The organism is Massilia mucilaginosa, from assembly GCF_011682145.1.
Lineage (GTDB): Bacteria > Pseudomonadota > Gammaproteobacteria > Burkholderiales > Burkholderiaceae_D > Telluria_A > Telluria_A mucilaginosa.
This window is the reverse complement of the sequence record NZ_WHJH01000049.1, coordinates 1-52,792: the sequence shown is the minus strand read 5'-3', so window position 1 is coordinate 52,792 and position 52,792 is coordinate 1. Positions and strand designations below refer to the sequence as shown.

Annotated in this window: 47 protein-coding genes and 2 pseudogenes; 25 read left to right on the top strand and 24 right to left on the bottom strand. The window is 65.6% G+C overall.

Features of this window, described 5'->3' with window-relative positions:
- Positions 1–407: 407 nt before the first annotated feature.
- From F2P45_RS27060 to F2P45_RS27050, 4 genes and pseudogenes are all read left to right on the top strand, one after another.
- A pseudogene (locus tag F2P45_RS27060) lies at positions 408–845 on the top strand (aminotransferase class I/II-fold pyridoxal phosphate-dependent enzyme); the annotation flags it as partial.
- Between the two features lie 184 nt (positions 846–1,029).
- The gene (locus tag F2P45_RS27055) at positions 1,030–1,404 is read left to right on the top strand and encodes a hypothetical protein (RefSeq protein WP_166881318.1); all 375 of its coding nucleotides are present in this window, start codon (positions 1,030–1,032) and stop codon (positions 1,402–1,404) included.
- Positions 1,405–1,568: 164 nt separating this feature from the next.
- Positions 1,569–1,813: pseudogene (locus tag F2P45_RS36450) on the top strand (methionine aminotransferase); the annotation flags it as partial.
- A gap of 53 nt (positions 1,814–1,866) precedes the next feature.
- Entirely contained in the window at positions 1,867–2,964 is a 1,098-nt protein-coding gene (locus tag F2P45_RS27050) for an HD-GYP domain-containing protein (protein ID WP_166881317.1), read from the top strand.
- A 21-nt stretch (positions 2,965–2,985) separates the two neighbouring features.
- Here the strand turns inward: F2P45_RS27050 and F2P45_RS27045 are convergent, their stop codons facing one another.
- On the bottom strand, positions 2,986–3,903 hold the full coding sequence (locus tag F2P45_RS27045) for a LysR substrate-binding domain-containing protein (RefSeq protein WP_166881316.1): 918 nt from the start codon (positions 3,901–3,903) through the stop codon (positions 2,986–2,988).
- Between the two features lie 141 nt (positions 3,904–4,044).
- Here F2P45_RS27045 and F2P45_RS27040 point away from each other — a divergent pair, with 141 nt between their 5' ends.
- Both F2P45_RS27040 and F2P45_RS27035 read left to right on the top strand, forming a co-directional pair.
- Positions 4,045–4,458: a RidA family protein gene (locus tag F2P45_RS27040; protein ID WP_166881315.1), complete on the top strand. Its 414-nt coding sequence runs from the start codon at positions 4,045–4,047 to the stop codon at positions 4,456–4,458.
- A gap of 39 nt (positions 4,459–4,497) precedes the next feature.
- Positions 4,498–5,136 (top strand): DUF2625 family protein, encoded by a 639-nt coding sequence (locus F2P45_RS27035; RefSeq protein WP_166881314.1) that lies wholly within the window; start codon positions 4,498–4,500, stop codon positions 5,134–5,136.
- Between the two features lie 27 nt (positions 5,137–5,163).
- Here F2P45_RS27035 and F2P45_RS27030 read toward each other — a convergent pair whose 3' ends face one another.
- The 16 genes from F2P45_RS27030 to F2P45_RS26955 form a co-directional block, all read right to left on the bottom strand.
- A complete protein-coding gene (locus tag F2P45_RS27030; RefSeq protein WP_166881313.1) occupies positions 5,164–6,234 on the bottom strand; it encodes a tetratricopeptide repeat protein in 1,071 nt (356 codons plus the stop codon).
- Positions 6,231–7,121, bottom strand: coding sequence for an ExeA family protein (locus F2P45_RS27025; protein WP_166881312.1), 891 nt, complete (start codon positions 7,119–7,121; stop codon positions 6,231–6,233). Before F2P45_RS27025 ends, F2P45_RS27030 begins: the two co-directional genes overlap by 4 nt.
- 1 nt (position 7,122) lies before the next feature.
- Positions 7,123–8,931 (bottom strand): pilus (MSHA type) biogenesis protein MshL, encoded by a 1,809-nt coding sequence (gene mshL / locus F2P45_RS27020; protein WP_166881311.1) that lies wholly within the window; start codon positions 8,929–8,931, stop codon positions 7,123–7,125.
- 8 nt (positions 8,932–8,939) lie between these two features.
- The gene (locus tag F2P45_RS27015; RefSeq protein WP_229505324.1) at positions 8,940–9,305 is read right to left on the bottom strand and encodes a hypothetical protein; all 366 of its coding nucleotides are present in this window, start codon (positions 9,303–9,305) and stop codon (positions 8,940–8,942) included.
- Complete coding sequence (locus tag F2P45_RS27010; protein ID WP_166881310.1) at positions 9,290–9,976, bottom strand: type II secretion system protein M; 687 nt, start codon at positions 9,974–9,976, stop codon at positions 9,290–9,292. The genes F2P45_RS27015 and F2P45_RS27010 overlap by 16 nt, the downstream gene beginning before the upstream one ends.
- On the bottom strand, positions 9,973–10,695 hold the full coding sequence (locus F2P45_RS27005) for a PilN domain-containing protein (RefSeq protein WP_187367233.1): 723 nt from the start codon (positions 10,693–10,695) through the stop codon (positions 9,973–9,975). Before F2P45_RS27005 ends, F2P45_RS27010 begins: the two co-directional genes overlap by 4 nt.
- Positions 10,692–11,633, bottom strand: a complete 942-nt coding sequence (locus tag F2P45_RS27000) for a type IV pilus biogenesis protein PilM (protein WP_166881309.1) — start codon at positions 11,631–11,633, stop codon at positions 10,692–10,694. The genes F2P45_RS27005 and F2P45_RS27000 overlap by 4 nt, the downstream gene beginning before the upstream one ends.
- 174 nt (positions 11,634–11,807) lie before the next feature.
- On the bottom strand, positions 11,808–14,945 hold the full coding sequence (locus tag F2P45_RS26995) for a DUF11 domain-containing protein (RefSeq protein WP_166881308.1): 3,138 nt from the start codon (positions 14,943–14,945) through the stop codon (positions 11,808–11,810).
- Positions 14,942–15,418, bottom strand: a complete 477-nt coding sequence (locus F2P45_RS26990; RefSeq protein WP_166881307.1) for a pilus assembly PilX N-terminal domain-containing protein — start codon at positions 15,416–15,418, stop codon at positions 14,942–14,944. Before F2P45_RS26990 ends, F2P45_RS26995 begins: the two co-directional genes overlap by 4 nt.
- Positions 15,415–16,263, bottom strand: a complete 849-nt coding sequence (locus F2P45_RS26985; RefSeq protein WP_166881306.1) for a type II secretion system protein — start codon at positions 16,261–16,263, stop codon at positions 15,415–15,417. The genes F2P45_RS26990 and F2P45_RS26985 overlap by 4 nt, the downstream gene beginning before the upstream one ends.
- Positions 16,260–16,874: a type IV pilus modification PilV family protein gene (locus F2P45_RS26980; protein ID WP_166881305.1), complete on the bottom strand. Its 615-nt coding sequence runs from the start codon at positions 16,872–16,874 to the stop codon at positions 16,260–16,262. Before F2P45_RS26980 ends, F2P45_RS26985 begins: the two co-directional genes overlap by 4 nt.
- A complete protein-coding gene (locus F2P45_RS26975) occupies positions 16,864–17,490 on the bottom strand; it encodes a pilus assembly FimT family protein (RefSeq protein WP_370663318.1) in 627 nt (208 codons plus the stop codon). The genes F2P45_RS26980 and F2P45_RS26975 overlap by 11 nt, the downstream gene beginning before the upstream one ends.
- A gap of 13 nt (positions 17,491–17,503) precedes the next feature.
- Positions 17,504–18,031, bottom strand: a complete 528-nt coding sequence (locus F2P45_RS37060) for a type II secretion system protein (protein ID WP_166881304.1) — start codon at positions 18,029–18,031, stop codon at positions 17,504–17,506.
- An 80-nt stretch (positions 18,032–18,111) separates the two neighbouring features.
- A complete protein-coding gene (locus F2P45_RS26965; RefSeq protein ID WP_166881303.1) occupies positions 18,112–18,633 on the bottom strand; it encodes a type II secretion system protein in 522 nt (173 codons plus the stop codon).
- The gene (locus F2P45_RS26960) at positions 18,630–19,862 is read right to left on the bottom strand and encodes a type II secretion system F family protein (RefSeq protein ID WP_166881302.1); all 1,233 of its coding nucleotides are present in this window, start codon (positions 19,860–19,862) and stop codon (positions 18,630–18,632) included. Before F2P45_RS26960 ends, F2P45_RS26965 begins: the two co-directional genes overlap by 4 nt.
- Positions 19,863–19,865: 3 nt before the next feature.
- Complete coding sequence (locus F2P45_RS26955) at positions 19,866–21,569, bottom strand: GspE/PulE family protein (RefSeq protein WP_166881301.1); 1,704 nt, start codon at positions 21,567–21,569, stop codon at positions 19,866–19,868.
- 295 nt (positions 21,570–21,864) lie between these two features.
- On the opposite strand from F2P45_RS26955, the gene F2P45_RS26950 reads away from it, so the two are divergent.
- From F2P45_RS26950 to F2P45_RS26865, 18 genes are all read left to right on the top strand, one after another.
- A complete protein-coding gene (locus F2P45_RS26950) occupies positions 21,865–22,581 on the top strand; it encodes an ABC transporter ATP-binding protein (RefSeq protein ID WP_166881300.1) in 717 nt (238 codons plus the stop codon).
- Positions 22,569–23,495 (top strand): ExeA family protein, encoded by a 927-nt coding sequence (locus F2P45_RS26945; RefSeq protein ID WP_229505323.1) that lies wholly within the window; start codon positions 22,569–22,571, stop codon positions 23,493–23,495. The genes F2P45_RS26950 and F2P45_RS26945 overlap by 13 nt, the downstream gene beginning before the upstream one ends.
- A 67-nt stretch (positions 23,496–23,562) precedes the next feature.
- Positions 23,563–25,425: a pilus (MSHA type) biogenesis protein MshL gene (gene mshL / locus F2P45_RS26940; RefSeq protein WP_166881299.1), complete on the top strand. Its 1,863-nt coding sequence runs from the start codon at positions 23,563–23,565 to the stop codon at positions 25,423–25,425.
- A gap of 1 nt (position 25,426) precedes the next feature.
- The gene (locus tag F2P45_RS26935; protein WP_166881298.1) at positions 25,427–26,785 is read left to right on the top strand and encodes a tetratricopeptide repeat protein; all 1,359 of its coding nucleotides are present in this window, start codon (positions 25,427–25,429) and stop codon (positions 26,783–26,785) included.
- A 4-nt stretch (positions 26,786–26,789) separates the two neighbouring features.
- Positions 26,790–28,493, top strand: a complete 1,704-nt coding sequence (locus tag F2P45_RS26930; RefSeq protein WP_166881297.1) for a GspE/PulE family protein — start codon at positions 26,790–26,792, stop codon at positions 28,491–28,493.
- Positions 28,493–29,698, top strand: coding sequence for a type II secretion system F family protein (locus F2P45_RS26925; RefSeq protein ID WP_166881296.1), 1,206 nt, complete (start codon positions 28,493–28,495; stop codon positions 29,696–29,698). Before F2P45_RS26930 ends, F2P45_RS26925 begins: the two co-directional genes overlap by 1 nt.
- A 32-nt stretch (positions 29,699–29,730) precedes the next feature.
- Entirely contained in the window at positions 29,731–31,269 is a 1,539-nt protein-coding gene (locus F2P45_RS26920) for a hypothetical protein (protein WP_166881295.1), read from the top strand.
- Complete coding sequence (locus tag F2P45_RS26915; protein ID WP_223164838.1) at positions 31,266–31,910, top strand: hypothetical protein; 645 nt, start codon at positions 31,266–31,268, stop codon at positions 31,908–31,910. The genes F2P45_RS26920 and F2P45_RS26915 overlap by 4 nt, the downstream gene beginning before the upstream one ends.
- Positions 31,907–32,302, top strand: a complete 396-nt coding sequence (locus tag F2P45_RS26910) for a hypothetical protein (protein ID WP_166881293.1) — start codon at positions 31,907–31,909, stop codon at positions 32,300–32,302. Before F2P45_RS26915 ends, F2P45_RS26910 begins: the two co-directional genes overlap by 4 nt.
- Positions 32,299–33,006 (top strand): prepilin-type N-terminal cleavage/methylation domain-containing protein, encoded by a 708-nt coding sequence (locus F2P45_RS26905; RefSeq protein ID WP_166881292.1) that lies wholly within the window; start codon positions 32,299–32,301, stop codon positions 33,004–33,006. The genes F2P45_RS26910 and F2P45_RS26905 overlap by 4 nt, the downstream gene beginning before the upstream one ends.
- 3 nt (positions 33,007–33,009) lie before the next feature.
- On the top strand, positions 33,010–33,747 hold the full coding sequence (locus tag F2P45_RS26900) for an ABC transporter permease (protein ID WP_166881291.1): 738 nt from the start codon (positions 33,010–33,012) through the stop codon (positions 33,745–33,747).
- On the top strand, positions 33,747–34,442 hold the full coding sequence (locus F2P45_RS26895) for a hypothetical protein (RefSeq protein WP_166881290.1): 696 nt from the start codon (positions 33,747–33,749) through the stop codon (positions 34,440–34,442). The genes F2P45_RS26900 and F2P45_RS26895 overlap by 1 nt, the downstream gene beginning before the upstream one ends.
- 57 nt (positions 34,443–34,499) lie before the next feature.
- On the top strand, positions 34,500–35,051 hold the full coding sequence (locus tag F2P45_RS26890) for a prepilin-type N-terminal cleavage/methylation domain-containing protein (RefSeq protein WP_166881289.1): 552 nt from the start codon (positions 34,500–34,502) through the stop codon (positions 35,049–35,051).
- A 17-nt stretch (positions 35,052–35,068) separates the two neighbouring features.
- A complete protein-coding gene (locus tag F2P45_RS26885) occupies positions 35,069–35,770 on the top strand; it encodes a histidine phosphatase family protein (protein ID WP_229505322.1) in 702 nt (233 codons plus the stop codon).
- A gap of 429 nt (positions 35,771–36,199) precedes the next feature.
- Positions 36,200–37,282, top strand: a complete 1,083-nt coding sequence (locus F2P45_RS26880) for a phosphotransferase (protein ID WP_166881288.1) — start codon at positions 36,200–36,202, stop codon at positions 37,280–37,282.
- The gene (locus F2P45_RS26875; protein ID WP_166881287.1) at positions 37,282–38,541 is read left to right on the top strand and encodes an acyl-CoA dehydrogenase family protein; all 1,260 of its coding nucleotides are present in this window, start codon (positions 37,282–37,284) and stop codon (positions 38,539–38,541) included. Before F2P45_RS26880 ends, F2P45_RS26875 begins: the two co-directional genes overlap by 1 nt.
- A gap of 179 nt (positions 38,542–38,720) precedes the next feature.
- Positions 38,721–43,277, top strand: a complete 4,557-nt coding sequence (locus tag F2P45_RS26870; RefSeq protein ID WP_166881286.1) for a response regulator — start codon at positions 38,721–38,723, stop codon at positions 43,275–43,277.
- Complete coding sequence (locus tag F2P45_RS26865; protein ID WP_166881285.1) at positions 43,274–44,194, top strand: diguanylate cyclase; 921 nt, start codon at positions 43,274–43,276, stop codon at positions 44,192–44,194. The genes F2P45_RS26870 and F2P45_RS26865 overlap by 4 nt, the downstream gene beginning before the upstream one ends.
- 28 nt (positions 44,195–44,222) lie before the next feature.
- On the opposite strand, the gene F2P45_RS26860 is transcribed toward F2P45_RS26865, so the two are convergent.
- The 6 genes from F2P45_RS26860 to F2P45_RS26835 form a co-directional block, all read right to left on the bottom strand.
- Positions 44,223–45,818, bottom strand: a complete 1,596-nt coding sequence (locus tag F2P45_RS26860; RefSeq protein WP_166881284.1) for a methyl-accepting chemotaxis protein — start codon at positions 45,816–45,818, stop codon at positions 44,223–44,225.
- Between the two features lie 116 nt (positions 45,819–45,934).
- Positions 45,935–47,620: a methyl-accepting chemotaxis protein gene (locus tag F2P45_RS26855; protein ID WP_166881283.1), complete on the bottom strand. Its 1,686-nt coding sequence runs from the start codon at positions 47,618–47,620 to the stop codon at positions 45,935–45,937.
- 166 nt (positions 47,621–47,786) lie between these two features.
- Positions 47,787–48,242, bottom strand: a complete 456-nt coding sequence (locus F2P45_RS26850; RefSeq protein ID WP_166881282.1) for a MaoC family dehydratase — start codon at positions 48,240–48,242, stop codon at positions 47,787–47,789.
- The gene (locus F2P45_RS26845) at positions 48,235–48,705 is read right to left on the bottom strand and encodes a MaoC family dehydratase (protein ID WP_166881281.1); all 471 of its coding nucleotides are present in this window, start codon (positions 48,703–48,705) and stop codon (positions 48,235–48,237) included. The genes F2P45_RS26850 and F2P45_RS26845 overlap by 8 nt, the downstream gene beginning before the upstream one ends.
- Positions 48,702–49,847 carry an acyl-CoA dehydrogenase family protein gene (locus F2P45_RS26840; protein WP_166881280.1) on the bottom strand — a complete coding sequence of 382 codons (1,146 nt, stop codon included), beginning with the start codon at positions 49,845–49,847 and terminating at the stop codon, positions 48,702–48,704. Before F2P45_RS26840 ends, F2P45_RS26845 begins: the two co-directional genes overlap by 4 nt.
- A 10-nt stretch (positions 49,848–49,857) precedes the next feature.
- Entirely contained in the window at positions 49,858–51,048 is a 1,191-nt protein-coding gene (locus F2P45_RS26835; RefSeq protein WP_166881279.1) for an acyl-CoA dehydrogenase family protein, read from the bottom strand.
- Between the two features lie 168 nt (positions 51,049–51,216).
- Here F2P45_RS26835 and F2P45_RS26830 point away from each other — a divergent pair, with 168 nt between their 5' ends.
- Positions 51,217–51,678: an Rrf2 family transcriptional regulator gene (locus tag F2P45_RS26830; protein ID WP_166881278.1), complete on the top strand. Its 462-nt coding sequence runs from the start codon at positions 51,217–51,219 to the stop codon at positions 51,676–51,678.
- 355 nt (positions 51,679–52,033) lie between these two features.
- On the opposite strand, the gene F2P45_RS26825 is transcribed toward F2P45_RS26830, so the two are convergent.
- Complete coding sequence (locus F2P45_RS26825; protein WP_166881277.1) at positions 52,034–52,537, bottom strand: hypothetical protein; 504 nt, start codon at positions 52,535–52,537, stop codon at positions 52,034–52,036.
- Positions 52,538–52,792: the final 255 nt, after the last annotated feature.

Here is a 52,792-nt window from a genome sequence, read left to right as displayed (position 1 = left end):
TCATGCCGCTTTACCCTGCCCCGTTCAATTGGGTAGGGCGCCTATTGCCCACAATAGGATAATTCGAACCGAGCGGCGTCGAGAGCGACAATTCGGAATTGCGGATGACGTTTATGAAACATCCAGGTTAGAAGGCGTCGGTGTCCAAAGAACTACCCCATGGCGAGGAAATGGTTTCTGCGTGCGGCAAATCAGGGCACTGTGAGAATACTGCTTGCGTCATCATCCCGAGGCACGCTGAACCTACACGAGTTACTTAAGAAAACCGGCCCCAAAGCATGGACATTTTGCCCAGTAAGCACCGCAAAGACGGACCAATCCATGGACATTTGAAAAATCACGTAGTTCCCGCGTGCATAAGGCATCCGTCCGATGTCCATACCCCAACCACTCACCGTTGTGCAAACACGGGCTGGAAAATCGGCTACGTCGCCGCCCCGGCCAGCCTGATGGCGGAGTTCCGCAAGGTACACCAGTACAATGTTTTCAGCGTCAACACGCCGATGCAGCACGGCCTGGCGAACTACATGGCCGATCCGGCGCCGTATCTGGACTTGCCGGCGTTTTACCAGCGCAAGCGCGACCTGTTCCGCGATGGCTTGCAGGGTTCCCGCTTCACCTTGCTGCCAGCCGACGGCACCTATTTTCAATGTGTCAGGTACGACGCGATGCCGCCGATGCCGGAGTCCGATTTTGCACAATGGCTCACCACCGACATCGAGGTCGCCGCCATTCCCGTGTCCGCGTTTTACAGCCAGGGCCAGGAGTCGGGCATCGTGCGCTTTTGCTTCGCCAAGCACGACGACACCTTGCGCCTGGCGCTGGAGCGCCTTGCCAGGCTGTGATGGAGCGCGGACCCCTGGTCCCCGCTCCCGACCAACATTGTACAAAAATACATTCAGCGCTAAAATGCAACAAGCGCGTCGATAGTTCACGACGCAAATCTGGCGCGCGGCTTGGAAAGCTTTCACACAGTTCACGCCTTCCGTCGGAAGGAACGCTTTCACTCAATTAACGGGAGATCAAAAAGTGCCATTCCATAACACGCGACATTTCATACAACGAGTTTATGGCGACCGCATCGTCTGGACTGCCAACCATCGGGAGGTTTCCGCTGATGACGTCAAAAAGGTGGTTGACCAATACCGCCATGAAGGCAGCTTGACGATCTACAGCGGGACCCATGGCGACCCGGAGGGCAACTTCAGCGGTATCGACTATGCAGTTCGTGATTTTGCCATTGAGGACAGGGAGACTTCCAATTCGAATCCGAGGATACGTGTTATTAATGTCGGCAGAGTCACAATCAACATCCCCGACACGATTGCGAATGCCACGACCGATATCATGTTCGCGTGGTGCTTCAGCCACGCTTCAATTACGCACAAATCCCCTTACGTCTGAACCGCCCGTGCAAGCGGTGGGCGTGGCACGTCCTGCGCTGCGCCGTCGCGGCCAGGATCGCCAATGTCCGCGGCGCGCGCGGTCACGCCGCGCACGCGCCTGATCGTCATCATGCCCCGCACAACCCGACCGCCCCGGTACTGCGCGCGGCCGACATGCAGGACTTTTACCGGCGCAAGCGTGACCTGTTGCGCGAGGGCCTGAAAGGCTCGCGCTGCACGTTGTTGCCATCCGACGCGACCTATTTTCAAGGTGTGTGTACGAGGCAATTTCGCCTATACTGGAGTCGGAATTCGCACAATGGCCGACCACCGGCATCAAGGTCGCCGCCCTTCCCGTGTCCGCGTTGTACAGCAATGGCCGGGAATCGGGGATTGTGCGTTTTTGCTTCGCCAAGAAAGACGACACCTGGCGCTGGAGCGTCTGGCCAGATTGTGATCTACCGGAGCTGGAACCAACATCATGGCAATCAGGCGCATCACCGTGGCAGACCTGGCGTTCGGCGAACCCTTGCGCTGGGATATTTTCAGCACGCCCTCGGCCGCCCGTCCGCTGCTGAAAAAGGGCCAGGTGCTCGCGCCCGGCCAGCTTGACGACTGGCTTGCCGCCGGCCTGTACGCCGAAGCGTCGGCGCCGGTGTCGGTCCTGCAATCGCTCAACCAGATCAACCGCCGCCTCGAACGCACCTTGATGGACCTGCGCGACCAGGGCGGCGCCGACCGCGAACTGCGCGCCGCCGCCGACGACCTGATCGACACCGTCGAACGCGGCGGCGACGTGGCGCTGGCCGCCATCTTCCTGAACCAGATTGCCGGTGCCTACGCGGTGCGCCACTGCACCGAGGCGGCCGTCGTCGCCTGCCTGATCGCGCGCGCCATGGGCAAGTCGCCGGCCGAAGTGCTGGTGATCACGGCGGCGGCGCTGAGCATGAACGTGGGCATGGTGCGCCAGGCGGAACTGTTCCAGAACAAGGATGGCGCGCTGTCGCACGAAGAACGGGCGCTGGTGCGGCGCCATCCGTCGGCCAGCGTCGAGATGCTGCGCTGGGCCGGCGTGAACGACGAGGCGTGGCTCGACCTGGTGCTGCTGCATCACGAAAATGACGACGGCAGCGGCTATCCGGCCGGGAAGCTGGGCGATGAGATTTCGCAGAACGCCAAGCTGATCGGACTGGCCGACCGCTACTGCGCATTCGTGTCGGCGCGTAATTACCGGCGCTCCTTGCTGCCGCCGGTGGCGCTGCAGCGTTTGGGCGCGGGCAACGAGATGCCGTACGACCAGATCGTGCTGGGCCACTTCGCCACGCAGATCGGGGCCTATCCGCCGGGCACGCTGGTACGGCTGGAAAATGCCGAACTGGGCGTGGTGTCGCGCCGCGCGCAGGACGGCGCGGGCATGGGCGTGCACGTGCTGCGCGCGGCCGATGGCAAGAGCCTGGGCGAGGCGCGGGAGCGCGTCACCAGCGAACCGGGCTGCGCGATTGCGGAAGCCTTGCATGAGGATCACGCAAAGTTAAGGTTTCCGATGAAGCAGATTTGGGGCGAGCTGGCGAGTTTGTAGCTAGCTCGCCGTTCCCCTGCCTCACCCGGCTCGTCCGGGCCGCGCCAAAGGCGTCGCCGGTCCAGCGGCCCGGCTGCGCAACCATTCCCATGCAGCCTCCGCATGCGGACCGTGCCGATGTCCCGCACTGCGCACCAGATGATACGCGTGCCCCGCCATGCTCGGGCCGAACGGCTGCGCCAGGCGCCCGGCTGCGAGGTCGGCGGCCACCAGTTCCAGGCTCAAAAGCGCAATTCCCTGGCCGGCCAGGGCCGCCTGGATTGCATGGTCTTCATCCGAAAAAAGTAGCTGGCCGTGATGCGGCTTCCATGGCAAGCCCGCTTGTGCGAACCAGTTCTTCCAGGTCGGGTTGAGCGGGTGCGCGTGACTCCACTTGAAATCGATCAACGGGACCCGGTCCAGGTCGGCCAGCGTCAACGGTCCGAGCTGGGGGCCGGACACCGGCGCGAAGCGGTCGGCGAACAGCGGCTCCGCGACCATGCCCGGATACGGCCCGCGCCCGTAGCGAATCGCAATATCGGCGAGATCGGACCCGAGGTCGACTGCCTGATCGGATGCATGCAGCTCCAGGTCGATGTCAGGGTACAGCGTTCGAAAATCCGCCACCCGGGGCGCCAGCCAGCGCGCCATGAACGCATTGGTCGCCGAGATGACGACCCGGCGCCGTGCCTGCGCCGTCTCAAGGCGCTGCAAGACCGTTTCGAATGCATTGAAACCGTCGCGCAGCACCGGATACAGTTCCAGCCCGGCGTCGGTCAGGACGACTTTGCGCACCTGCCGCTCGAACAGGGTCAACCCGGTCAATTCCTCCAGAGCGCGAATCTGATGGCTGATCGCGGTCGGCGTGACGGCGAGTTCATGGGCGGCTTGCTTGAAGCTGCCATGCCGGGCTGCCGCTTCGAACGCGCGTAGTGCCGAAAATGGAGGAAGTCGCCGCATTGCGCATATAGATGAAATGAAATCATCTTATGCCTGACAAATGAGCGTTTGTCAACGTCACGGCGCACGCCTATCTTCTCCCTGCGGCACCGGCAACGCCGCACACACATACATCCCCTGCCGTGACAAAAGGAGTCAAGCATGCTCGAACGAATCATCACCCAGCCGGACAATTACGAACCCTTCCTGCTTTCTCAAGCGATCAAATTCGGCGAGCTCTTGTTCGTCTCCGGGCAGGCGGGCGCCGGCGACGATGGCAAGATTGTCGACGGCGGCTTCCGCGCCCAGGGCGAGCAGGCCTTCGCCAATCTCGAGCGCGTGCTCGACGCCGGCGGCTCGGGCCTCGACGCCGTCATCAAGGTCACGATCTTCGTGACCGATATGGGCAACTTCAACGAGGTGGTGGAACTGCGCCGCCGCTTCTTCACGGCGCCCTACCCGGCCGACACCATCGCCGAAATCAAGGCCTTGTATAATCCCGCGGCCATGATCGAAATCGAGGCCATCGCCGCGGTGCGTCCCAACGCCGGCGTCGGAAGCCAAACAAGAACTTGATGCGACCGTCAAGAACGGTCGCAGAGGAAGCGGAAAACCATGCGACAACTCAGCGAGCTGTTGGACACCGAAGAACCGGCATTCCCTCTGGTCCAGCAATGGGCCAGTGAGACAGACGTGCCCGTGGAACTGCTACCGCCCTCGCTAGACCGGGCCGATGTCCTGCTGACGCTTCAGGTGACCACGCGCTCCACCCTGGGCGCGATCGCTTACGACACCGGGGGCATCCTGGTCGATGGCGGCTGGCTTCGGATATTGGGTTCTGGCCATCCTCGATTGGAGCGCAACATCACGGCGTGGAACGAAGGAAAATCGGACGGTTTCCTGTTGGTCGGCGATGACGTGCTTGGCGGCTTTTTCGCGGTCAACGTCGGTGGACTCGGGGATGACCAGGGGATGGTCCATTACCTCGCCCCCGACACCCTGGAATGGGAATCGCTGGAGGTCGGCTTCACGACCTTTGTCGAATGGGCCTTGACGGCAAGGATCCGCGAGTTTTACGGCCAGGACCTCATGGAGAAATACGCGCCTGACGTAAAAACCTTGTCCGGCGACCAGTGCTTCGGCTTCTTCCCGTTTTTGTGGACCAGGGAAGGCTCCCACGAGACCAGCTCGCGGCGCACCGTTGCAGTCGAGGAGCAGTGGAAAGTGAACCTGGACTTCAGAGCGCAGTTGTGAACGTCTGCGGACGCCGACGGCGACAGCTCAGCCTCCCAGCGCCCCCACCTTGCGCTCGACAAAGCCTTGCAGTTCCGCCGACAGATTGCCCGCCGCCCGGGCGCGCCGGAACGCCGCCAGCGCCTCCGGCAAGCGTTTCTCGGCCTCCAGCGACATCCCCAGCCCCATCCACCAGACGCCGTTCTCCGGCGCGCTGCGCAGCGCCGCCTGGTACTGCTCCACCGCCTCCTGATGGCGCCGCTCGCGCTGCAAGGCGCCGGCCAGGAAGGCGCGATACTCGCCGTTGCCGCCGGCCGCCGGCAAACTCGCCATCAAGGTCTCGACGCCGGACCCGCCGCCGTCGATCTGCATGCGCGCCAGCAGCATGGCCATGGCCGGCTGCCTGGCGTCGAGCGCCAGGCCCGCTTGCAGCAAGCGCATGGCCTCAGCCGTGCGCCCCTGTTCGATATGAATCCCGACCAGGGTCTGGCGCGCCGCCTCATGGCGCGGATCGGCCGCCAGCGCCTGCTCCAGCTGCAGCACCGCGTCGCTGACGCGGCCGTCCTGCAGGCTGGCCAGGCTGCGCCGGTAGACACTCTCGGCACCCTGCCCGCCCGCCGCCTGGCGGCCGGCGAGCGGCGCCACGCCGTCGCTGCCCGCCGCCGTCCTGGTGCGCTGCGCCGGCAACACCGGCTTGTCGGTCCGCGCTGGGGCGCTGCGCTCGCGTTGCGGCGCGGCTGGCCTTGGCTGCGCCGCCAGCGCCGGCTTGGCTGCCGCCACCGGCTCGCTGGCCACGGGCGCCGCCACCGGGGTAGCCGGCTGCGGCGCCTGCGCCACCTCCGGCACCGGCAGCTGGTGCGGCGGCTCGATCACGGCCTGCTGGATCGGGGTGGCCGGCAGCACCAGCGCCACTGGCGCCACCGCCGGCTGGCGCAGCACGCGCCAGCCGTACACGCCGCCCACCGACAGGATCAGCACCCCGGCCAGCGCGCCCATCACCACCGGCACCGGCACGGCGCGCTCGCCGCGCCCAACCGGGCGGATGTCGGACTGCGCCGTGCCGGCGCCCTGCGAGCCGCGCGCGTCGAGGTCTTGCAGCATCTTGTTGATCAGACTCATGTGTTCAAGGCCCAGGTAAGTCCGCCGCCCGCCGCCATCGTCAGCGCCAGCGCGGCAAGCCAGGGCCATCGGGGGCGCCTGGCGGAAATGGTATCGCGCACCGCTTCGCTCACGTGGCGCCGGCTCACTTGCTGCCGGCCTTGCCCGTAGCACAGCATCAGCGCCTTGTGCGCGAGAATGTTGACCAGCCGCGGAATGCCGCCGCTGGCCGCATACAGGGCGCCCACCGCCGCCCGGCTGAACAGCCGGGCCCCGGTAAAACCGGCCACGCGCAGCCGGTGCGCCAGGTAAAACTCGACATCGTCGCGCGTCAGCGGCCCCAGATGGTAGTGAAAGGTGATGCGCTGGGCCAGCTGGCGAATCGATTGCAGCGCCAGGTTGCGGTTCAGCTCGGGCTGGCCGAACAGCACGATCTGCAGCAGCTTGCGCTTTTCGGTTTCCAGATTGGTCAGCAGGCGCAGCGCTTCCAGGCTTTCGATCGGAATCGCCTGCGCTTCGTCCAGGCACAGCAGCACGCGCTTGCCGTCGTTGGCCAGCGCCATGAGCTGGTGGGTGATGGCCTTGAGCAGCTGGTGCTGGTCGACGTCCTTGTCGAGCACCAGCGCCAGTTCGTCGGCCAGGGCCAGCATCAGCGTACGCGGTTCGAGGTACGGGTTGGGGATGTAGGCGGTGACGAAGTCGTCGCCCAGGGTTGCCATGAACTTGCGGCACAACAAAGTCTTGCCGGTGCCGACTTCGCCCGTGATCTTGATGAAACCTTCGCCACTCCTGGCGGCCACCAGCAGGGTGTTGAGCGCTTCCTGCGAATCCGGGCTGGTGAAAAAGAAACTCGTGTCCGGCGTAATGCCGAACGGGACTTCGCGCAGGCCGAAGTGCGAGGTATACATTTTAGCGTTGTCCCGCCGCGCGCGGGTCGAGATCGTCGAAACGGCGGCTGGTGTCGATCAGGTCCTGGTTCCAGCTGTTGGCGCCGTCGACGATGGTCGGCTTGATCAGCACCACCAGTTCGCGCTTCTGGTTGACGTTGCTCTTGTTGCGGAACAGCTTGCCGATCACCGGCAGATTGCCCGCGCCCGGAATCTGGTTGCCGTCGGCGGTCGAGGATTGGCGCATCAGGCCGCCAATGGCGACCACCCGCCCATCCTGCCCGCGCACCATGCTGTCGATTTCCGAAGTGGACGAGGCCGCCAGCGGCAGGCTCAGGTTGCCGGCGCTGCCGAGGTTGACCGATTTGCTGACCGTGGTGACCTGGCTGACCGAGGGGTGCACGTGCAGCAGGATATTGCCCTTCTCGTCGATCTGCGGGGTCACGTCGAGCACCACGCCGGAAAAGAAGGGTTGCAGGGTCACGCTCGGGCTGACGGTATTGTTGTTGTCGCCGGTGCTGGTGGTGGTCGAGACGCCGGTCACGTAAAACTCGTCGGTGCCGATCTTGAGCACGGCTTTCTGGTTGTTGATCGTGGCAATGCGCGGGCTCGACAGCACGTGCACGGTGCCTTGCGATTCCAGGAAGGAAATCAAGGCGGCGAAATTGCTGGTCTGGAAGGCCAGTCCGAACATCGATCCGGCCGAGGCCGCCGCATTCGAGAGCAGGAAGCCGGTACTGGCGGTCAAGGATTTCGGGTCGCCGATCACGGCCGGCTGGCCGCCGGTGTACGGCAGCGGCGCCAGCGAGGCGCCCGGCTGCACGAAACCGGTCGAGACGCGGTTGCCGTGCCCGCCGCGGAACGAGGCGAACGACGCCCAGTTGATGCCGCTCTGGAAGCTGTCGTTCAGTTCCACTTCGAGGATCTTGGCTTCCAGGATCACCTGGCGCCCGACCGAAAGCTGGGTCGCTTTCAGGAACATGTCGACATTGCGCAGTTCTTCCGGCATGGCGCGGATCACCACCACGCCCGACTGCGGATTGACCACCACGCTGCGGCCCAGGTCCTTGGAGCCGACGATCGCGGCGAGCGAGGCCTTCAGTTCGAGCCAGAAGTCGCTGTCCGAGGTGGTGCTGACGTTGGTGCTGTCGGTCGGCCCGTTGCCGTTGTTGTTGCCGCTGTCCTGGCCATTGTTGCTGCCGCCGTTGCTGCCGCCGTTGTTGCCACCGCCGCTATTGGCGCCGCTATTGTTGCTGTTGCCGCCGCCGTTCTGGTTGTTGGTGGCGTTCGAGACCGAGGTCGAGGTCACGCGCAGGTTCGACTTGCCCTTGCGGTTGCCGACCAGGTAGTTCACCTGGAAGATGCGGGTCTGCATGGTGAGCGGCTTGACCGAGACCCGGTTGCCCTCGATGCGGTAATCGTAGCCGTACATTTCGCGCACGGCGTCGAGCGCTTCGGCCAGGGTCACGTCTTTCAGGGTGGCAGTGATGGTGCCGCCGACTTCGGGATGGACCAGCATGTTGTAGCGCGTGCCGGTGGCGATCGAGTTGAAGAACTGCTGCGCGGGTACATTGTTGAAGTTGACGTTGAAGCGTTCTTCCAGCGCCTGGCGCGACTTGGGCAGTTGCCCGGCCAGCGCCGCGACCGGCGGCAGCAGGGCCGCGCTGACCGCGTCGTCGAGCGGCGGCGGCGTGCGTTTGGCGGCCAGCGCCATCTCGGCGGTGATGTTCTCGTAGGTGTCGCGCTTGGGCGTGCTGTCGCAGCCGGCCAGGGCCAGGGCGCTGGCGATCATCGATGCCATCACGAGGTGTTCCACACGGTGTTTTTGCATGCTCTTTGTCAGTCTCTCTCGTTAAGCCGCTGCGGGGCTGGCGTGGGCGGGAACAGGCGCAACACGCGGCGGTCCCTGCCTTTCACCAGTACAACTTCATTCTGCGTCATCTGCGCCACGCGCGCGCCCCGGAACTGTTCGCCCAGGCGCACCGTCTGGCCGTCGATCACCGCCACGTGGCGCCCGCCCGCATGGCGCGCGATCAGCACCGATTGCAACTGCGGCTCGACGCTCTGCGGCGCAGCCGCGTCGCCGGCCGGGGTGTACAGGCGCGCCGGAGGACGGGTCGGATCGGGCAAAGGCTGGGCGGCGGCGGCCTGCGCCGCCAGCAGCGCTGCGCACAGCAGCAGGCGCGCGCTCATAAGCTCATCCATTTCTTGTCCAGGCTCAAGGTGTACAGGGTCAGGCTCAGGCGCGCGTCGGGATAGGACTCGACTTCGAGCTGGGCCTTGCCCCAGAACAGCTGGACCGGCATGCCTTCGAGCGCGTCCATGTAGTTGACCATATCCAGGTAATTGCCGCGCACCGTCACTTCGAAGCCGTGCGCATAGATGGCGCGTCCGGAGCCGGCCGGCGCCGCCGTGGGCTCGGCATCGCCCGCGGGGGCGGCGAAGGAGCCCTCGAACGGCATCGCCGGCAAGCTTTTCACGCCCACCAGGCGCAGCCGGCCGTTGGCCTTGAGAATGCGTTCGAGCAGCGGCGCGATGCTGTCGGGCGTGACCAGGCTGTTGTGCGCGGTGCGCAGGCTGTCCGACAGCTTGGCGCTGGCGCCCTTGATCACCGCCAGCCGCGCGCGGTTGTCGCGGTCGGGGTCGACCGCATTCGCCTGCACCATGGCCGTGATCTCGGCGTCGATGCCGAGCATATTGTTTTGCTGCTGGCTGATCTGGCTGCGCAACATGTTCTGGCGCGCGAACAGGGGATCGAACAGCAGGGCGAACAGCACGAAGACGAGCACGCCGACCGTGGCGCCGAACACCATGGCGCGCTCGCGCACGGTCATGGCGTCGATTTTCAGTTGCAGCTGGAGCAGGCGCGCTTTCATTTGGCGGCCTCCGCCTTGATGCTCGCCGCCACCTGCTTCATGTCGGCCGGCGCGGCGGCGGCGGCAGGCACGGCGGCCACGCGCTCAGGCGCCACGTCCTGCAAGGTGAAGTCGATATACGGCGCCATCTGGCCCGGGTCGTCGGCATCCTTGCCGTCGACCTTCAGGCGCTCCCGGCTCATTTGCAGGCTGGAGAAATTCTTGCCCTGCATGGCAGGCTCGCGCGTGAGGCGGGTGACGAAGGCCGGCACCAGGCTGGCGTCGAGCGCCCTGCCCTGCAAGCCGATATGGTGGCCGTCGCCGCCGATGCGCACGCCGGTCAGCCACAGGTCAGCACCGCCCTGCCGCGCCAGCGCCTTGAAGAAGCGCGCATAGCCTTTACGCGCCTCGGCCAGGGTCGGCCCGCCCAGCACTGTCGAGACATCGTGCAGCGAGGCCAGGTCGGCTTCGGCGCTGGCGATTTGCATTTCGAGCTCGCGGCTTTTCTGGCGCGGGGCGAATTCGGCGATGACCCGGGCCTGGCGCTCCTTTTTCTGGGCCAGCTGCTCGGCGCCGGCGGCCGCCTCGGCCTCCAGCCGGCCGACGCTGTGGCGGCCCACCATCACCAGCGCCAGCGCGCCGGCCACCAGCACGCCGAGGGCGAGCAGCATGGCGCTGGACGTGAAAATCTTCTTCTGCTTGAGAAACTCGGGGTTGAACAGATTGATTTGCTGGCTCAAGAGGCAACCTCCTCGTGCCGCAGCGCCGCGCCCAGGGTCAGGAAAAAGCGCTGCTGGGCGGCGGCGCCGGCCAGTTCCGGCACCCCGTCCAGGTCCAGCACGCTGGCCAGGTCGAGCGACTCGACCTTGGTGTACAGATTGCTGGACAGGTATTCGTCGAGCCCGCTCGCGCCGGTCGGCGCCAGCACCAGTTTCGAGACATTGATGAAGTTGTACTGGCGGTCGAAATGGTCGAGCGAACGCTGCAATTCGAGGGTGATCTTGTCGTAGCACACATGCTTGCGGTCATGATCGCTGTCGAGCAATTGATCGAGCGTCACGTCGATCCGGCGCGCCAGGTACAGCTCGGCGTTGTAGGTGACGGTCAGCAAACCGCCATCGCTGCCGAAGGAGAGCACGGCCACGCCGCGCCCTTCCGGTTCGAGCAGGGCCGAGATATTCCGTTGCGCCATTTCGGGAATGTCGATCACGGCCAGCGGCACGCCGGCGTCGACGAAACGGTTCTGGCGGCTTTCGATCAGGCTGTTGCGCGCGGCTACCGCGAACAGCGACTGGCTGCGGCCCTGGCCCTTGTCGGTGGGAATGTCGAACACGTCGATGCCGGCCTGGTCGGCAGGAAAGTCGAGCATGTCCTTCAGGCGCCAGCGCACGGCCGTGCGCAATTCGTCGGCCGGCACGTTGGGCGCCTCGACCGAGAGCAACTGGTATTCGCCGGCGCCGAGCACGGTCGTGCAGCGAAAACTGTTCGCGTGCAAGTCCTTGCCGGTCTTTTCCAGCATGTCGGGGCCGCCGCCCTTGTCGGCCGCGTAAAACGCCGCCAGGGTGACGCGCGGCTTGCCTTCGGGCTGGCGCTTGACACGCGCCGCGAACACGCCGTCGCCATGCAGGGCGATTGCCAGCAAGCCATCCTTCTTCTTTGATTTCGAGAAAAATCCCATGCCCGCAATCTATATCAATACCGCGCGCGAAGTTCGTGCGGTAGCTTCTTGATTATATTCAAGTTTCATCCCGATTTAACACCTAATTTGCGATCAGCAACTGAAACCGTCTGATTTCCACCGCATAGTGATAGCAGTATGGAACGTTCTTTACAAGCTCCCCCGGCGCGCCCCTCAGAAAACCTCGCGGATGTAGATCAGCGGCGTGGTCTTGTAGACGCCGAAGGTCAGCCGGCCGGGCGAGGACGGCAGCCACGCGGGCAGGTTCAGGCTGGCATCGACGCTGCCGGTCTTGCCGGTCGGCGCCAGCTTGAACTTGAGCACGCCGTCTTTCATCAGCGCCGTGACGAGCGTGGCCTTGGGGTCGGGAAATGGCGTGAGTCCGTTGCAGGTCGTCATGTTTCCCTTGCATTGGGTGTAAGCGAGCCGCAATTCGCTGGTCGTGACGCTGTGCGCCAAGGTCACCTGGCCCGAGCCGGGGATCGGCGGCGCCAGGATGCTGATCTGGTCGGTGGTGCTGGTGACCCAGCGCCCGTTGGTGGCGCTGGTGCCGGTCCAGTACTGGGCGCGCGCGGTGACCGGCAGCGGCAGCAGTTCCGAGCCGAAGGCATTTTCGACCAGCATGCGGCCGCGCACGATTTTCGTGCCGCCCTCGACCGACAGGCTGGAACGGTTCGAGGTGACCAGGTCGGCGTCGCTGGCGCGCAGGTAAATCTCCAAGGGCTCGTAGGTGGTGGCGGCATAGTCGTAGCTCGGCCAGGTGGTGGCGACGCCCTGGATGAACACGGTCGGCGCATCGGCGATCGGGCTGGGCGTGAGCGTGCCTCTGGTGGCCTGGACCCCGCCGCCCATGGTGGTGAACGGCAGCAGCCTGGGCGACTTGACGAACTTGCCCTGGTAAAACTTGGTGATCGCGCCGACCGCGTTGAAGGCCCGCACGACGGTCTGGATCGGCTGCTTCGAATAGTGCAGGCCGAGCAGCTTGCAGTCGAGCGTATCGGGCGTCGGGCACGGCATGACGACCGGCACCTCGGTCTGGAAGTAGCTCGGGTAGAAGCGGCCCAGGGCGATGCCGTTGCTGGTCACGTCGGCCGTATCGAGATAGGTCGCATTGTTCATGTGGGCGCGCACATTGATGATGCCGGCTTCGGCAAAGGTAAAGTTGATGCCGCTGGCCGCCCCGCCGCTGAACGGCGAAAAATCCCCTTCCACCTGCGGAAACTCCTCGCCGTCGGCGACCGCCATGTCGGCGAACGCCAGCGTCTCCGAGCCGGGGTCGCCCGGCACCGCGTAGTTGAGCGAATCGATGGCGACCGTGGTGATCAGTTCGACCTGCTGCGGCGTGATTTCCTTGCCAAAATTTGGGGTCGGCAAGCCATCGAAATTTTGCGCGATCACATCGAACGTGAAGCCGGCGCCGGCCTTCCAGAAGCGGCCGATGTCGGCCGTCATCTTGGTCTGCTCGACCAGGCCGGCCGGATTGGCCAGCGGCGTGCTCAGGGCGAATTTGTAGGGCCGCACCACGAACTGGCCGCTGGTGCTGACCTGGGCCAGCGCCGAGGCGGTTTCGGCCATCAGCAGTTCGACCTGGCCGACGTCCGAGTACACGAACGCGACCGGCAGCGAGGTGGCCGAATTGGACTCGAAGGGAATCGTCATGGCTTGCCACTGGGCCGCGCTTTGCGCGGCGGAAGCGCCGATGCAGGATTTCAATGCAATATTCTTGAGCCTGGCCACGCCGCCCGCGCCGCTGACCGGATTGACGCACTTCAGTGAAAACTGCAGGGTCGGCGCGGTGCCGGGCGGGACGATCGTCTTGAAATTGAGGTCGAGCGCGGTGTTGTCGATGGCCGTGATATAGACCGTGCCGTTGACCGCCGCCTGCTGGGTCGGCATGCTCAGGTAATTGCACTGGCCGGTGCTGCCGGGCGTGATGCCGGTGCGGCAGGGGCTGTCGGTGAACACATACCGGGCGCTGGAAAAGCTGATGGTCTTGCTGGCGCTGTTGTTGGCCAGGTCGTTATCGAACTGCAAGCCGCCGACGCTGGCGTTGGCGGTCATGCTGCCCGGCGCGGTCAGGGCGATGCGGGTACTGATGGTCAGGGCCGGCGCCGCTTCGCCCACCGCCAGCTGCTCGGGCGAGACGCAGGTGAGCACCTGGCCCGAGCGCGAGCAGGTCCAGCCGGTGCCGCCGGCCGAGATGAAATCGAGTCCGGTGGGCAGGGTGTGCTTGACGGTGACCGGGCCGGCGTCCGGCAAGGGTCCGTTGTTGGTCACCGTGTGGATCAGGTTCATCACGCTGCCGCGCGCCGGCGTGCCGCTGCTGGCGATCGCCAGCGACAGGTCGGCCACGTCGACGTTCGGCACCGAGACGATTTCGGCGTTGAGCAAGACCATGTCCTGGCCCGACTCGTACAGCATGGTGGCGGTGGTCTGGCCGGCGAACAGCTTGGGGCTGGCCAGCACGTAGGAATCGAAGTCGATGCCGTAGGAGGCGTTGTCGACGGTGGCGCCGATATTGCTGGTCGAATTGAACTGGTTGCCGGAGGGATTGGCCGAATCGACCATCTCGGCGCCGTTGAACTTGAGGTTTTCGCCGCCGCCCGAGAGCGTGGTGTCGCCCTCCCAGGTCACGTGGGCGATGCGCCCGGTGGCCGTGCCGAGCGGCGATGGGGTCTTGAAGTTGCTCAGGTTCAGGTTGACCTTGATGTTGTCGGCGCCATAGGTGCGGATGTACTGGAAGCCCTCGTACAGATTGAGCACGCGGAAGGTTTCGGCCGGCGCCGGCACGGAGTAGATGGCCAGCAGCGAAAACCCGCCCAGCACCCCTTGCACCCCGCAAAAGGTGTTGCCGTTGTCGATCGACAGGCCGCCGAAGGTATACGTGGCGTTGCGCTTGGCCGTCACTTGCACGGTGACGTCGGCCGCGCCCGAAAAATAGTTGTAGCCGATGGTGGCGGTGGTAAAGCGCCGGTTGGTCGGGGCGCTGACCGAGGCGCCGTCCATCAGCACCGCGTAGTCGGGCGTGGAGCCCGATCCGGCCCAGTACAGCTGGGCGCTGACGATCTTGGCGGTCGATGGAATGCCGGCCAGGGTGGCGCTCAGGGTGCCGGTATTAATGGCGCACGGGTTGTTGCTGTTCGAGCCCGTGCGCATGGTCTTCTGGACGCCGGTAAAGTTCAAGCGCCCGGCATAACTCTTGAACAGCGAAATCGGCGTATCGGCGCGCGCGGGCAGGCTCGCCAGCAGCAGGCCGGCCGCGCACAGGCCGGCCAGCGCGGCGGGCCAAGGGGATGCGGGGCGCGCCGTCATGGCTCCTCCGGTGAAGCGCTGAATTCGACGTGCACCACGCGCTGCACGTAGTCGATACTGTTGGACGGATTGGGGCAGCCGCCGTTGCTGCCCGGACTGTTGCACGCGGTGCTGCGCAGCGTATAGCGGGCCTGCTGGGTAACGCTGTCGACAGTGCGCAGGCACACCACCGTCACCGTCATGCGCGCCAGGCCGCCGTCGCCCGGCAGCGCGAAGCTGCTGCTGCTGGCCACGCCCGAGGCCGCCGTGGTGCAGGCGCCCTTGGCGCGCGTGACCTGGTACACGCCCCACTCGGTGCCGGCGCGCGCGGCCAGGTAGGCGCGCGTGCCCTGCACGTCCAGCATGGAACTGGTCTGCGCGGTGGTCGACAGGGTCACCATCGCCACCGCCAGGCCGGACAGCACCACCAGCAGGAAGATGGCGGTGACCAGGCTGACGCCGCGCATATGGCGCAGGGTCGGGCGCGCGATCATGGATTATTGTCCACGTGGACTTGCTGCGTCATGCGGATCGCGCCATCGCGCCCGTCCGGCCGGCGCAGGGTCAGGGTCAGCCGCACCAGCGCCGCGCGCGTGCCGATCAGGTTGTAACTGAATTCGCAGGCCTCGACATTGGTCGCCAGGATCGATGGCGAGGCGCTCGGGAAGCTGTTCTGGGCCGCATTGAAACCGTAGTTGGCATGGCGCGAGAGCACGCCGTTGGCGCAGCTGTAAGTGACCGGCTGGCCGGTGACCTGGAAGCGGTGCATCGGATGGGCCAGCGGCGGGTTCTGGGTGGCGAACGGATTGGCCTTGAGCGTGATCACCTTGCTGGCGGCGTCCACTCCCGCCACCTCGGCGCGGTTGGTGGGCACGGCGGCGTAGACATTCGAGGCCTCGCCGCTGATCATCAGGTTGTTGACCACCACCATGTCGCCGGCGGCGATGCGCTGGGGGCCATCCTGCAGCGGCCCGAGCACGCGGAACGTGAGGTCGGCCGGGTCGACGAAGTTCAGGTGGTCGCCCGCCGGATTGTTGGCCGGGACCAGGGCATCTTCGGCCGCCAGGTAGCGCCCGCCGGTCTTGGTGGGCACGAATTCGATCGCATTGCCCGACACCCGTACCGTGTTCGGCAAGGCCAGGCGGATGTCGCGCACCATGCGCCGCACGGCGGTATCGGCGGCGTCGGCCAGCTCGGCGCGGCCGGCGCTGTCGACATAGTTTTGCACCGGCAGGCGCAGGAAGGTGGCGACGATGGCGCCCAGGATGCCGGTGATGACGATCACCACGATCGCTTCGACCAGGGTAAAGCCGTGCTGGCGGCGGGCGCGCGTCATCATGGCGGCGAATTCGGTGCGTAGCGCACGCGGTAGCCTTCCAGCACCACGGTTTCCACGTTGTTGAAGAAGACGGCGATGCGGATCGCCAGCGCCTCCGTCTGCGGCACTTGCCGGCCCGCCGGGCCGAGGCCGCCGGTGGGGCTGACGCTCAGCATGACCGTGTAGCCCGGCAGGGCAATTTCCTGGCCGGCGGCGTCGCTCAGCTTGCCCGCGTTCAGAAACGCCTGGGTCGGCGTGCCGTAGGCGGCCACATAATCGTTGACGTTGTCGAAGGGACGCGTGCCGCCGGCCTCGTTGCCGGCGTTCTCGACCAGGCTGGCGCAGTTGTCGACGCCGATGGCCGCCGCCTTGGCCTCCTCGACCCTGGCGTCGGTGGCGTCGCAAAAGGTGAAGCGGGCCAGCTGGACTTCTTCCATCAGGCCTTCGGCCAGCATCAGCGCCTGCTTGCGCACCAGCGGATCGGCGCTGGTGCGGGTGGTCAGGTTCATGGCGTTGAGAATGCCGGCCAGGCCGACCCCGATGATCACCATGAAGATGATCAGTTCGACAAAGCTGATGCCACGCTGGCGCGCCAGCGTGGGACGGTGCAGGCGCGGCGATTCAGTGTACATAGCCGGTCTCGGCTTCGACCACCACGGTGGCGCTGTTGGCGCCGGCCTTGACGCTCATGGTCATTTTCGGCAAGCCGGCCGCGCCCACGCCGGGACGGCCCAGGGCATCGAAGGAAAACATGGCGGTGGCGGGACTGGTGACGTAGCTCACGCCGCTGGGCGCGCCTTCGCAGGCCCAGTTGCCGGACTGCTCGCATCGGTTGAGGGTGGTCTTTTCGCCGCTGTTGCTGCCGGAAGCGGCCAGCACGCGCTCGTCGGCCGGACAGGCGCCGGTCTCGGTGAAGCACAGCGCCACGCTGGCGCCGTCGAGGCGCACGAACACGCGACGGTTCTGGGCCACGGCCACTTTCTGGCCATAGCGGATCAGGGCGCGTGCCTGCTCGGTGAAGGCGGCGGCGTCGTACACGCCGCGGTCGAACCAGCGGGCCGCCGCGGCGGCGCCGAGAATGCCGACGATCACCATCACGGTGATCAGCTCGACCAGCGTGAAACCGTGCTGACCGCTGCGCCGGGGTCGGACTTTGCCGCTCATGGGGATATTCCAGGCCAGACTGGCGCGATGGGTGGCGGCCGTGGCCGCGCTACCCATGCTGCGATGCGCCAGTCGGTCAGTCACGCTCGGCGGCTGCTTAGCAGGTCGTCACGTCGACGCTGATGACCGGTGGGGTCGGGTCGGTCGCCGTGCCGGTTGGCGCGACAGCCGGTTTGTACAGCGCGTAGCACTTGACCGCCTTGGCGGTGCCCGACACGCTCAGCGGTACCACGGCGACTTCACCGGCGAGCGTGGTCGGCGCGGTGGCGCTGCCGCCGGCGGCCGTGATCAAGAGGTAATCGCTGGCTTTCAGGCCGGCCGCTTCGAGCAGGTTGGCGTTGCCGGCTGGATAACCGTTGGCCAGGGTCACCGAGGTGCCTTCCAGCGAGACCGCGGTCGCGGTCGGGGTCACCAGGTACTTGCCGTGCACCATGGCCGACACCGCCTCCAGCGAACCCTTGGCCGCCTTCATGGTGGCGCCGCGGGCGTCGCCGCCCAGGTCGGCAAATTTCGGCAAGGCGGTCGCCGCCAGGATGCCGAGGATGACGATAACGACGATCAGTTCGATCAGGGTGAAGCCGGCTTGGGTGGCGTGACGGAACTTACCGAAGGATTGCATTTTCATATGGATCTCCAAATTCGTTTTAAGCAGTGAACAATGAGGTGCGTAACAGAAACACGAGTACCGTATTCTTTAACGGCGGTTTAACTATTAACTTGAGTAAGGGCAACGGTCCGTGCATCTGGCGTACCACTCTGCTTGGCGGGGATTGTGGGCAAGCGAGATAATTCTACCTTGAAACTAATGCGCTTCGTGGTGCCTTGTGGAAATTTCTTTTCCTTTCTTATCAAGTACACCAGAGATTTCGTCCTGAGGTCGAAATACCAGTTGCCCGGTGCCACCTGTCCGGGCGCGGGCGTGAAGTATTCGCCGGCATAATTGCGCGGTTTTTCGGCCAGCAGTTCGATCGGATTTCGCCCTGCGAGCAAGGCGATTTCCGCCTCTTTTCCACGGGCCTGCAACTGGCCGACCTTCAATACCAGCGCGGTGCGCAGCACGCCGGCGAGCTGCTCCACAGCGGCCAGTTCGGCCCGTTCGCGGTAGTCCAGCAAGCGTTGTAAAAGCACACCAGTCAGTAGCGCCACCACCACCGTGCATACCGCCAGTTCCAGCAGCGAAAAGCCGCGCGGATTCGACAACATTGATGGGGTGGCAATCTGTCTCATTTATGCAATGCGGCTTTGCCCAGGTCCCAGATCGGCAGGAAGATGCCGAGCGCCAGCACCAGCACCATCGCCCCCAGGAACACGATCATGATCGGCTCGATCTGGGCCGACAGGGTCTTCAGTTCGTAGTCCACTTCGCGCTCGTACATCTGCCCGATTTCATCCATCAGGTCGTCCAGCGAGCCGGTTTCTTCGCCCACCGCGATCATCTGCAGCACGATCGGCGTAAACACCCCGGCGGCAACGCCGGTGCGCAGGATGCTCTCGCCGCGTTCGACGCCGTCGCGCATGGCTTCCACGCGCGAGGCCAGGTAGGCGTTATCGACCGTTTGCGACACCACCGTGAGCGCCTGCACCATCGGCACCCCGCTCTTCATCGACAGCGCGAAACTGCGCGCAAAGCGCGCCATGGTGCCTTTCAGGATGATTTTGCCGGCAATCGGGAGGCGCAGACGCACCCGGTCCCACCACATGCGCCCGTCGACCGAGTTGATATACGCGCGCCAGCCGAAAAACGCGATCAGCGAGCCCACCAGCAACGCCGGCCAGAAGCGCACCATGAAGTTCGAGCTGCCGATCAGGATGCGGGTCATCAGCGGCAGTTGCGAATTGAAGCTTTCGAACACCTTGACGAACTGGGGAATGACGAAAATGTTCACTACGATCATCGCCAGCAGCATCGCGATCATGACAAAAGTAGGGTAGCGCGTGGCGGTTTTCACCCGTTCGCGCATGTCGCGGTCGAATTCGAGGTGGTCGAACAGGCGCAGGAACACGTCTTCCAGGCGCCCGGTCATCTCGCCCACGCGCACCATCGACAGGTAAAAATTCGAGAACACGGTCGGATGGCGGCGCATGGCGGCCGACAGTTCGCGCCCGGAATCGAGCGACTCGCGCAAGTCCTTGATGACCTTGCCGAACGACTTGCTGATGGCCGATTCCTGCAACCCGGCCAGCCCGCGCATGATCGGCACGCCCGACTTGAGCAGGGTGTAGAGTTGACGACTGAACAACTGCACATCCATCGACGTGACTTTTTTCTCGAACAGGCGCGCGAAGAAGCCTTCCTCGCTGCCGGTGGTGACCGCGCGGCTGGTCTGGGTGATGTCGAGCGGGGTGACGCCGTTGCCGAACAACTGGTCGGCCACGGCCCCGCTGTCGGCGCCTTCCAGCACGCCTTGCATCAGCTCGCCTTTGGCATTGCGTCCCTTGTAGGCGAAAAACGGCACGGTTTAATCCTCGATCTGGTTACTGATGCGCATCGCTTCGGACACCGTGGTGCGGCCCTGCACGGCCAGCTGCACGGCGTGGCGGCGCAGGGTTTCGCCCTGCATCTCGGCGTGCGCGGCCTTGAGGAAGTGGGCCGGGTCCGGGTGGTTGGCGGCATCGACCACGGCCGACGTCATCTCCAGCAGCTCGTACACGCCGGTGCGGCCGCGGTAGCCCATGCCGTTGCAATGCGAGCATCCCTTGCCGTGGAAGAACTGGGTGGTCTCGGCCAGGTCGCGCAGTTCGGCGCGCAGCCATTCGCGTTCCGTCGCCGTGGTCTGGTAACTGGTGCTGCAGCTTTCGCAGATGACCCGCACCAGGCGCTGCGCCAGCACCGCTTGCAGCGAGCTGCCCACCATGTAGCGCGGCACGCCCATGTCCATCAGGCGCAGCGGGGTGCTGGCGGCGTCATTCGTGTGCAAGGTCGAGAGCACCAGGTGACCCGTCATGGCGGCGCGCAGGCCGATCTGGGCGGTTTCCTGGTCGCGCATCTCGCCCACCAGGACGATGTCCGGGTCCTGGCGCAGCGCGGAGCGCAGCACGCGCGCGAACGTGAGTTCGATCTTGTCGTTGACCTGCACCTGGTTAATCCCGGGCAGGCGGTATTCGACCGGATCTTCGACCGTGATCAGTTTCTTCTCGACCGAATTGAGTTCCGACAGCGCGCTGTACAGGGTGGTGGTCTTGCCGCTACCCGTGGGGCCGGTGACCAGCACCAGGCCGTTGGGGCGCTGCACGATGGCGCGGAATTTTTCCACCAGGCGCGCCGGCATGCCGATCGCGTCCAGGCGCAGGGTGGTGCCGCCCTGGTTCAGCAAGCGCATGACCACCGATTCGCCGTACTGGGTCGGCATGGTCGAAATCCGCACGTCGATGCGCTGCTGCTTGACCTTGACGGCAAAGCGCCCATCCTGCGGCAGGCGTTTTTCGGAAATGTCGAGGTCGGACATCAGTTTCAGGCGCAGCGCCAGCGGCGTGGCGATTTTGATATCGGCCTCGGTTTGCAGGTGCAGCACGCCGTCGATGCGGAAACGGATCTGCAGCCGCGTTTCCTGCGGTTCGATGTGGATGTCGGAGGCGCGCACCTGGGTGGCGTCGTCGAACACCGATTGCAGCAGCTTGACGATGGGCGCTTCTTCCAGACCCGGATTGGCGGCCAGGGTGCCGAAGTCGACGAAGGTGTCGCCCAGATCCTGTTCCAGCTCGCGCGCGAAGTCGGTGATCTCGTCGGTGCGGCGGTAGATGCGGTCGATCGCGGCCAGCACTTCGGTCTCGTTGACCACGGCCAGTTCGATATTGCGTTTGACCAGGCGCGCGATCTCGTCGTAGGCGAACAGGTCGGTCGGATCGGACATGCCGATCAGCAGCGCGCCACGGCGGTCTTCGAGCGCGATGGCGCGGAAGCGCCGTGCCTGCGTTTCCGGCAACTGACGGACGATGTCCGGGTTGGTGTTGTAAAACTTGAGGTTAATGTAGGGAATGTCGAGCTGCTTGGCGAGCGCGCCCGAGATCTGTTCCTCGGTGACAAAACCGTTTTCGATAAAGACGCGGCCGAGCTTGCGGCCGGTGCGCTTTTGGTCTTGCAACGCCGCACCCAGTTGATCTTCGGATAACAGCTTTTGCTGGACGAGGATTTCGCCGAGGCGGACTTTTTCTGGCCGTGCCATGAAGACCCTTGTTGAATGCTTGTCGAGAGGTTAAGACGGCTGCTGCAACCTTGTGCCACCGCACTCCGAACCGTCGTCCCCGCGAAGGCGGGGACGACGGATTTAAAGTATGCGATGTTTTCCATCCGCGCACCGGAGACCGTCGAACTATTCTATTCCAGAAACACTAGTTTTTTACATTCAGAATGATTTTGTGTCGTACTAACGTGCAACCATTGTGCAAGCGATACTGAATAGGCTACAGTCGGAGCCTCGTTCCCTGCTCAACCTTGCCAGACTCGCCAATATTGCCAACATGAGCACACCCGCGCTGCGCTTCCGCCAGTTAGTCAAACGCTACGCCGGCACGCCGGTGCTGGAAGGCATCGACCTCGACATCGCACCCGGCGAGTGCGTGGGCCTGGTCGGCGTCAACGGCGCCGGCAAAACCAGCCTGCTCAAATGCCTGTTCGATTTTGTGCGCATCGACAGCGGCAGCATCGAGATCTTCGGCCGCGGCCACCGCGAACCCGCCGCGCGCAGTCCGCTGGCCTTTTTGCCCGAACGCTTCGTGCCGCCCTACTACCTCAGCGGCGCCGAATTCCTCAAATACATGGCCAGACTGCACGGCAAGCGCTACGACGCCAGCGAAGCGCACGCCATGCTCGACGCACTCGAGCTCGACCACGCGGCCCTGTCCATGCCCGCACGCAAGCAATCCAAAGGCATGACCCAGAAGCTCGGCCTGGCCGCCTGCTTCCTGTCCAACAAACAAGCCTACGTGCTCGACGAACCCATGAGCGGGCTCGACCCCAAAGCGCGCGCCCGCCTCAAGGAACGCCTGCAACACGCCCGTTCCCAGGGCGCCACCGTCTTTTTCAGCTCGCACGCGCTGGCCGACATCGAGGAACTGTGCGACCGCATGGCCATCCTGCACGATGGCCAGCTGCGCTTCACCGGCACCCCGGCGGCCTGCCGCGACGCCTACGGCGCGGCGACGCTGGAACAGGCCTTCCTCGCATGCGTGAATTGAACAAGATGTATCACAAGCACTTCGGCCTGCACCAGTCTCCCTTCGGCATCACGCCCAATCCGGCCTTCTTCTACGCCGGCAACACGCGCGGCGAGATCCTGGACGCCCTGCTCTACGCGGTCGAGCACGGCGAAGGCATCATCAAGGTGAGCGGTGAAGTGGGCAGCGGCAAGACCATGCTGTGCCGCATGCTGGAAAATCAACTGCCGAAGCACATCGACGTCATCTACCTGGCCAATCCGACCCTGAAGAACACCGAGGTCGCCTACGCCATCGCCGGCGAACTCGAACTCGACGTGAACGGCAAGCGCATCGACGAAGTCACGCGCATGCTGCAAGCGGACCTGATCGCCCGCCACAGCGCCGGCAAGCAGGTGGTGCTGCTGGTCGAGGAAGCCCAGGCCATGCCGCTCGACACGCTGGAAGAAGTGCGCCTGTTCTCGAACCTGGAAACGGCGCGCCACAAGCTGCTGCAGATCGTGCTGTTCGGACAACCCGAGCTCGACGCGCACCTGAACCTGGCCAGCATGCGCCAGTTCAAGGAACGCATCACCCACAACTTCGTGGTGCCGGCCATGCCGCCCGATGTGATTCCCGACTTCCTGGCATTCCGCCTGCATGCGGCCGGCTACAACGGCCCGGCCGTGTTCAGCGCCGCCGCCACCAGGCAGATCGCGCGCGTGTCGCAAGGCATTGTCCGCCGCATCAACATTCTGGCGGACAAAGCCCTGATGGCGGCCTACATCGACGAGTCGGACCGGGTCGAGGCGCGCCACGCCAAAGCGGCCATCGCCGACTGCGCCTTTGCCGCCACAAACGGACCCGGCGTCAAGACACTGGCACTGGCAGTTGTCGGCATAACCACGCTATCGTTGCTGGCGTGGCTTGTTTCGCGCAGCATCTTCTTCCATTAGGCGTGCGGCAATTGCCCCACGCTTACTTTTCCGCCATTATTGTGCCTTGGCACTCAAGAGCGCACCAATGACCCTGAAAAAACCTGTTTCCTCGCTGAGCACCGCCGGTACCGCCATTGTCTGCGCCGTCTTGAGCGCGTGTGCCACGCCCAGCATGACCGCTTCGCCCTCGCATGTGACGGAAACGCCGCGCGCCGCCGGCCGCATTCCCGATCCGGTGCTGCACAGCGCACCGCTGCCGCCGCCCAAAGCCACGCCCAAGGTCGAAACCTACAGCGTGACGGTGCACAAGGTGCCGGTGCAGTCGCTGCTGTTCGCGCTGGCGCGCGATGCCCGCCTGAACGTGGACATCCACCCCGGCATCGAGGGCACGGTGACCCTGAACGCACTCGACCAGACCCTGCCGCAATTGCTGACCCGCATCTCGCGCCAGGTGGACATGCGCTACGAGATCGACGGCGGCATCCTGACCGTGTTGCCGGACACACCGGTGTGGCGTAATTACAAGGTCGATTATGTAAACATGGCGCGCAGCACCAACAGCAGCGTGAACATCGCCACCCAGATTTCGACCGCGGGCGGCGGCTCGAGTTCCCCGACCTTGACGAATGCCAACGGCACCACCAGCGGCGGCGCGGCGGCGGGCAATACCGGATCGGGCAACAACAATTCGACCACCTCGGTCACCAACCGCTCCGAAAACAATTTCTGGGGCAGCCTGGAAAAGAACATCCGCGACATGCTGCGCGAGACGACCTTGAACGACGCGCCGACGACGATCTCGGCGGCGCCGCCGCCAGCGCTGCAGGCGGCCCCGGGTGCGGCCCCGGCGCCACCGAACCAGCAGGCGCAAGCGGCTCCCCAGCCGGTGCCCGACAACGTCCTGGCGGCATTCAACGCCTCCTCCGGCGAGCGCCAGCGCAACGCGCCGTCGGTGATCGTCAACGCCGAAGGCGGCCTGCTGGCGGTACGCGCCAGCGGGCGCCAGCACGAAAAAGTCCAGCAATTTCTCGATATCGTGCTCGGCAGCGCCAAGCGCCAGGTGCTGATCGAAGCGACCATCATCGAGGTACAACTGTCCGACCAGTACCAGCAAGGCATCAACTGGAACCGCCTGCGCGAGGGCACGACCGGCGTGTCGCTCAACCAGAGCAGGGTCGGCACCGCGGCGCTGCCGTCGAACGTCGCGCTGGGCACCTCGGCGGGCATCTTCACCATGAATTACGTCAATCCGACCTCGGCGCTGGGCAATATCAGCGCCGCGATCCAGTTGCTCGAATCGTTCGGCAAGGTCAAGGTCCTGTCCAGCCCCAAGATCAGCGTGCTGAACAACCAGACCGCGATGCTGAAAGTGGTCGACAACAACGTCTTCTTCACGATCAAGGTCACGCCCGCCGTGATCGGCGTGAACGGCAACGTCACCACCCCGGCCACCTACGAATCGAAGCTCGAGACGGTGCCGGTCGGCTTCGTCATGAGCGTGACGCCGCAGATTGCCGACAACGATGAAGTCACGCTCAACGTGCGCCCGACCATCACCCGCATCGTCGGCCAGGTACAAGACCCGAACCCGGTCCTGGCGGCGGAAAAGGTCATCAGCCAGGTGCCGGTGATCCAGGCGCGCGAGATCGAATCGATCCTCAAGGTCTACAGCGGCGATATTTCGGTGCTGGGCGGGCTGATGCAGGACTCGGTCGACAACGCCAAGGATGCGGTGCCGGGCGCGGGCAAGGTCCCCTTCTTCGGCAATCTGTTCTCGTACCGTAACGAAAAAGTCAGCAAGACCGAGCTGGTGATCTTCATCCGTCCGGTGGTGGTCAAGAACGCCAGCGTGAATGGCGACTACAAGGATTACCGCTACCTGCTGCCGGACACCACCGGCGCAGTCTCCGAGCCGTATTCAGAATCCGTGCGCGTAAAGGTGAATTGAGATGAGCCTTTTGATGCAGGCGCTCAAGAAAGCCGAGCGCGCCAAGCAAAACCATGTGCCGGACGAGGAACTGGCCAAGCCGTCCGAAGCCTACGACGAGGTACTGGCGCTGTCGCCACAGGAGGATGCCAGGGCAGCCGAGCCGCTGACCTTGTCGCCGCTGGAGGCCGCGTCGCCTGGCGCGTCGGCTGCCGCGTCGGCTACCGCGCGCGCCGAGCCGGTGATCGACTTCGCCCCCGAAGCGCCGCGCATGGCCACGCCCGATCCGCAGGCCGACCCGCCGCGCCGCGCGCGCAACGCCCCGCCGCCGCCGCCACGGGTCAAGGCCCAGAAGCGCGCCATGGCGGCGCGCATGGACGCGCGCACGATCCGCATCGCCGTGCTCGGCAGCATCGCCGTGCTGATTGCCGCCGTGTTCGGCTACATCTACTGGCACGCCGTATACGGCCCCGGTTCCAGCCGTGGTTTGCCGATGGTGCCGATGCCGGGCCAGAACCAGCCGCTGGCAGCCGCCGCGGGCGCTGCCGTGCCCGGCGTGCCCGTGGTCTCCCCCCAGCCGGGCGCGCAAGTCGCGCCGCCGCCGGTCCAGGAGTACGTGCCCTCAGCGCCGCCGCCTTCCTCGCGCGATCAGATACCGCCGGACGAAGCGATGCGCCTGGCGCAGCTGCAACAACAAGCGCCTGCGCAAGCCGCGCCGCCCGCGCCCGCCGCCGCCAGCCCGCGTGCCACGGTTGCAGCCGACGCCGGCGGCATCCGCGTGGCGCGCGTCGCCAAGCCCGAGCAGGTCAACCCCTCGCTCCAGAGCGGCTTTGCGGCGTACAACAACGGCGACCTGCCGGCCGCGCGCCAGAGCTACCAGAGCGTGCTGCGGCAAGACCCGAACAACCGCGACGCCCTGCTCGGCATGGCCGCCCTCGCCGCCCGCGACAAGCAGGCCGAGCAAGCGGCCGGCATCTACACGCGCCTGCTCGAACTCGATCCCAACGACAACGACGCGCTGGCCGGCCTGTCCAGCGTGCGCCAGGGCGACCCGGGCCAGTCCGAAGGCCGCCTGCGCCGCATGGTCGAGCGCAATCCCGACTCCGGGCCGCTGCTGTTCGCCCTGGGCAACCTGTACGCGCGCCAGGGACGCTGGCCGGAAGCCCAGCAGCACTACTTCCGCGCCTATTCGGCCAATCCGAACAATGCCGATTACGCCTTCAACCTCGCCATTGGCCTGGACCGGCTGAACCAGGGCACGCTGGCGCTGACCTACTACCAGCGCGCGCTGGAGCTGGCGCCGCGCGGCGCGGTCAATTTCGACCGCGACGCTGCCGCCACGCGCGCACGCGAACTGGGCGGACCAGCGGTCAAGCAATAAGCGCATGACCGAACACGCCAAATTCCCCCTCGGTAAACTGCTGATCCAGAAAGGGGTCATCAGCGAAGACCAGCTGCGCATCGCGCTGATCGAGCAAAAACGCTCAAGCGAGCCGCTCGGCAAACTGCTCATCACGCTCGGCTTCGTGACCGAAGCGACGGTGCGCGAAGCGCTGTCCGAAAACCTGAACCAGCAAAGCGCCGACCTGACCAGCCTGGTGGTCGACGCCATCGCGCTCAAACTGATCCCGAAAGACGTGGCCAAGCGCTACCGCGTGTTCCCCATCGTGTACGAGCGCGATACCGACAATCTGATCCTGGCCATGGCCGATACCAGCAACATCGTCGCGCTGGACCAGATCAGCGCCATGCTGGTCAAGGGCATCACCATCGAGGCCATGCTGGTCAACGAATCGGACATCGCGCGCGCCATCGACCAGTACTACGGCTTCGAGCTGTCGATCGACGGCATCCTGCTGGAGATTGAAACCGGCGAAGTCAATTACGCCGCCATGGCCGCCACCACCGACGAATACAGCCAGCCGATGGTGCGCCTGATGGACGCGCTGCTGGCCGACGCGGTGCAGAACGGCGCGTCCGACATCCACTTCGAGCCGGAGCAGAGTTTTCTGCGCATCCGCTACCGCATCGACGGCATCCTGCGCCAGATCCGCAGCCTGCACAAATCGTACTGGCCGGCGATGGCGGTGCGCCTGAAGGTAATGAGCAATATGAACATCGCCGAATCGCGCGCGCCGCAGGACGGGCGCATTTCGATCAAGTTCTCGGGGCGCCAGATCGACTTTCGCGCCTCCGCGCAGCCGACCACGCACGGCGAAAATTTCGTCCTGCGCGTGCTCGACCGCCAGAAAGGCCTGGTGCCGCTGGACGGGCTGGGACTGGGCGCGGACGAACTGCATTTATTGAAACTGATGATCGCGCGTCCGCACGGTGTGATTCTCGTCACCGGGCCGACCGGCAGCGGCAAGACCACCACCCTGTACTCGATCCTGAACCACATCAACACCGAGAGCGTCAACATCATGACCTTGGAAGACCCGGTCGAGTACCCGATGAACATGATCCGCCAGACTTCGATCAACGAATCGGCCAAGATGGGCTTTGCCGACGGCATCCGCTCGATGATGCGGCAGGACCCGGACATCATCCTGGTCGGCGAAGTGCGCGACAGGGAGACCGCCGAGATGGCGTTTTCGGCCGCCATGACCGGCCACCAGGTGTACACGACCCTGCACACCAATTCGGCCATCGGCTCGGTCTCGCGCCTGCTCGACATCGGCATCCTGCCCGACATCATGGCCGGGAACATCATCGGCATCATCGCCCAGCGCCTGGTGCGGCGCCTGTGCCAGTCATGCAAGACCACGTCGATCGCCGACGCCACCGAACGGCGCCTGCTTGCTCTGGGCGAGGAAGATCCGCCGGCCACCATCTGCCACGCGGCCGGCTGCGAAGCGTGCGGGCACCAGGGCTACAAGGGCCGCATGGCGATCATGGAACTGCTCAAGGTGAACGCCGACATCGACGAAGCCATCGCCCGCCGCGCCTCGCTGCGCGAACTGAAAGAGACTGCGCGCGCGGCGGGTTTTCGCTCGCTGGTGGACGACGGCATGCGCCGCGTGCTGGAGGGCGCCACCTCGCTCGACGAAGTGGCGCGCGTGGTCGACCTGACCGACAGGCTGGCCTGATGCCGCTGTACGCCTACCGCGCGATGGACCTGGCCGGCCAGATGGTGCCCGGCGCCATGGACGCGACCAACAGCGCCGACCTGGAACTGCGCCTGCGCCGCATGGAGCTCGACCTGATCGACTTCCGCGTGGCCGGCCAGAAGGCGGTCGCCTTCGGCAAGCGCGTGGTGCGGCGCGCCGACTTGATCAACTTCTGCTTCCACATGGAGCAGCTGACCGCCGCCGGCGTGCCGATCCTGGAGGGACTGGGCGACCTGCGCGACTCCACCGACCATCCACGCTTTCGCGAGATCGTCACCGACCTGATCGAGTCGATCGAAGGCGGATTGACCTTGTCCGAAGCGCTGCGCCACCACGACGAAGTGTTCGACAACACCTTCACCAGCCTGATTACCGCCGGCGAGTCGAGCGGCAAACTGGCCGAGGTATTCCGCAACCTGTCCGACAGCCTGAAATGGCAGGACGAACTGGCCGCCCAGACCAGGAAAATCATCACCTACCCGATCGTGGTGGCCGTGGTGGTGCTGGCCGTGACCTTCTTCCTGATGATCGTGCTGGTACCGCAACTGACTTCCTTCATCAGGAACATGGGCGGCGAACTGCCGTTCCATACCAGGGCGCTGATCGCGCTATCGAATGTGTTCATCAATTACTGGTACGTGCTGTTGGCCCTGCCGCTGCTGGCCTGGTTTGGCGGGCGTGCGTGGCTGCGCCGCAGCGACAGCGCGCGCCTGCTGGCCGACGGCCTGAAACTGCGCCTGCCGCTGATCGGCCCCGTGCTGCACAAGATCATCCTGGCGCGCTTCGCCACCTTTTTCGGGCTGATGTACGGCTCCGGCATCACCATCCTCGAATGCATCCGCCTGTCCGAAGGCATTGTCGCCAACCGCGTGGTGGCGGCCGGCCTGCAGCGCGCCGCGCAACTGATCTCGGACGGCCAGAGCGTCACGCTGGCGTTCCAGAACAGCGGCATCTTCCCGCCGCTGGTGCTGCGCATGCTGCGCGTGGGCGAGTCCACCGGCTCGCTCGACAACGCCCTGCGCAACGTCAGCTACTTCTATAATCGCGAAGTGAAGGAAATGATCGAGCGCGTGCAGTCGCTGATCGAACCGGCCATGACGGTCACGCTTGGGCTGCTGCTCGGATGGATCATGCTGTCCGTGCTGGGGCCGATCTACGACACCATGAGCCAGTTGAAAACCTAAGGACGGGTGTGCTGCCTAAACAATTATTCTATGTGACGAACGACCGGCTGTGCGCCTTCGACTGGCGCGCCGGCGTCCTAACGCCCGGGCCCTGCTTTTACGCCGACCGCGACGGCATGGACGCCTTTGCGCGCTTTGTCGATGGCGCGACGGGCGCGCGCGCCTACCTGGTCGCCGACCTGGTCGAAGAAGACTTCGCGCGCTGCCTGCTGCCGCACGTACGCGGACGCGCGGGCCGCAACCTGGTCGAGCGGCGCCTCTCGCACGCCTACCGCGACACCCCGTTCCGCCACGCCGACATCCAGGACCGCGACAGCGAAGGCCGGCGCGACGACCACGTCCTGTTCTCGGCCCTGACCAATGCCGCCATGGTGCAGCCGTGGGTGGCCGTGATGGAGCAGAACAAGGTCCCGCTGGCGGGGCTGTATTCGGCGGCGCACCTGTCGGCGCAACTGGTGCGCCGCATGGGCGTCGCCCAGGACCACCTGCTGCTGATCGCCGAACAAGGCGGCGGCCTGCGCCAAAGCTACTTCCAGGGTCCTTACCTCAAATTTTCGCGCCTGACGGTGCTGGCCGCGCACGACGACGTGGTTGACGCCACCGCGTCGGAAACCGCCAAGATGCGGCAGTTCCTGACCAGCACCCGCCTGCTGGGGCGCGGCGAGATGCTGCACGTGGTGGTTCTGGCGCCCGTGGAGCGCGTGCAGGCGCTGGAACAGCGCTGCGAGGACGACCCGGAACTGGCCTTTCACTTCATCGACATCGACAGCGCCTGCGCGCGCCTCAAGCTGGCCGGCGAGGTGGACACGGCCGAACAGCTGTTACTGGGCCTGTTGGGGCGCGACGCGCCAGCCAGCCAGTACCCGCCAGGTGCGGCCTGCCGCTTTTACCAGATCTGGCGCGCGCGCCTGGCGCTCAACTGCGCCAGTGGCGCGATCGCCTTTGTCGGCGGGCTCTGGCTGCTGGCCAGCGTGTGGGGCGGCGTGCGCGACGGCCAGGAGGCGACGCGCCTGACGGCCGAAGCGGCGCAGTTGGACGCGCGCTACCGCGCCATCATGGCGAGTCTGCCGCCGACGCCTGCGCGCAGCGCCAACATGAAGGCCGCAGTGCGGCTCGACGGCCTGCTGGCCGCCACCGCGCCCGCCCCGGCGCCGCTGGTGGCGCTGGTGAGCCGCTCGCTCGAACGCGCGCCGGCGATCCGCCTGCTGGCGCTGGACTGGCAAGTGCGGCAGCCGCCGCCTGCGCAACCGGGTCTGGACGCCGGTGTGTTCAAACAAAGCGACGGCGCCACCGAACCGATTCCCGCAAGCGTGGTTGGGCTGCCGGGAGCGCCGGGGCAGGTGCTGCGCATCGACGGCGAAGTCGAATTCGGGCCATCGGACTACCGCGCCATCCTCGATAGCGTGAACCAGTTCGCGCTGGATATGGCCAGCAACCCCGGCGTGGCGGTGCACATCGTCGAAGCGCCGGTGGACGTGCGCCAGAGCGTCAAGTTAAGCGGCAAGACCGACAGCGGCGACACCGCTGCCGCGAAGCCCCGCTTCGCCATCAACGTGACGTGGAAACCATGATGGCCAAACCGAACGCGCTGCGCGGCAAACCGGCCGACGCCATCACCCCGGCCTGGCGCGATGAACTGGACCTGATCGCCGCGCCGGCCAGGCTGTGCGCCGGCGTGCTGCTCGGCGCCGCACTGCTGGTGGGCGCGGCATCGTGGTATTGGGCGCAGCAGGCGGGCGAGCTGGCGCAGGCGGCCCGGGCGCGCGCTGCGGCATCGAGCCGCTTCCAGAACGTCGAATCGGAAAAACAGGACATCGCCATTTACCAGCCGCGCTTTGTGGAACTGCAGGCCGGCGGCTTGATCGGCGACGAAAACCGGCTGGCCTGGATCGAAACTATCAAATCGATCCAGGGCAAGCGCAAGCTGGTTTCGGCCAGCTACGACATCGAAGCGCAGCAGGCGCTGGTGTTCGCCGCCCCGATGACGCTGGGCGACTACCAGCTGCGCGGCAGCCGCATGCGGGTCGAACTGGGGCTGGTGCACGAACTGGACCTGTTCCACTTCATCGACGACCTGCGCGGTGCCGGCCGCTTCACGGTCCAGGACTGCAAACTGAAACGCACCGACGCACCGGCCGAATCGTTCGGGGTGGCGCGCCTGACGGCCAACTGCACCCTGGTCTTCCTGACGCTGGCGAAAGGAACCCTATGAAACTGATCGTCAGCGCCTGCATCCTGCTCGCCGCAGCCATGATTGCCCAAACCCAGGCCCAGGCCCACATCGGGCGCCTGTTCACAACACCGGCCGAACGCCAGCAGCTCGATATAGCCCGCGGCCTGGTGGCGCCGCCGCCAGCGCCGCCGGTGGCGCAAGCACCGCCCGCGCCGCAGCCGATGACCGTGAACGGCTTCGTGCGGCGCAGCGGCGGCAAGTCCACCGTGTGGGTCAACAACGAGGCGCAGGACGGCGCGCGCAACCGCTTCAGCGGACCGGCGCAAGCGCCGCGCGTGACACTGACGCTGCCGTCGGGCCAGCGGGTCACCGTCAAGCCCGGGCAGAGTATCGACGCCAACGCCGGCACCGTCACCGAGCACACGCCATGAAACGCGCCCAACACGGATTCAGCCTGGTCGAAATGGCCGTGGTGCTGGTCATCGCCGGCCTGATGATTGGCGGATTACTGACGCCGTTGGCGGTGCAGATGGAGCAGCGCAAGATCAGCGACACCCGGAAAACCATGGACGAAGCGCGCGAAGCGCTGATGGGATTTGCGCTGCGCAACGGCTACCTGCCCTGCCCCGCCGTCTCGCCGGTCAATGGGCTGGAAGACCGCAGCGGTGCCACCTGCCGCGACGGCAAGCGCCAGGGCGTGCTGCCGTGGGCCACGCTCGGCCTGCCCAAGCTCGATAGCTGGGGGCGCGCATTCCACTACAGCGTGGCGCCGGCCTACAGCAACAGCGGCACCATGTTCACGCTGCAAAGCCCGCGCGACATCACCATCGGCACGCGCGATGCGCGCGGAAACCTGGTGGCGGCGACGGCCATCAACGATATTCCGGCGGTGATCGTCTCGCACGGGAAGAACGGCGCCGGCGGCTTTGGCGACACCGGCATCCGCACGCTCGATACCAGCAGCACCAACGTCGACGAGCGCACCAACGCCGGCAGCACCGGCATCGCCTTCGTGGCGCGCACGCCGAGCGACAGCCCCACCGCGCCCGGCGGCGAGTACGACGACCTGGTGATCTGGCTCTCGCCGAATGTACTGTCCAACCGCATGGTCGCCGCCGGAACGCTGCCGCGCTAGGCCATGCTGGGATCCGTTCGCACCATCGCCACCTACACCCTGCTCGAAGCGCTGCGCAACCGCCTGGCCTGGGTGCTGGGCGCTCTGGCCATCGGCGCGGTGGCGCTGGGCGGCTTTCTGGGCCAGCTGGCGCTGACCGAAAGCGCCGCGCTGCAAGCGGCCCTGCTGGCGGCGCTTCTGCGCGTGTGCTGCGTGCTGCTGGTGGCAAGCTTTGTCGCCACCAGCGTGGTGCGCGAAGCGGGCGACAAGGGCCAGGAACTGCTGCTTGCGCTGGCGATGCCGCGCGCCGCGTACGTGCTGGGCAAACTGGCCGGCTTCGGCCTCGTGGCACTGCTGCCCGCGCTGCTGTTCGGCGCGCTGGCGTTGACGCTGGCGCCGGCCGCATGGTGCGCCGCGTGGGCGCTGTCGCTGTGGTGCGAACTGTGGATTGTCGCCGCATTCGCCCTGCTGTGCGTCCTCACGTTCGGGCAGGTGGTGGCGGCGCTGGCGGGCACGCTGGCCTTCTATGTGCTGGCGCGCGCCATCGGCGGCCTGCAGGCGATGGCGCAGGATGCGGCGGCGCTTGTGCGCACCGGGATCGACGCGCTGTCGGCCATGCTGCCGCATCTGGACCAGTTCACGCGCAGCGAATGGCTGGTGTATGGCGGTGCACAGGTGGCGCCGCTGCTGGCGCAGACGGCGATCTACGTCACCTTGCTGGGCGCTGCCGCGCTGTTCGACTTTTACCGCAAGGACCTGTGATGGCCTCGCGCGTGCCGCTGCCCGTGACGCTGCTGCTTGGGGCCGCGCTGGCGCTTCAGGTGGGCTATCAGGCCGTGCGCGCACCGCAGCATCTGTTTGCGACCAAGCTGGATGATGCGCCACCGCTGGCGGTGCTGCGCCTGGCCAGCCTGGGCGAACCGGTGGCGCTGGCCAAGGCCATGACGCTGCACGCGCAAGGGCAGGACGATGCAAATGCGCCCTTGAACGCGATCGATTACGTGGCTTTGCGCAGCTGGTTCGAGCGCATCGTCGATCTCGATCCGCGCGGGCAGGCCCCGCTGCTGGCCGCCAGTCAGGTGTACGCCGCCAGTTCCGACCCGGCGCGCACCCGCATCATGCTCGATTTCGTGTACCGGCGTTTTGGCGAAGACCCCGACCGGCGCTGGCCGTGGCTGGCGCATGCGGCGCTGGTGGCGCGCCACCGGCTGCATGACGCGGCGCTGGCGCGGCAGTATGCGCAAGCCATCCGCACCCGTGTGACAAGCGCAGTCCTGCCCGCGTGGGCGCGCCAGATGGAACTGTTCATCCTCGACGATATGGGCGAGGACGAGAGTGCCAGGGCGCTGATCGGCGCCATGCTCGCCACCGGCCAGGTGAGCGATCCGCGCGAACTGGCGTTATTGGAACGGCGCCTGCGCGCGATTTCGGCGCGCCAGCGCCAGGCCCATCCTTGATAGGCTAGAATAATCGCTGGAATGGAACAGACCGGCCGTCACCGAAGAGAGAACCACATGCAACGACAACAAGGCTTTACCCTCGTCGAAATCGCCATCGTGCTGGTGATCATCGGCCTGCTGCTGGGCGGCGTGCTCAAAGGGCAAGGGCTGATCGACAGCGCCAAGGTCAAGAACATCATCCAGCAGTCGAACTCCTTGTCGGCGGCGGTGAACGCCTACCAGGATAAATTTCGCGCGCTGCCGGGCGACGACGTGCTGGCCACCACCCATGTGGCGGGCGCGACAGCCAACGGCAACGGCGACGGCCAGATCACCGAATACCTGTCGGCGCCACAGCACCTTGCGCTGTCGGGCTTCATTACCGGCGCCTACAACGGCACGACCGACTTCATGACCAGCGCCCAGGGCGGCGCGGTGTACATCTACAACGACGCCGTGGGCGGGCGCAGCGGCAATGGTTTACGCTTCGACAACCTGCCCGACTCCTTCGCCCAGCAGCTTGACAGCAAGCTCGACGACGGCGTCGCCACCACCGGCGCGGTGCGCGCGACCGCCCCGTACACCAACACCGGCAGCATCGTCACTCGCACCGCATTGTTTTTCTGAACCAATTGCAAGGACCCATGCATCCTACTTCCCAGCGCCGGCGCGTGTTTTTGATGCGCCATGGCAGCGTTACCTACTTCGACGCCACCGGCAAACCATTCCTTCCCGAAACCGTCCCCCTCAACGAGCAAGGCTGCGCCCAAGCCAGTGCCGCCGGGCACGCCTTTGCCGCCGAAGGCATCCATTTCGACCGCGTGATCGTCTCCGGCCTGCCGCGCACGGTCGAAACGGCGACGCGCGTGCTGGCCGCGACCGGACAAGGGATAGACATCGAAATCTGGCCGGAGTTCGAAGAAATTCGCGGCGGGCGCTTATCGACCATTGCCGACGCCGACCTGAAGGACGCGTTCACGGGTGCGTTCGAAGGCATGGTTGGGGAAGAAAAGCGCTTTTTGGGAGGCGAATCGGTGGGCGAGCTGATGGACCGCATTCATCCGGCGGTGACGCGCCTGCGCGGCCAGGACGACTGGGACACGGTGCTGCTGGTGCTGCACGGGGGCGTGAACTGTGCGATTTTATCGCTCGCGCTCACGGGTCAGCGCATGTTCCTGGGTGGCCTGTCGCAAACGGCCGGCTGCATCAACGCCCTCGACGTGGGCGAAGCCGAGGCCGATTGGGTGGTGCGCTTCGTCAACTACTCCCCGCCGTCGCCGTTGCAAACCAGCACCCGCAGCACCACGATGGAACAGTTGTACGAGCAATACCGCCTCTCGCGCTAGCTCTAACCGGGGTCAGAGCTCTGACTCGAAACATTTCGCCGTCCTTAACCGGGGTCAGAGCTCTGACTCGAAAGATTTCTAATTGAAGCTCTGACCCCGGTTGTAGGCGTTGTAGAAGATATCGAGGGAAATTGGCGAAGGATTGCAGTAGGATTTCGCCTCAATGCGCCCAAGCGCGCAGCGCCTTCCCTCTCAAAAGAAGTAAGTCATTGATCAAAGAAGCCTCCTCACAGCAACTCCGGGTCAACTCCGGCAACTCCGGGGTCAGAGCTCTGACTCGCAATGTTTTGTCGATTTTTCACGTTTTATCGCTTCCTGGGCAACTATTTCTATTTATAGCTCTGACCCCGGTTGTAGGAAAAACAGAAATTAGTACGGTCGTTCTATTCATGAGCTAGAATAGATCTCACATAACCAGCAGGAGACAAGATGTTCGAGGAAATGATGGGGACCAAGCCGGTCTCGGAGCGCCAGAAATTCGATGTCGATGCCCTCGACGCCTATCTGCGCGCGCATGTGGAGGGCTACCCCGGCGGCCCGCTGGAGGTGGTGCAGTTCAAGGGCGGGCAGTCCAATCCCACCTTCAAGATCAGCGCCGGCGGCCAGCATTATGTGCTGCGCACCAAGCCCGGGCCGGCCGCCAAGCTGTTGCCGTCCGCGCATGCCATCGAGCGCGAATTCCGGGTCATGGATGCCTTGCAGAAAGCCGGCTTCCCGGCCGCCCGCCAGTACGCGCTCTGCACCGACGAGTCGGTCATCGGGCGCGCCTTCTATGTCATGGAATTCGTCGACGGCCGCGTGCTGTGGGACCAGTCCCTGCCCGGCATGACGCCAGCCGAACGCGGCGCCATCTACGACGAATTGAACCGCGTCATCGCCACCCTGCACACGGTCGACTACAGCGCCATCGGCCTGGCCGATTACGGCAAGCCCGGCAACTATTTCGCACGCCAGATCGAACGCTGGACGCGCCAGTACCAGGCCTCGGTCACCGAACCCATCGAGGCCATGGACCAGTTGATCGCCTGGCTGCCGCACAATATTCCGCCGGGCGACGATACCGCCATCGTGCATGGCGACTTCCGTCTCGATAACATGATTTTCCACCCGACCGAACCGCGCATCCTGGCCGTGCTCGACTGGGAACTGTCGACCCTGGGCCACCCGGCGGCGGATTTTTCCTACCATTGCATGAGCTGGCACATTGCTCCCGGCCAGTTCCGCGGCATCGCCGGGCTCGACCTGGACGCGCTCGGCATTCCCACGCAGGAAGCGTATATCGCGGCCTACGCGGCGCGCACCGGCAAGACCATCCGCATCGACGATTTCAATTTTTACCTGGCCTACAATATGTTCCGCCTGGCCGGCATCATGCAGGGCATCATGAAACGCTACGTCGACGGCACCGCATCGAGCGCCCAGGCCCTCGAGAACGGCAAGGCCGCCCGGCCCATGGCCGAACTCGGTTGGCAGTACGGGCAGCGCGCCATTTCTCTTTCCAAGGACAACTAATGAACTTCGATTACTCCGACCGCTGCAAAGCGTTGCAGGCGCGCCTGCTCGCCTTCATGGATCAGCACGTTTATCCGAACGAGAACGCCTTCAGGCAGGAGGTCGACAACAACGGCACGCAGAAGGGCAACCGCTGGATTCCGACCGAGCTGATCGAGCGGCTCAAGCCGCTGGCGCGCGAGCAAGGCCTGTGGAATCTGTTCCTGCCGAAGTCGGTGCGCGCGCCGGAAGGCTTGTCCAACCTCGACTACGCGCCGCTGTGCGAGATCATGGGCCGGGTCGGCTGGGCGCCGGAAGTGTTCAACTGCGCCGCGCCCGACACCGGCAACATGGAAACCATCGAACGCTACGGCAGCGAAGAACACAAGCAAACCTGGCTCGGACCATTGCTGCGCGGCGAGATCCGCTCGGCCTTCGCCATGACCGAACCGGCCGTGGCCTCGTCCGATGCGACCAATATCGAAACCCGCATCGAGCGTGATGGCGGCGACTACCTGATCAACGGGCGCAAGTGGTGGATTTCGGGCGCGGGCGATCCGCGCTGCAAGATTTTCATCGTCATGGGCAAGACCGACCCGAGCGCGGCGCGCCATGCCCAGCAATCGATGATCCTGGTGCCGGCCGACACGGCGGGCATCACCATCGTGCGCCCGCTGCCGGTGTTCGGCTACGACGACGCCCCGCACGGCCACTGCGAAATCCTGTTCGAGAACGTGCGCGTGCCGGCCTCGAGCCTGCTGCTGGGCGAGGGACGCGGCTTCGAGATCGCCCAGGGCCGCCTGGGGCCGGGCCGGATCCACCATTGCATGCGCGCCATCGGCGTGGCCGAGCGCGCGCTGGAGCTGATGTGCCTGCGCCTGAACAGCCGCGTTGCTTTCGGCAAGAAAATTTCGGACCAGGGGGTGTGGCGCGAGCGCATCGCCGAAGCGCGCATCCAGATCGACACGGCGCGCCTGCTGACGCTCAAGACCGCGGCGCTGATGGATACCGTGGGCAACAAGCATGCCCAGGCCGAGATCGCCATGATCAAGGTACTGGCGCCGAACGTGGCCCAGCAGGTGCTGGACTGGGCGATCCAGGCGCACGGGGCGGCGGGCGTGTCGGACGAGTTCCCGCTGGCCTACCAGTGGGCCGGCAATCGCACCCTGCGCCTGGCCGACGGTCCGGACGAGGTGCACCGCAACGCCATCGCCAAAATCGAACTCGCCAAGCACATCAAGCTGGGCGAAGACCTGGCGCTGCCGATCACCCGTTCCTGATCCGCACCAATCGCGCCAGCAACATTCGCCAACCGGGGTCAGAATGTTGCTGGTCGATATGGCAAACGCATAGCCGCGCACGGCTGGCGTAAAGTGCTTTGAAGAAAACGCGCGCTCGGCTACCATCGATCTCAGTGCGGTGCGTGGCGCCGCCTTTGATGCGGCGAAAGGTTCGGGCAGTGTCGTTTTCATCACGTTCCACCCTCCCCTCGATCCGCTCGAAGACCGCGATGCTGGTCCTCGCCTGCGCCGTGCCGACCCTGATCGGCTTTGCCGCCTTGTCGTACGATTCCTTCCGGCGCGAACGCGCCGACCTGCTGCGCGATGCCGAGCGGCTGGCGCAAAATGTGCTCATGGCGGTCGAACGCGATCTCGATGCCGGCGAAACGGCCGCGCGCGCCCTGGCCAGTTCGCCCAGCCTGAGCAGCGCCGACCTGGCCGATTTTCATTACCAGGCGCGCTCCATCCTCGGCCCGGAGTTCCCCGGCTATGCCTTCGTGCTGAGCGACCTCGATGGCAAGCCCCTGCTCAACACGCGCGTGGCCCATGGCCTGCCGCTGCCGCCCAACGGCAACGCCGAGACCATCCGCCAGGTGGCGCGCAGCGGCCTGGCCGCCACCTCGGACCTGTACCGCGCCGGCCCCGCCGCACCGTACACCGTCTCGGTCGAGGTGCCGGTGCGGCGCCACGGCGAGGTAGTGTACGTGCTGTCGGCCCAGCTGCGCCCCGAGCGCTTCAACCAGCTGCTGGCCGAACAGCGCCTGCCGCCGCGCTGGAACGCCCAGTTGTTCGACCGCCGCGACACTTTTGTGGCGCGCAGCACCGCGCCCGACAAATTCGTCGGCTCGCTGGCCCGTCCCGAAATGGCCAGCCTGGCGCGGCGCGCCAATGCCGGCACGGTCGAACTGACTTCGCGCGAGGGCGTGCGCGTCATCTCCAGCCTGCAGCGCTCCGTCAAGCGTGGCTGGTACGCCACGGTGGCCCTGCCGCGCGACGCCGCCTACGATGCCCTGCGCGAGGCGCTCGCCAGCGTGTTCCTGAGCGTGGCGGCGCTGCTGGTGGTCGGCTTCGCCGCCGCCTGGAGCATCGGCGGCGTGATCGGGCGCTCGGTGCGTTCGCTGTGCGCGCCGGCGGCGGCGCTCGGGCGCGGCGAACCGCTGGAACTGCCGCCGATGCAGATCCGCGAAGTGGCCGAGGTGGCCGGTGCGCTCAGGCACATGGGCGGCGAGCTGCAACGCTACCGCAACGACCTCGAAACCCTGGTCGCCGAACGCACCGGCGAACTGCAACGCGCCAACGCCCTGCTCGAAACCGTGTACGCGACCGCGCCGGTGGGCCTGGCCCTGCTCGACGCCGACCTGCGCATCGTCATGGTCAACGACTACCTGGCCGCCCTCAACGCGATTCCCGTGGCCGGGCACCTGGGGCGCACCCTGCCGGAACTGCTCGGCCCCCTCGGCGTCGAGTACGAGAAGGCCTACCGCCAGGTGCGCGATACCGGCCTGCCGATCAAGTCGGCGCACGAATCGCGCCCGGTTCCGGGCTCGCCCGATGTCGAAAGCCACTGGGTGGTCAGCTACCACCCGGTGTTCGGGGCCGACCATGCGCTGGTCGGCATCAGCGCGGTGGTGCTCGACGTCAGCGAACGCAAGCTGCTGTCGGAGCGCCTGCGCGACGTCAACGAGCAGTTCCGCGCGCTGTACGAGATGTCGGGCGACGCCCACATGCTGATCGCCCAGGGGGCCGGTTTCATCGGCGGCAACCAGGCGGCGGTGCGCATCTATGGCTGCACCGGCATCGACGAATTCCTGACCCTGTCGCCGGCCACCACCTCGCCCGAATTCCAGCCCGACGGACGGCGCTCGGCCGACAAGGCCGAACAGTTCATCCGCTACGCGATCGACAACGGCAGTCACCATTTCGAGTGGCTGCACATGCGCCGCGACGGCACCCTGTTCCACGCCGATGTGCTGCTCACCAGCGTCAATATCGGCGGCAAGGGCATTTTGCAGTCGACCGTGCGCGATATCAGCGAGCGGGTGGCCGCCGAAAATGCCCTGCGCGCCACCAGCGAACGGCTCGAGCAGAGCGAGCGCTTCATCCGCACCGTGACCGACAACGTGCCCGGCATGGTGGCCTACTGGGACGCCGAACTGCGCTGCCAGTTCGCCAACCGCCTGTATCTGGAGCTGTGCGGGCGCAGCGCCGTCGAGATGACCGGCGCCAGCATGGACGAGGTGCTCGGCCCCGACACCATGGCCGACATCGCGCCGCACCTGCGCGATGTCCTGGCCGGCAAGGCCGCCCACTTCGCGCGCGAGCTCAATTCGCCATCCGGCGAAGTGCGCCACACGTGGGCCAGCTACATCCCCGACTTCGACGAGGACGGCGCGGTGCGCGGCTTCTATGTGCTGATCTCGGACGTGTCGGAACTCAAGCGCACCGAGTTGCGCCTGCAGTCGCTCAACGAGCAGCTGATCGGCGCGCTGGAACGGGCCGAATCGGCCAGCAGCGCGAAAAGCGAGTTCCTGGCCAATATGAGCCACGAAATCCGCACGCCGATGAACGCCATCATGGGCCTGGCGCGCCTGCTGGAAGAAGGGGCGCTGGAACGGCGCGAGCGCAGTTATGTCGCCAAGATCAAGATGTCGACCCGCTCGCTGATGGGGATCCTCTCCGACGTGCTCGATTTTTCCAAGATCGAGGCGGGCCAGCTGGTGCTCGAAGCGTCGCCGTTCAGGCTGTGCCAGGTGCTCGACAGCATGTCGGTGCTGTTGTCGGCCAACGCCTGGGGCAAGGGCGTGGAGCTGGTGTACGCGGTGGCGCCGGAGGTGCCGCTGTTCGTGGTGGGCGACGCGCTGCGGCTGGAACAGGTGCTCCTGAACCTGATCGGCAATGCGATCAAGTTCACCGAACAGGGCGAAGTGGTGTTGTCGATCACCCGCCGCAGCGAGAGCGACGGCGTGCTGGTGCTCGATTTCTCGGTGCGCGACAGCGGCATCGGCATCGCGATTGAACAGCAGGAGCACATGTTCGACGCCTTTTCGCAGGGCGACAGTTCGACCAGCCGCAAATACGGCGGGACCGGCCTGGGACTGGCGATCTGCCGCCGCCTGGTGGGCCTGATGGGCGGCACCCTGGGCGTGCGCAGCGAACTCGGTGCCGGCGCCGAGTTCCTTTTCGATTCGGTCTTCGGCGTGGCCGGGGGCGACGACGCGACCAATCTGCCCGAGCTGCCCGAGGGCGCGGTGCGCTCGGTGCTGGTGGTGGACGACAACCGCAGCGCGCGCACCGCCATCGCGCGCATGTGCGGCGGTGTCGGCTGGCGTGCCGACACCGCCGCCAGCGGCGCCGAGGCGCTCGAACGCTTGCGCGCCGCCACCCGCGCCGGCGCGCCGTACGACCTGATGTTCCTCGATACGGCGATGGCGGAACTGGACGGCATCGCGGTATTGACGTTCGCGCGCGCCGATCCGGCCATCGCCATGCCGCGCTGCGCGCTGATGGTGGCCGAGAGCGCGCGCGAACAACTGGTCGGCCTGCAGGATGACCTGAAACTCGACGCCATCCTGAGCAAGCCGGTCACCCGGCTGGCGCTGATGGCGGCGGCGGTCGAACTGCATACCGGGAAGGCGGCCCCCGAGGTCTCGGCCGACCTGCCGCTGGCCGGCCGCCTGAAGGGCTTGTACGTCCTGCTGGTCGAGGACAACCAGATCAACCAGGAGGTGGCCAAGTACATCCTGCTGCACGCCGGCGCCGCGGTCGATATCGCGGCCAACGGGCGCATTGCGGTCAGCATGCTGGCCGACGCCCCGAGCCGTTACGATGCGGTGCTGATGGATATCCAGATGCCGGTGATGAACGGTTACGAGGCGGCCGAGGCGATTCGGCGCATGGGCGTGAACACGCTGCCAATCATTGCGATGACCGCCAACGCGATGGAGGAAGACCGGCGCCACGCGATCGCGGCCGGCATGAACGCCCATGTGGCCAAGCCGATCGATGTGGACGACATGGTCAATACCCTGATCCGGGTCTGCGCGCGGCACGAGGTGCGCCAGCCGGGGACGGCGGGCGACGCTGCCGCCGGCCCCGGGGCGGCGCCGCGCAGCGGCCATGCGGCAGCGCCCGGCCACACGCCGCGCATCGACATCCCCGGCATCGACCTGGCCTCGACCTTGCCGCGTTTCGGCGGTCATCTGGATAACTTCGTGACCTTGTTCAAGCGTTTCGAGAGTTCGCAGGGCCAGACCCTGGACGAGGTGCGCGCGCTGCTGCGCGGCGAGCAGCGCCAGGAAGCGATCCAGCTGGTGCACCGCTTGCGCGGCGTGGCCGCCAACCTGGGGGCGAGCGAACTGGCGGCGCTGGCGTTCGATTTTGAACAAGCCTTGCGCAGCGCCGGCAGCGCCGAGCTGACGGTGCGCCTGGGCGCCCTCGACAAGGCGCTGCAGGCGGTGTTCGAAACCGCGCGCGCCCTGCCGGCGCCGGCCGCCGCCGGCGTGCGCCCGGGGACACAGGACCCCGCACAACTCGACGCGGCGCTGGCGGAACTGCTTGGTTTGCTTCAGAATAACAACCTGAAGGCGATGTCGGCATTCGATGCCCTGCGTCCGGTTCTGGACGCGGCCCTGGCCCCGGCCGTGGTGGGCGCGCTGGGCGACGCCGTCGCCACGCTCGGCTTTGCCAACGCCGCGCTGCAGGTGCAGGAGATTTTGAAACGAAGGGACCATGCATGAGTTGGACCGATATGGCAAGGAACGGACGAATCCTGATCGTCGACGACGCGATGGAGAACATCCAGATCCTGCACCAGGCCTTGCAGGACGAGCACGAAGTGGTGTTCGCGATGAACGGCGCCAAGGCGCTGCATATCGCCCAGACCCAGCGTCCCGACCTGATCCTGCTCGATGCGATGATGCCCGACATGGACGGCTATGCCGTGTGCCGGGCCTTGCGCGAGTCGGGTGCCACGCGCGACATCCCGATCATTTTTGTCACCGCCCTCAAGACCCCGGAAGATGAAACGCGCGCGCTGGAAGCCGGCGCCGCCGATTTCATCACCAAGCCGGTCAACGCGGCGGTGGTGCGGGCGCGGGTGCGCACGCAGCTGACCGTCAAGCGCCAGAGCGACGCGCTGCGCGAACTGACCCTGACCGACGGCCTGACCGGGGTCGCCAACCGGCGCGGCTTCGACGAGGCGATGGACACAGAATGGCGCCGCTGCGCGCGCGCCAAAACGGCGCTGGCGCTGATCATCGCCGACATCGACCATTTCAAGGCGTACAACGACGCGTACGGACACCAGGCCGGCGACGACAGCCTGGTGCGGGTGGGCGCGGCGATGCGGCGCGCGGCGGCGCGCCCGCAGGACCTGGTGGCGCGCTATGGGGGCGAGGAGTTCGTGATCTTGCTGCCGCAGGAAGACAGGCGCGGCGCCGAGGTAGTGGCCAAAAAGCTGCTCGACGAGATCGCGCAGCTGGCCATCCCGCACGAAAAATCGGGCGCCTCGCCGTGGCTGACCCTGAGCATGGGCGTGGCCAGCCTGATGCCGGCCGACGGCTTGACCAGCGGTGGCCTGATCAAGACCGCCGACGCGCTGCTGTACGAGGCCAAGGCCGGTGGACGCAACCGCTATTGTTTACAGGCCGATTAAAAACAGTTCAAGCGGATTACGACATTGCTTACTTCGTTCCGGCCACTCGCCCCGTCTTTTTCGGCGCCACCACCGCGCTGGCGGGCAGCTTGAAGACCTTGACCACGCCGGAGAGCGCCCCGGCCTGATCCTGCAGGGCCTGCGCCGCCGCAGCCGCTTCCTCCACCAGCGCCGCATTCTGCTGCGTCACCTCGTCCATCTGCGCAATGGCCTGGTTGATCTGCGCGATGCCGGCGCTCTGCTCCCCACTGGCCGCCGTGATCTCGCCCATCATGTCGGTCACGCTGCCGATACTCGTCACAATGGCCTGCATGGTCGTTCCGGCGCGGTCCACCAGTTCGGTGCCCTGCGTGACCTTCTCCACCGAGTCGCCGATCAGCAGCTTGATTTCCCTGGCCGCCGCCGCCGAGCGCTGCGCCAGGTTGCGCACTTCGCTGGCAACGACCGCAAATCCGCGCCCCTGCTCGCCCGCGCGCGCCGCTTCCACCGCCGCATTGAGCGCCAGGATATTGGTCTGGAACGCGATCGATTCGATCACGCCGATGATGTCGACGATCTTGCGCGACGATGCGTCGATCGCCCCCATCGTATCGACCACCTGCGCCACCACGGCGCCGCCCTGCATGGCCACTTGCGAGGCCGACATGGCCAGCTGGTTGGCCTGGCGCGCATTGTCGGCATTCTGCCTGACGGTCGATGTGAGTTCTTCCATCGACGACGCGGTCTGCTCCAGCGAACTGGCTTGATGCTCGGTGCGCGCGGACAAATCCATGTTCCCGCTGGCGATCTGGCCGGATGCCGTGGCGATGGCATCGGTACCGCTGCGCACCTGGCCGACGATGCGCTGCAAGCTGCCGTTCATCTCCCTGAGGGCCTGCATCAATTGGCCCGTTTCGTCGCCCGAGCGCACCGCGATGTCGCTGGTCAGGTCGCCCGCGGCCACCGTCTTCGCGACCCGCACCGCGGTGACGATCGGCGCGGTGATCGAACGCGCGATCCACCAGCCCGACAAGGCGCCGACCAGCAGCGCGGCCAGGCCGAGTACCAGCATGGCCTTGCGCGCCAGCACGGCGCTCGCCTCAATGCGCTGGCCGGCCGCGCCGACCAGCGTCTTTTGCAGGCTGGCCAGCCGCGTCACCGAGCCTTGCAAGGTGTCGAGCGCGGGCAAGGTCTGCTCCAGCATGGTGGCTACAGCCGCATCGCGCTCCTGCGCGGCGAGGCGCTTGCCGACGGCGCCGAACGAGGCCACATACGCCGCGCGCTGCACCTTGATGTGCGCCAGCAGCTCCCTGCCTTCGGCGCTGCCGGGCAGTCTGTCGAGCACCGCGATGGCGCCGGTAATCTCCCTCTTGTTGGCCTCGATCTTCTCGCGCACCCTGGCGCTGTAGGCGGCATCGGGAGCGATGAACAATTCGAGCGTGGCGCGCGCGTTGGCGCGGGTGGTGACGTTGATGACGTTGGCGGCATCGGCCTGCACCAGGTCGCGCTCGATCATGGTGCTGCTGACGGCGCTGATATTGGCGAGCAGTGTGAGCGCGCTGGCGATCAGGGCCGCCATGATCAGCAGGATGATGCCGAACGCGCCACCCAGGCGCGTCCCGATTCTTAAGTTTGCAATGTTCATGCTGCTACCGGGCGGCCCGTATCTGATATTTCCATGCAGCAATAGTAGGCTGGGCGGGCGGCCCTCGTCAACCAACGCAGATCAAGGAAATCGCGATTCGCCCCCGGCCGCCTGTCTCAGAACTGTTCCCAGTCGTCCGGGCCGGCAGCGGCCACTTCGCGCGTGCGTCCAGCGGCCGGCGCGGGCGTGGCGCGTTGCGGCGGCGCGCGCGTCGCCAGCGCGCGCTGCGCGGGAGGCACACTCGCTTGCGCCGCGCCCGCCGGCAGCTTGAAGACACTGACCACGCCCGCCAGCGTGCCGGCCTGGTCCTGCAGCGCACCGGCCGCCGCCGCCGCCTGCTCGACCAGCGCGGCGTTCTGCTGCGTCACCTCGTCCATCTGGGTGATGGCCTGGTTGATCTGTTCGATGCCGGCCGTCTGCTCCACGCTCGCCGCCGTGATCTCGCCCATCATGTCGGCCACGCTCTTGATGCTGGTGACGATCGCCTGCATGGTCGTGCCGGCGCGCTCGACCAGTTCGCTGCCCTGCGCGACCTTGTCCACCGAATCGTCGATCAGCATCTTGATTTCCTTGGCCGCCGCCGCCGAGCGCTGCGCCAGGTTGCGCACCTCGCTGGCAACGACCGCAAACCCGCGCCCCTGTTCGCCCGCGCGCGCCGCCTCCACCGCCGCATTGAGCGCCAGGATATTGGTCTGGAACGCGATTCCTTCGATCACGCTGATGATCTCGACGATCTTGCGCGACGATGCGTTGATCGATCCCATGGTGTCGACCACCTGCGCCACCACCGACCCGCCCTGCACCGCCACGTGCGAGGCCGAAATGGCCAGCTGGTTGGCCTGGCGCGCATTGTCGGCGTTCTGCTTGACGGTCGATGTGAGTTCTTCCATCGACGACGCGGTCTCCTCCAGCGAACTGGCTTGCTGCTCGGTGCGCGCCGACAAATCCATATTCCCGCTGGCGATCTGGCTCGACGCGGTGGCAATCGCATCGGTGCCGTGGCGTACCTGGTCGACGATATTGCACAGGCCCGCGTTCATGTCGCCGAGGGCGGCGAGCAGTTGCCCGGTCTCGCTGGACGAACCGGGCGCGATGCGGGCACTCAGGTCGCCCGCCGCCACCGTCCTGGCCACCCGCACCGCGTCGTTGACCGGCAGCGTGATCGAGCGCGTGATCCACCAGCCGGCCAGCACGCCGATGACCAGCGCCGCCGCGCCTTGCCACAGCATCAGGGTGCGCGCGCTGGCGATGCGCGCGCCGACATCGGCACTGGCCGATCCGACCAGGCGTTTCTGAAACTCGGCCAGGGCGCTGACCGAGGCCTGCAAACCGTCCAGCGCCGGCAGCGTTTCGGTGCGCATCACGGTTGCCGCTTCATCGCGCCTGTCGGCGGCGATCAGTTTGTCGACGCGCGAGTACGAGGCCACATAGGCGACGCGCGCACTGGTGATCCGGTTCAGCAGGTCGCGCCCTTCGCGGGTGTCGACCAGTTTGTCGAGCCTGGCCAGCGCATCGGTGATCAGTTTCTTGTTCGCTTCGATGCGCGAGCGGATATTGGCCAGTTGCGCCGGGTCGGTGACGATGAACAGTTCGAGCGTGCGGCGCGCATTGGCGCGCGTGCCGACGTTGACTTCGTTGGCGGCATCGGCCTTGACCCACTCATGCTCGACCATGCGCCGGGTGCTCGCGCCGGCACTGTTGAGGAGGGTGATGCCGGTGGCGATCAGGGTCGCCATCAACAGCAAGACGAGGCCGAAACCGGCCCCCAGACGAACACCGATCTTCAAGTTCGCAATTTTCATCCGTACTCCCGGCTGATGACCGTACGACGACACGACGACAAACTACCCGTCAGCTCATACTAGTCTCATCCGGTGCGCCACGCGGCCGGGATTGCCCCGTGATTCCTGCTAGGTGCGATGGCAAGTGCGGTGGTGTAGGCGGGACCGGGCGGCCCCGCCGCGGGCATCAAGGGTAGCGCCGCACCAGCAGTTCGGCCACGCAGACCGGCTTGGCGCCGCCCTCGCGCTCGACGATGACGCTCCATTCGAGCTGCGCGCCGCCGTCGATCGGCTCGACCTGCCGCAGTGTCAGGCGCGCGCGCACGCGGCTGCCGACCGGCACCGGAGCCGGAAAGCGCACCTTGTTCAGGCCATAGTTGACGACCATCTTCGCGTCGACCATGCGCAGCGCCCTGCCGAACAGGCCGGAAATGAGCGACAGGGTCAGGAAGCCATGCGCCACCGGCCCGCCGAATGGCGACTCGCGCGCGCAGCGTTCCAGGTCGAGGTGGATCCACTGGTGGTCGTCGGTGGCGTCGGCAAACTGGTTCACGCGTTCCTGGGTGATCTCGACCCATTCCGACACCGCGAGCTCCTGCCCCACCAGCGCCTGCATCTCGGCCAGGCTGGAAAATTCACGCATCGTTGTTCTCCCGCGGGCGGCGCCCGAACATGCCCATGCCTTCGATCGTGCAGACCGCCTCGCCGTGCTGGTTTGCGGCCCGCCAGGTCGACCAGACCACGCCGCGATCCGGGCGCGAGCCCGATGGCTTGAGCCCGGTGGTGATGTAGGTGACGCTCAAGGTGTCGCCGGCGCGCACCGGTTGCAGCCAGCGTACCTTGTCCAGGCCCGGTGAGCCCATGCTCGACGAGGTGCCCAGCACGCTGTCGACCACCATGCGCATCATCATGCTGCAGGTATGCCAGCCGCTGGCGATCACACTGCCGAAGATGGACGCCGCGGCCGCGTCATGGTCGACGTGGAAAGGCTGCGGGTCGAACTGGGTGGCGAAGGCGATGATTTCTTCTTCGGTCACGGTGCGGCTGCCGACCGCGATCTCCTGGCCGACGTAAAAGTCCTCGAAATACCATGTGCTCTGTTTCATGCCATGTCACCTTGCGCGAATCCCGGCTGCGCGATGAAGCGCTGCAGGTGGTGATCGGAGTCGCCCAGCGACAGCTCGATCATGGTCAGGCGCTTGAAATGGTGCGCGGCCGGCAGTTCGTCGGTCACGCCCATGCCGCCGTGCAGCTGGACCGCCTGCTGGCCGACGAACTTGAGCGCCTGGCCGACCCGGAACTTGGCGGCCGACACGGTGCGGCGGCGTTCTTCCACATCGGAGGATGCCAGGCGCACCGCGGCCAGCAGCGCCATCGAGCGCGCCTGTTCGAGGTGGATGTACATGTCGGCCATGCGGTGCTGCAGCGCCTGGAATTTGCCGATCGGCGCGCCGAACTGGGTGCGCGTCTTGAGGTAGTCGAGCGTGGCGGCGAAGATGGCTTCCATCGCGCCCAGCGCTTCGGCGCACAGCAGGCCGGCGCCGTAGTCGGCACCGGCGTCGAGCAGGTTCCAGCCCTGGCCTTCAAGGCCGATCAGGTTTTCGCGCGCGACCTGGACATTGGCGAAGCCGATGTCGGCGGCGCGCTGGCCGTCGAGCGTGCGGTAATCGCGCACGCTCACACCAGGCGCATTGGCCGGCACCACGAACAGCGACACGCCATCAAAGCCGCGCTGCGCGCCGCCGCTGCGCGCCGAGACGATCAGGCTGCCGGCCTGGCCGCCGTGCACCACCACGCTCTTGCGGCCATTGAGGACGTAGCCGCCGGCATTGGCGACGGCAGTGGTGGCGATGTCCGACAGGTCATGGCGCGCCTGTTTTTCGGCCAGCGCGCACGCCAGTTTGAGTTCGCCGCCGGCCACTTGCGCCAGCAGCTCCGGATGCTGGCCGCCCAGCGTCAGGAAATGCGCACCGAGCACGGTGGCGAAATACGGTTCGACCACCAGGCCGCGCCCGAGCTCCTGCATGACGACGAACATGTCGACCGCCGTGCCATTGAAGCCGCCCTGCTCTTCCGGCACCGGCAGCGCCAGCATGCCCAGTTCGGCCAGCGCGGCCCACGCCGCGTCGGAGCTGCCGGCCTCGGAGTGGACGATCTTCTTGCGCGCCTCGAAGCTGTAATCCTTGGTCACCCAGCGCTTGAGGGCATCGGCGAAGGCCAGCTGTTCTTCCTTGAAGTTGAAATCCATGTTCAGTCCCTCACAGGCCCAGGATCATCTGGGTGATGATATTGCGTTGAATCTCGTTCGAGCCGCCATAGATGGAGGTCTTGCGGAAATTGAAGTAGTGCGAGGCCAGCGGCGCGGCGTCGTCATCGTCGAACACGCTGTGCGGCGTGTCCGATTCGAGATAGGCCGGATCGAAGGGCAGCGCCATCGGGCCGACCGCTTCGACCATCAGTTCGGTGAGCGTCTGCTGGATTTCGGTGCCGCGCACCTTGAGCACCGACGCTTCCGGTCCGGGCGCCTTGTGCTCCTGCGCCAGCACGCGCATGACGGTCATCTCCAGCGCCATCAGTTCGATTTCCAGCGTGGCCACCTTGGCGGCGAACAGCGGGTCGTCGATCAGCGGCTTGCCGTTCTTGTTGCGCGAAGCCGCGATGCGCTTGAGCGTGGCCAGTTCGCGCTTGGAGCGGCCGACCGCGGCGATGCCGGTGCGTTCGTGGCCCAGCAGGTATTTGGCGTAGGTCCAGCCCTTGTTTTCCTTGCCGACCAGGTTCTGCACCGGCACGCGCACGTTATCGAAGAAGACTTCGTTCACTTCGTGGTCTTCGTCGAGCATGATGATCGGGCGCACCGTCACGCCCGGGCTGTGCATGTCGATCAGGAGGAAGGAGATGCCTTCCTGCTTGCGCACGCCGCTGTCGGTGCGCACCAGGCAAAAAATCATGTCGGCATGCTGGGCCAGGGTGGTCCAGGTTTTCTGGCCGTTGACGACATACACGTCGCCATCGCGTTCGGCGGTGGTCTTGAGCGACGCCAGGTCGGAGCCGGCGCCCGGTTCCGAATAGCCCTGGCACCACCAGTCTTCGCACGAGAGGATGCGCGGCAGGAAGTGGGCTTTCTGTTCGTCGCTGCCGAAGGCCATGATGACCGGGGCGACCATGTTGACGCCGAACGGCAGGATCGGCGGCGTGCCGGCGCGCGCGCATTCCTCGTCCCAGATGTGGCGCTGCACGGCGCTCCAGCCCGGGCCGCCGAATTCGGCCGGCCAGCCCGGCGCGACCCAGCCCTGGGTGGCGAGGATGCGGTGCCAGCGCACGTAATCGTCCTTCGACATGCGCAGGTGCTTGCGCACCTTTTGCTGCAGATCGGCCGGAAGATTGGCGTCGAGGAAGGCGCGCGCCTGGTCGCGGAACGCCAGGTCCCCGCTCGTATAGTTCAGGTCCATACAGTCTCCTTTGTTATTATCGTCCAAAAATAGCACGACCGTTCACAATGATTGTACATGAAATAGTCGGGCTGGGAAGACGGCTTTTGCGGGCGCCAATTGGGGCGCACGGGGAGTGTCGGGAGGCGGTAAACTGTGGCTCCAGATCACCTTTTATCGCGACATTCAATGAGAACAGACAGCCGCCTTTCCCGCGTGCTCCATGTGCTGCTGCACATGGCCAGGCATGACGGACCGATGACATCGGAACACATCGCCAGGATGCTGGACACCAATCCGGTGGTGGTGCGGCGCACCATGGCCGGCTTGCGCGAGGCCGGCTATGTGAGGTCCGGCGCGGGCAAGCACGGGGGCTGGACGATGGCCTGCGATCTGCGCGAGGTGACCTTGCTCGATATTCATCGCGCGGTGGGCGGGCCGCATTTGTTTGCCATTGGCGTCGATAAAGCCAATCCCGACTGCGCGGTCGAAAAGGTGGTCAACCAGGCGCTGGGCGATGCGCTGCAACGGGCCGAGGCGATCCTGATCGAGACTCTGGGCAACGTGGTGCTGGCCGATCTGGCGCAGCGGTTCGATCAGTTGTGCGTGGCGGGCGGTTGGGACGAGGCGGCACGGCACGCCGACGGCTAGAAGCGGGGCGCGGCCAGGTCCAGCCAGATCGTTATGCACGGCACTGAGCGGATCAGCCGGCGCCTGAAAAGTAAGCATCCGGCCGCACCAGCTTGGAGACAGACACGCCGGGTTCGCAAGCCGCAACGGCGAGTCGGCGCTTGAACTCGACTGAATTGTTCGGCTTGCCCTTGCGCTTGCCCGGCTTTGCTTCTGAGTCCAAAGTAGTTCCCATCAAAAAGCGGTGGGAACTACTTTGTCGGGCGAGCCTGCTTACGTCCAGACGGCGCAGGCAAGACGCTGACGCGTTTGCGAGGGCGGTCTCACACAGAAGCGGGACGAATGCGGGCGCGTCGCGTGCTGTGAAAAACCTTGCTTATCGGCGAGGGCAGGCCCCGAAGCCGACGGTTTGTACCGGTGGGTTTGCAGTGGCGGGTCCCGTCGGGGCGGACTGGACGGTGATATTTGAGAAGGTCACGTTCGCCAGGACCAAGTTCTGTCCAGATGGGCACGCAAAGTTGCCAGGACCTGGGGCAGCCAGAGTAAGACAGCCTGAAACGTTGCCGTTTCTATCGCTGACGAAATCCCCGGATGTCGACACTTCCGTGTTGACCGTGGTCTTATTTGCTGCGCTGGGGCATTGTCCACTTTTAGTCTGGCAAACGAAGGTCGCGCTTGCATTAGCGCTGGCGTTAACCGTGATTGTCGCATTATCGCCCAAGCCTGCTATTTTAAAGCACGCCTGCACACTGGTTCCGGCCAGCGTCGACGTCACTCGCCCGACAAAGTGGGGACGCGCCGCATAAACGGTGGTAGCCGCGCCTGAAAGTGCCCCGCATAAAACCATCGTTTTTGCAAAATGATTGATTGTGAGTTTCATGATGTTACCCCTGAAAAGTGCTGCTTCGAATACATCTTTACTACTGCTACACGGCAAAGCGCCCAATCGATCGATCAGTTACCGCGCCTGGCTGCGCGTTCAAGAGTAGGCTGCTGATACCTTGAAAATTTGTAACTATTCAGCCGCTATGCAACTGATGGGATAGGCGCGCCGACAAATGCGCGCTGTAGCACTGCGAGCATGTTGTGGCCCTGTTTTCGCAGGGTATCGAGGCAAGAACGGATGACGCAGAAA

What these genes read in the sequence shown, in the direction of transcription:
- F2P45_RS27045 (WP_166881316.1), bottom strand. Translation starts at nt 3,903, where the DNA reads ATGCGGCGACTTCCTCCATTTTCGGCACTACGCGCGTTCGAAGCGGCA.
- F2P45_RS26905 (WP_166881292.1), top strand. Translation starts at nt 32,299, where the DNA reads ATGAAACGCGCCCAACACGGATTCAGCCTGGTCGAAATGGCCGTGGTG.
- F2P45_RS26885 (WP_229505322.1), top strand. Translation starts at nt 35,069, where the DNA reads ATGCATCCTACTTCCCAGCGCCGGCGCGTGTTTTTGATGCGCCATGGC.
- F2P45_RS26840 (WP_166881280.1), bottom strand. Translation starts at nt 49,847, where the DNA reads ATGGATTTCAACTTCAAGGAAGAACAGCTGGCCTTCGCCGATGCCCTC.
- F2P45_RS26930 (WP_166881297.1), top strand. Translation starts at nt 26,790, where the DNA reads ATGACCGAACACGCCAAATTCCCCCTCGGTAAACTGCTGATCCAGAAA.
- F2P45_RS26955 (WP_166881301.1), bottom strand. Translation starts at nt 21,569, where the DNA reads ATGGCACGGCCAGAAAAAGTCCGCCTCGGCGAAATCCTCGTCCAGCAA.
- F2P45_RS26925 (WP_166881296.1), top strand. Translation starts at nt 28,493, where the DNA reads ATGCCGCTGTACGCCTACCGCGCGATGGACCTGGCCGGCCAGATGGTG.
- F2P45_RS27030 (WP_166881313.1), bottom strand. Translation starts at nt 6,234, where the DNA reads ATGAGTCTGATCAACAAGATGCTGCAAGACCTCGACGCGCGCGGCTCG.
- F2P45_RS26835 (WP_166881279.1), bottom strand. Translation starts at nt 51,048, where the DNA reads ATGGACCTGAACTATACGAGCGGGGACCTGGCGTTCCGCGACCAGGCG.
- F2P45_RS27010 (WP_166881310.1), bottom strand. Translation starts at nt 9,976, where the DNA reads ATGAAAGCGCGCCTGCTCCAGCTGCAACTGAAAATCGACGCCATGACC.
- F2P45_RS26980 (WP_166881305.1), bottom strand. Translation starts at nt 16,874, where the DNA reads ATGTACACTGAATCGCCGCGCCTGCACCGTCCCACGCTGGCGCGCCAG.
- F2P45_RS26860 (WP_166881284.1), bottom strand. Translation starts at nt 45,818, where the DNA reads ATGAACATTGCAAACTTAAGAATCGGGACGCGCCTGGGTGGCGCGTTC.
- mshL (WP_166881299.1), top strand. Translation starts at nt 23,563, where the DNA reads ATGACCCTGAAAAAACCTGTTTCCTCGCTGAGCACCGCCGGTACCGCC.
- F2P45_RS27050 (WP_166881317.1), top strand. Translation starts at nt 1,867, where the DNA reads ATGGCAATCAGGCGCATCACCGTGGCAGACCTGGCGTTCGGCGAACCC.
- F2P45_RS26875 (WP_166881287.1), top strand. Translation starts at nt 37,282, where the DNA reads ATGAACTTCGATTACTCCGACCGCTGCAAAGCGTTGCAGGCGCGCCTG.
- F2P45_RS27000 (WP_166881309.1), bottom strand. Translation starts at nt 11,633, where the DNA reads ATGGGATTTTTCTCGAAATCAAAGAAGAAGGATGGCTTGCTGGCAATC.
- F2P45_RS37060 (WP_166881304.1), bottom strand. Translation starts at nt 18,031, where the DNA reads ATGAAAATGCAATCCTTCGGTAAGTTCCGTCACGCCACCCAAGCCGGC.
- F2P45_RS26825 (WP_166881277.1), bottom strand. Translation starts at nt 52,537, where the DNA reads ATGAAACTCACAATCAATCATTTTGCAAAAACGATGGTTTTATGCGGG.
- mshL (WP_166881311.1), bottom strand. Translation starts at nt 8,931, where the DNA reads ATGCAAAAACACCGTGTGGAACACCTCGTGATGGCATCGATGATCGCC.
- F2P45_RS26910 (WP_166881293.1), top strand. Translation starts at nt 31,907, where the DNA reads ATGAAACTGATCGTCAGCGCCTGCATCCTGCTCGCCGCAGCCATGATT.
- F2P45_RS26995 (WP_166881308.1), bottom strand. Translation starts at nt 14,945, where the DNA reads ATGACGGCGCGCCCCGCATCCCCTTGGCCCGCCGCGCTGGCCGGCCTG.
- F2P45_RS26965 (WP_166881303.1), bottom strand. Translation starts at nt 18,633, where the DNA reads ATGAGACAGATTGCCACCCCATCAATGTTGTCGAATCCGCGCGGCTTT.
- F2P45_RS26945 (WP_229505323.1), top strand. Translation starts at nt 22,569, where the DNA reads ATGCGTGAATTGAACAAGATGTATCACAAGCACTTCGGCCTGCACCAG.
- F2P45_RS27025 (WP_166881312.1), bottom strand. Translation starts at nt 7,121, where the DNA reads ATGTATACCTCGCACTTCGGCCTGCGCGAAGTCCCGTTCGGCATTACG.
- F2P45_RS26855 (WP_166881283.1), bottom strand. Translation starts at nt 47,620, where the DNA reads ATGAAAATTGCGAACTTGAAGATCGGTGTTCGTCTGGGGGCCGGTTTC.
- F2P45_RS26950 (WP_166881300.1), top strand. Translation starts at nt 21,865, where the DNA reads ATGAGCACACCCGCGCTGCGCTTCCGCCAGTTAGTCAAACGCTACGCC.
- F2P45_RS26865 (WP_166881285.1), top strand. Translation starts at nt 43,274, where the DNA reads ATGAGTTGGACCGATATGGCAAGGAACGGACGAATCCTGATCGTCGAC.
- F2P45_RS26880 (WP_166881288.1), top strand. Translation starts at nt 36,200, where the DNA reads ATGTTCGAGGAAATGATGGGGACCAAGCCGGTCTCGGAGCGCCAGAAA.
- F2P45_RS26900 (WP_166881291.1), top strand. Translation starts at nt 33,010, where the DNA reads ATGCTGGGATCCGTTCGCACCATCGCCACCTACACCCTGCTCGAAGCG.
- F2P45_RS26985 (WP_166881306.1), bottom strand. Translation starts at nt 16,263, where the DNA reads ATGATGACGCGCGCCCGCCGCCAGCACGGCTTTACCCTGGTCGAAGCG.
- F2P45_RS26890 (WP_166881289.1), top strand. Translation starts at nt 34,500, where the DNA reads ATGCAACGACAACAAGGCTTTACCCTCGTCGAAATCGCCATCGTGCTG.
- F2P45_RS27040 (WP_166881315.1), top strand. Translation starts at nt 4,045, where the DNA reads ATGCTCGAACGAATCATCACCCAGCCGGACAATTACGAACCCTTCCTG.
- F2P45_RS27035 (WP_166881314.1), top strand. Translation starts at nt 4,498, where the DNA reads ATGCGACAACTCAGCGAGCTGTTGGACACCGAAGAACCGGCATTCCCT.
- F2P45_RS26845 (WP_166881281.1), bottom strand. Translation starts at nt 48,705, where the DNA reads ATGAAACAGAGCACATGGTATTTCGAGGACTTTTACGTCGGCCAGGAG.
- F2P45_RS26850 (WP_166881282.1), bottom strand. Translation starts at nt 48,242, where the DNA reads ATGCGTGAATTTTCCAGCCTGGCCGAGATGCAGGCGCTGGTGGGGCAG.
- F2P45_RS26830 (WP_166881278.1), top strand. Translation starts at nt 51,217, where the DNA reads ATGAGAACAGACAGCCGCCTTTCCCGCGTGCTCCATGTGCTGCTGCAC.
- F2P45_RS26935 (WP_166881298.1), top strand. Translation starts at nt 25,427, where the DNA reads ATGAGCCTTTTGATGCAGGCGCTCAAGAAAGCCGAGCGCGCCAAGCAA.
- F2P45_RS26990 (WP_166881307.1), bottom strand. Translation starts at nt 15,418, where the DNA reads ATGATCGCGCGCCCGACCCTGCGCCATATGCGCGGCGTCAGCCTGGTC.
- F2P45_RS27015 (WP_229505324.1), bottom strand. Translation starts at nt 9,305, where the DNA reads ATGGATGAGCTTATGAGCGCGCGCCTGCTGCTGTGCGCAGCGCTGCTG.
- F2P45_RS26915 (WP_223164838.1), top strand. Translation starts at nt 31,266, where the DNA reads ATGATGGCCAAACCGAACGCGCTGCGCGGCAAACCGGCCGACGCCATC.
- F2P45_RS26895 (WP_166881290.1), top strand. Translation starts at nt 33,747, where the DNA reads ATGGCCTCGCGCGTGCCGCTGCCCGTGACGCTGCTGCTTGGGGCCGCG.